The organism is Acidobacteriota bacterium (genome assembly GCA_040754075.1).
Classification (GTDB): Bacteria; Acidobacteriota; Blastocatellia; order UBA7656; family UBA7656; genus JBFMDH01.
The window spans coordinates 1-57,671 of record JBFMDH010000033.1 but is presented as its reverse complement, the minus strand read 5'-3'; the positions used below and the strand labels follow the sequence as shown (position 1 = coordinate 57,671).

Genomic DNA, 57,671 nt, shown 5'->3' with positions numbered 1-57,671 from the left:
GTGCGATAGGCTTCGTTGAGCATCGAAGAACGGTCGAGGCTCGCCTGTTGTTCACCGCTGGTGGCGTTCATAAAATAGTCGGGATGAAATTCGCGTGAGAGTTGGTAAAACAATTTTTCAAGCGCCGCTTCATCGAGTTTTAATTTTTTCGGCAAACCAAGAAAGGCGAAATAATCTGTGCCCGACTCCACCGGTTGAATGCGTTTACAGGACGGGCAGAAGTGCGCCCCGTGAGTTTGCGTGCCGCAATACACGCAAGAAATTTGATTTTCCGCAACGGCGCTCATTTGAGTTTTGTCAGCATCCTTTCAAACTAAATTTCATTCACTAGGCAAAAAAATGATGGTTGAGCTTTTAGCCACCCAACCATCAAAACGAATTTCCCAAGTTGTCAAAAGAAAAAAGCGGCTTTTCAGTTTGGCAGCGCTACACAGCAAAAGACTCTCCACAACCACAGGAGCCGGTGGCATTGGGATTGACGAACATAAACCCGCGTTGCATCAGTCCTTCCATTTTGTAATCGAGAATCGATCCGTTCAAATAAATAAAGCTCTTAATGTCAACGAAGACTTTGGCTCCGTCCTTTTCAAAAATCTTATCGGTCGGTTGCGGTTCGGTGTCGAGTGCCAGAGTGTACCCCAGTCCCGAACAGCCGCCGCCTTTGATACCGACGCGCAAGCCGCCTTCCGTTAGATTATTGTCATGCATAATCTCAATAATTTTAGCGGCTGCTTGATGAGTAATTTCGATTGCCATTTTCCTTCACTCCAAAACGATTTGATAAACCCGCGCGGTCAAAGACCGCTTGTTCAACGGGCAGGTTGATTGTCAGCGAGGTAATCCTTAGGCGCTGACGGTGGCTTCTTCAGCTTTTACTTCGGTCACTGCCTGTTTGGTTTGATAATCTTTCACTGCCGCTTTGATGGCGTCTTCTGCCAATACGGAGCAGTGAATTTTCACCGGCGGCAGATTCAATTCTTTAACGATTTCGGTGTTTTTAATCGCCATCGCTTCATCCACCGAACGACCCTTCAACCATTCGGTCGCGAGACTCGAACTGGCGATAGCTGAACCGCAACCGAAGGTTTTGAATTTCGCCTCTTCGATGATGTTGGTTTCCGGGTCAATTTTAATCTGCAATTTCATGACATCGCCGCATTCCGGCGCGCCAACCAACCCGGTTCCGACATTAGGGTCTTTTTTATCAAGGCTGCCGACGTTGCGCGGGTTGTTGTAATGATCGATGACCTTATCCGAATATGACATTTTTATCTCCTCATCCTATGATATTTCACGTTTATAAAAATTCGCCGAATCTCAATGACCTGTCCAGGCGACTTTGCTGAGGTCAACGCCTTCCTGCACCATCTCCCAGAGCGGCGACAGTTCGCGCAGTTTATTGACCGCTTCGTTCACTTTGCCGATGGTGTAATCGACCTCTTCTTCGGTATTGAAGCGTCCGAGTCCGAAACGAATCGAACTGTGCGCCAACTCTTCGCCAACCCCCAGAGCCTTCAACACGTAACTTGGTTCCAGGCTCGCCGAGGTGCAAGCCGAACCTGACGATACGGCAATGTCATTGATGCCCATCAACAATGATTCGCCTTCAACATAAGCGAACGAAATATTCAAATTGCCGGGCAAGCGGTGCTCGAGATGACCGTTGATATAAACTTCGGGAATCTCGTTCATAATCCCTGTGCGCAGCTTTTCACGCAGCGCGAAAACTCTCTGGTTTTCTTCGTGCATTTCCTGCCGGGCAATTTCGCAAGCCTTACCAAGTCCGACAATGCCTGTGACATTCAAAGTGCCGCTACGCATACCACGCTCGTGTCCGCCGCCATCCATCATCGGCACCAGCATCACGCGCGGGTTTTTGCGGCGCACATAGAGACCGCCGACGCCTTTCGGACCATAAATTTTATGCGCCGACATTGAAACCAAATCCACATTAAGCGCGTTCACATCGAACGGAATTTTACCGACCGATTGCGTGGCATCCGTGTGAAACAGCACGCCGCGCTCTTTGCAAACTTTGCCGATTTCGGCAATCGGTTGTAACACACCGATTTCATTGTTGGCGTGCATGATTGACACCAGAATGGTTTTATCGGTGATGGCATTTTTGACATCATCGGGCGTAACCAGTCCGTCGCTGCCTACCGGCAAATAGGTCACTTTGAAGCCGCGTTTTTCAAGTTTTTTGCAGGTGTCGAGCACCGCTTTATGTTCGGTGACGGCAGTGATGATGTGGTCGCCTTTTTCGTAATACATCTCGGCGACACCTTTGATTGCGAGGTTGTCGCTTTCGGTCGCGCCGCTCGTAAAGATAATTTCTTTAGGTGAAGCGCCGATTAGTTCGGCAATCTGTTTGCGCGAATTTTCGACCGCTTCTTCGGCTTGCCAACCGAACTTGTGGTTGCGACTCGCGGCATTACCGAACATTTCGGTAAAGTACGGACGCATCGCCTCGAAGACACGCGGGTCGCAGGGCGTGGTTGCGTGATAGTCCATGTAAATTGGAAGTTTGAGCGCCATTTTTTCTCCTAAAATTGCAAAACTAAAATTCGTGTTAGCAAAATTTCTTCAAGCTACCTCAGCGGCTTTCGTCTGTTTTTTCTTATCCGAAAGCAATTTGTCCGATTTCATTCTGAGGTGATAAACCACTTCGGCTTTCGGTTGATTGACCAAATCCGCAAGCGTGATGGAATCCATAAAACTGTTGATATGTTCATTCAACTGTCGCCAGATTGCGCCGCTCACGCACGATTCGGCAATCCGGCAATCGTGCGACGATTCATCCTTATCAAAACAGGAATTTGAATAAAGCGGCGGTTCAACCAGACGAACGATTTCACCGACCGAAATTTCCGACGGGTCGCGCGATAAAACGTACCCGCCAAACGGTCCACGGATGCTGTTGACAATGTCACCTTTGCGCAGTTGTTGAAAAATTTGTTCAAGGAACAACAACGAAATGCCTTCACGTTCGGAAATAGCTTTCAAAGTTACGGGAGCGCCCTTGGAATTTTGCGCAATGTCCAGAACGGCTCTCACCGAATATTTGCCTTTGGTTGAAATCTGCATATTCCCTCACAACGGCGATGCGCTTTTGCGTTCATTTACATTCGCCACCTGCAATTGTAGATACCCGACTAAAAAAGTCAAGTTTATCCTGACTGTTTTGGTCAAGTTTGAGGATAAATGTAACAAATTGTCTTGGGAAGTTACGGATTTGCATAAAGCGAATTGAGAAGTTAGATTGGATTTTCGCGCAATTTACCGAAACCCCTGCGCGACAGAACCATAATTTATTTTAAGAGGAGAACAAATGAAGAAGCTTTTTTCGCTTATTACCTTGATGACGATAGTTTCAGTAACCGTTTTTGCCCAGATGACCGGTGATAGAGGCGTTGCGGAGCTTGCGCTTTCCGGCGGTAAAGTTTCCGTTGAATACGGACGCCCATCACTCAAAGGTCGCGATATTGAAAAGATGCTCAATGAACAATTGCCGGTCGGCACTGCCTGGCGTATGGGTTCAAATGCGGCGACCACCTTGACGGCGGATGCGGATTTGAAATTCGGCAAAACTGTGGTCGCCAAAGGCAAATATGTGTTGCAAGCCAAACGCGCCGAAGACCAGAAATGGATTCTGGTTTTAACCGCTGAAAATCAAACGCCCGTTGAAGTTCCGCTGACCTTCAAAAAATCCGACCAGTCAGCCGAAATGCTGACGATTGCACTGACTGCCAAAGGCAAAGACGGCAAGTTCCTGCTGCATTGGGGAACCTTTACACTTTCCACCGAATTCAAAAAAGCTTAACTGCAAAACCATATAACCTCTGCAATCACTTTCTTGAATGTTTCGAGGTTGGAATGTGAACCCGAAATCAGGAAATGATTGCAGAGGTCGCAAAGCGTGTTTAGCTCCTCATTTGAATAATCCCTGCTACCTGCTACCCTGCGTTTTTCGCAAAGGCTTTCAATTTCTGCAACCGCGCTTCGGCTGCCGCCAGGGTTTCGTCTTTTTTGCAAAAGGTAAAGCGCACCTGATGCGCGCCAAGTTGCGGGTCGTGATAGAAACTGCTGCCGGGGACGACCGCCACACCGATTTCTTTCACCATGAATTTCGCGAACTCCACATCGTTGTCGTAACCGAAGGCGCTGATGTCAGTCATGATGTAATAAGCGCCGTCCGGGTCGTAACATTTGAAACCGACATCTTTTAAGACTTGCAAAACCTGCTCACGTTTTTCGGTGTACACAGCTTGCAATTTTTCATAATAAGAATTGGGAAGTCTGAGGGCTACTGCGCCCGCTTCCTGAAGCGGTGCCGCCGCGCCAACGGTTAAAAAGTCATGCACTTTGCGAATCGCCTGCGTAATATCGGGGCGCGCAATCGCGTAACCAACGCGCCAGCCGGTGACGCTATAGGTTTTCGATAAACCGTTGATGGTTATCGTGCGGTCTTGCATCCCATCAATCTTTGCCATAGCGATGTGCTGTTTGCCGTTGAATAAAATGTGCTCGTAGATTTCATCAGTGATAGCGATGACATTCCATTTTTGGCAGAGGCTGGCGATGAATTCCATCTCTTCGCGACTGAAAATTTTTCCGGTCGGATTATTCGGCGTGTTGATGATGATGGCTTTTGTATGGTTGTTAAATGCCGCTTCGAGTTCCGCTTTATCGAAAGACCAGTCGGGCGCATACATCGTCACATAACGCGGCGTGGCGCTCGATAAAATCGCATCCGGTCCATAATTTTCATAGAATGGTTCAAAGACAATCACTTCATCGCCGGGATTGGTGATAGCCATCATTGCTGCCATCATCGCTTCGGTTGAACCGCAGGTCACGGTGATTTCGCGTTCCGGGTCTACGTCGAGACCTAAATACCATTTGGATTTTTCGACAATCGCGTCGCGGAAATTTTTTGCCCCCCAGGTAATCGCATATTGATTGATGTCCGCATTGATAGCATCACAGGCTGCCTGTTTGATTTCCGCCGGAGCCGCGAAATCCGGGAAGCCCTGCGACAAATTAATAGCGCCGTAAAGGTTTGCCTGCCGGGTCATCTCGCGGATGACCGATTCGGTAAACAAATCGGCTTTGTTGGAAATAATTTTTTTCATTGTGGCGGTGAGATGGTTCGATAGTTCCGGGTTTGTAGAAGTCATTGGTTATTTGTCCTTAGTCATGAGTTATCGGTTTTTATTTTACAGGCAAAGCGTAGCGAAAAAAATATGGAATGCCAATAACAACTAACATCGCACCCATGTCGGGTGACAATTAAGCTTCGTGAAGCGTGAAGCGATAACCAACCCACGGTTCGGTGATGATATAGCGCGGATGTTGGGTGTCGGGTTCGATTTTACGGCGCAATTGATTGATGAAGACGCGCAGGTATTCCGTCTGTTCCGATGATTCCGAACCCCAGACGGCTTGCAGCAAGGCTCTGTGGGTGACGACTTTGCCCGCATTGGTCAACAGGTACTTGAGCACATCGAATTCTTTGGGGGTCAGTTTGATTTCCTGCCCGGCAACCGTAACCCGACGTTCGTCAATGTCAATCGACACATCACCGACCGTGATAACCGAAGTCTGCGCTTCGGCGATATGTTGCCGCCGCAAAATGGCGCGCACACGCGCCAATAGTTCTTCCATGCCAAATGGTTTCGTCACATAATCATCGGCGCCCGCATCGAGCGCCGCGACTTTGTTGCGTTCTTCGCCTTTTGCAGAGAGCACGATGATGGGCACTTCGGAAAATTCGCGCACCCGGCGACAGACCTCAAGTCCGTTCATGTCCGGCATCATCAAATCAAGGATAAGCAAATCGGGCATCTGTTTGTGCATTTCATCGAGCGCTTCTTTGCCGCCCTGTGCAGTGCGAATTTCATAACCTCGCGCCGGCAGACTGGCGCGCATCACGCGCAGGATTTGCAATTCATCATCAACCACCAGAATGACCGGCTTTTTGGATTTCGACTGTTCATTCATAAACTGCCTCGTTGTTCTCCTGTTCGATTCGCATTGCCGCAACCGATTTGGTTGCCGTGGGAATTTCAAAGGTGAAGGTTGAGCCGCGCCCCAATTCGCTTTCAACGGAAATTCTGCCGCCGTGCGCCTCTATGATACCGCGAGCGATACTGAGTCCCATTCCCGTCCCACTTCTTTGCTGGACGCTTTTTGAGGCGCTGCGATAAAACCTGTCAAAAATATGGGCAATCTCTTCAGCACTGATTCCTTCGCCCTTATCTTCGACGCTGAGGCTAAGTCGGTCTTTGCCTACACGCGCGCGAATGGTGATGACACGGTCGGTTGGCGAATACTTGGCGGCGTTTTCAACCACATAACTCAAAGCCTGTGTGAGTAACAGCGAGTCAACTTTGACAAACGGTAAAAATTCATCGGCATCGACAACGATTTTGTGATTGCGGGTCGCATCGGCGCATCGCTCAACCGTATTGCTGATAATTTCTGCAACCGCTGCCCACTCTTTTGCAAGATGTAACTCGCCCGCTTCGATGCGCGCCATCTCCAGTAAATTCTGCACCAACCGCGTGAGCCTTTGCACATCTTCACTGATAATCAAATGAAATTCGCTGAGCGCCTCTTTATCCCACTCAACATCTTTTTGCAAAAGGTTATCGATTGCCGCGCGCATCGAGGTGAGCGGCGTGCGTAAATCATGTGAAACGGAAGCCAGCAACGCCGATTTTAATTCATCGCTTTGTTTGAGGGCTTCCGTATAACTCAACTCCTTGAGCATCGCCGTGCGTTCCATCGCCAGCGCCACGAGTCCGGCGATGGCTTCGATGGTTCCGCGCTCCAGCGTTGATACCGTAACCACCATCACGCCGATGGATTTGACGCCGATTTTTAAAGGCGCATAGTAAATATGTTGTGACTGCAAATCCTGCCGACGTTTTTCCGGTAAATCCGCTTCGATGATTTCACCGCTTGCAAAACTTTCATCCAGGATTGAAGCATTCGGTTCAATGAATCGCCCATACTCACTTCTGGTGGCGACATTCAACTGATGCCAGTCGCCGTCTTCCGATTTAATAAACAAGGTGCAAAACGAAACATCGAATTCGGTAACGATTTGTCGAACCAGCGAAGGCATAACCGCTTTCGAGTCAGGCGTGATGATGATGGATTGACTGAGTTGATACAACTTGAACAGTTCTTCGCGACGGCGCTCGGCTTCACGCGCCCGCTGGCGGGCAATCGCTGACAGTTGACTGGCAATGATGGCGGTTATCAGAAACGCAAAGAGCGCCACCCAGTTTTGCGGGTCTTCAATGGTCAGCGTCCCAAAAGGCGGCAGAAAGAAAAAGTTGAAACAGAAGATTGCCGTAATCGCGGTAAAAATTGCCGATTTGAGTTTATGAAAAGAGGCGACCAACAAAACCACCAGCAGGAAACTGAGCGCCACCGTCGTGTGATTGACATCGACAATCACCAGCCGGTAAAAAGCCGTCACCGCTGCCACACTCAGTACCGCCGAGGTGTATCCCAAAAAATTTTGCACTGCCGCTTTGTTCATAAACGCATTGCTTGAAAGATACAGACCAAAGCAAAGGATTGCCAATGCTGGCTCAGGGCGTTGAGCAAAATCGAACGCCGGTTGATGATTGCATCCTCGCGCTTGCTCAACCCCTCGGCGTATGACAATCACAAATAATGCTAATCGGCGGGAATGATTTGCACAGCCGCATCTTTGACCTCGGCAAGAAACCGATTCAGTACCGAACCGTGCAGCAGAATTTCCCAACGCGACCGCGCCGATTGCCCGAAAATCACATGGGTGATGCCTTCGCGTTTGGCGAATTCGATGAGACCATCGGCGACGCGCCGCGCTTTTAATTTCACTACGGTTGCGCCCAGGCTTTCGGCAAAAGCCAGATTTTCGGCAATCTGTTGCGCCAGTTCGGGAGAGTTAGCAGAAGGATTTTCTTTTGGGGTTTCCACATAGACCGCGTACCAGACCGCGCCTATACGCCCGGCGATGCGCGCTCCGGCTCTGAGTAATTTTTTTGCGGTTGCGCCGGATGACATACAGACCATCACCTTTTCGGGAATCGGCGCAGGCTCCAAGCCTTCCCGTTCGCGATACTGCGCGGATTTTGACGCCACATCTTCGGCGACGGTTCTCAAAGCAAGTTCGCGCAAGGTCGACAGATTGCCTTTGCGAAAAAAATTGGTGAGTGATTGTTCAATCTTTTCCGGTTTATAGACCTTGCCCTGTTTAATACGGGTTCGCAGTTCGTCAATCGTGACATCGACATTCACCACTTCATCAGCGCGTTTGAGAAAACTATCGGGCACGGTTTCGCGCACCCGCACGCCCGATGACCGCGCCACCGCATCATTCAAGGTTTCCAGATGCTGAACATTCACGGCGGTCATCACATGAATGCCTGCATCAAGTAAATCCAATACATCTTCATAACGTTTATAATTTTTCGAGCCGGGGGCATTGGTGTGCGCCAGTTCATCCACCAGACAGATTTCCGGTTTGCGTTCGAGGATGGCTTCAAGATTCATCTCTTCGATGATGACGCCGCGATATTCAATGCGTTTTCGCGGAATGCTTTCAAGGTCAGCGATTTTCGCTTCGGTATCGCGGCGACCATAGGTTTCAACCAATCCGATGACCACATCAAATCCCTGACGCTTGAGCAGGTGGGCGTCTTCAAGCATTTGATAAGTTTTGCCGACACCCGGCGCTGCGCCGATGTATACACGCAAGCGCGCGTGTTGCGATTGGTTTAATTTCGCAAGCAAGGCTTCGGCAGTAGGTCGATTGTTGGATTGATCAGGCATTAATTTCGGGCGCTCGAATAACCGCCGATGGGCAACGTAAAGGTAAAGGTTGTGCCTTCGCCCACACGACTGCTGACGGCAATCTGTCCGCTTTGCGCTTCCACTAATTGTTTGGTCAGCGCGAGTCCGAGTCCCGTGCCGCCGCTGGTGGTTTTTTTAACCTGCGCAAAACGATTGAACAATGTTGGTAACTCATCTTCCGGGATGCCTTCGCCGGTGTCGCTTATGGCAAACATCACGCGGTCTACACGCTCTTTGGCTTCGATTTTAATTTCGCCGCCCATCGGCGTATGGCGAATGGCATTCGATAAGAGATTATCAAAAATCCGGCGCAATGCTTCACCATCAGCGACTACCCAGGCTAAATCGGGGGCAACATCCGCGATTAATTTTATCCGTTTGGCATCCGCGGCGCTTTGAAAATGTTCAATGACCGGGCGGGTGATGTCTATCGGTCGCAATCGTTCCATTGACAGTTTGCGGGTTCCCGATTCGATTTTTGAAAGTTCCAGTAAGTCATCAATGATTTCTCTCAGGCGTTCGGATTGGTCGCGGGCGTCTGTGAGCATAGCGGCTTGTTGAGCGTTCAATTCGCCGGTGTAACCTTGAATCACTGCATGCAGCGCCAGTTGCAAAGCCCTGAGCGGGTCGCGCAGTTTGTTTGAAGCGATAGCGATAAAATCGGTTTTCAGGCGATCAACTTCGCGCATTTCCGTGATGTCTTCAAGCAGGGTTACCGCGCCAATCAACCGCCCATCGCCGTCGCGCACAGGCGTGGTGCGCAGTCGATAGCTGCGTTCGTGAGCGCCGATTTTTACCGGCACAATCGCGGCGTCGCCTTCCTGGGCAACCGGTTTTTGCAAAGACATGGCATCACGCACGGCTTTGAGAATCAATTCACCGGCGCTAAATCGCGACAATGAGTAATCAATATCACCGGCTTCGTTATCCTGGGCGCGTAAGAAAAAATCCCTTGCCGATTTGTTGATTTGCGTGACATGCCCTTGCGCGTCGGTGACAATCACCGGTTCATAAATGGAATCCAGAACTGCATCGGATTTTTTCTTTTCGAGCAATAACTGCCATTGTTCGGACTGTCTGAGGTCGCGCAAGCGCACCGCCATGCGGTTAAACTCGGTGGCAAGTTCGCCGATTTCATCTTTTGAGGTGATGCTGATGTGTTGCTCGAAATCGCCTTCACCGATGAGCTTGGCTTTGGCGGTCAACACGTTGATCGGTTCAACCACATAATTGGTGAATCGCCAGGCAAACGCTAAAGCGGCAATTAAAGCAACCAGGGCGAGCATTGCCATCGAAACTTCGGCTTCCCATGACCGCGAAATCGCCCGCTCGTTTGCCGCCAGCATGGCTTGTTGATTGAGCTTTAACAAATCATCGAGGCGGTTTCTGAGCGCCACGAAATCCGGCTCCAGTTGCGCGAAATATTTTCCCGATTTTGTCGATGAGGTTTGGTCATTTTTCGCCTCCGCCACCTCGCTGCCGATGAATGTTTCAATCGTCTGACGATAGCTCGAAAATTGCCTTTCGATATCGGCAATGATTTTATCTTCATCCTTTTCGGTGATATTGCTTGCAGCAACCCGCAATTCATCAGCAAATTTACTGACATTTTCAGCAAATTGATTTTGTGCTTTAGCGGTCTGCCCGGAAATGGCGAAAAGCGCCGACGAATCCAGACGTTCGAGGGCATCTTTCATACGTTCAGCCGCGATAATGCTTTTATAATTATTTACCAGGATGACATCGATTGCCCGCCCCAGACTGACCAGATGATAAATTCCCCACACGCTTACCGCTAAAATCAGCGCAATCAGCAGTCCGTAGCTGGAAATCAGTTTTTGTTTGAGCCGCTTCATCGTTTGCTTAAATCATCGAGCGCGAGATTCAGTAGCAGTACATTGACGCGGGGTTCGCCTAACAGTCCGAAGGTGCGATGTTCAGTATAGGATAGAACCAGTTTGCGAATTTCGCTTTCGCTTATGCCGCGTTCGCGAGCAACTCGCGGCACTTGAAATTCTGCCGCTGCGGGTGTGATATGCGGGTCGAGTCCCGAAGCCGATGACGTAACCAGATCAACCGGAATCGCTTTGCCGTGATTTTGTTCACTTAATCTTTGCGCCAGGGGCTTGATTTTTTCATCCAGCAATTTCGCGCTTGTTGACGAAAGATTGGTGCCGCCCGATGCGCCCGCATCATATCCATTGCCCGCAGCCGATGGACGCGAATGAAAATATCCCGCACCGGAAAACGGTTGCCCGATCAGTCGCGAACCAATGACTTTGCCGTTTTTTACAATCAGGCTGCCCTGGGCTTTCTCCCTAAAAAAAAGTTGCGCGACGCCTGTAACCGCCAACGGATAGATGACGCCGACAATCACGGTTAAAACCACTGTCAACATCATTGCCGGAAAAATTTGTTTCGTGATTTCCATAACTACCTCAAAAGATTTGACGATTCGCCTGCCAGTCAAACTCACTCAATGAAATGAACCAGGAAGTATCTGGGTGTGTTTTGGTTCATCGTTCATCGTTCATACTTCATCGTTTCTTTTTAAGCCAAGCCAATCGCCGTGATAATCAAATCAATCAATTTAATGCCGATAAACGGAATGACGATGCCGCCCGCGCCATAAATTAACAGATTGCGTCTTAAAACTGCCGCTGCGCCGAGCGGACGATACTTGATGCCTTTGAGCGCCAGCGGCACCAGGGCAATGATAATCAGCGCGTTGAAAATCACCGCCGATAAAATTGCCGATTCCGGGGTTGCCAATTTCATGATATTGAGCGCCGCCAGCGGTCCCGCTTTTGCGCCCGTCAACGCATAAAGCGTCGAAAACATCGCCGGGATAATCGCAAAATATTTCGCTACATCATTGGCAATCGAAAAGGTCGTGAGCGCGCCGCGCGTCATCAATAACTGTTTGCCAATCTCAACGATTTCAATCAACTTCGTCGGGTTGGAATCGAGGTCAACCATGTTGCCCGCTTCTTTTGCTGCCATCGTCCCTGAATTCATCGCCACGCCAACATCCGATTGCGCCAGCGCGGGCGCGTCATTGGTGCCATCGCCGGTCATTGCGACGAGTTTGCCTGCCGCCTGTTCGCGTTTGATTAAATCCATTTTGTCTTGCGGTTTGGCTTCGGCAAGAAAATCATCAACCCCGGCTTCGCGGGCAATGGCTGCGGCAGTGAGCGGATTATCGCCGGTAATCATAATGGTTTTAATGCCCATTTTTCTGAGTTGTTCAAAACGTTCGCGCATACCGCCTTTGACAATGTCTTTCAGATAAATGACGCCGAGGGCGCGATGATTATCGGCAACCACGAGCGGCGTACCTCCGGCGCTGGCGATGCGTTCAATGACTTGCTGAAGTTCCGCAGGGATGTTGCCGCCTTTTTCTTTAACAAAGGCGCTCACGGTATCTGCCGCGCCTTTGCGAATCGAACGACCATCGAAATCGACGCCCGACATGCGCGTCTGCGCGGTGAAGGGAATAAACTCGGCTTCGTGCGCGGCAAGCTCGCGACCTCGCAAACCATATTTGGTTTTTGCCAGCACCACGATTGACCGACCTTCGGGGGTCTCATCCGAAAGGCTCGAAAGTTGCGCGGCGTCTGCCAGTTGTTGTTCATTAACGCCCGGCACCGGGATGAATTCCGTAGCCTGACGATTGCCGAGCGTAATGGTTCCGGTTTTATCGAGCAATAAGGTATTCACATCGCCCGCAGCTTCGACGGCACGCCCGGACATTGCCAGCACATTGTGTTGAATGACTCTGTCCATTCCCGCGATACCGATTGCTGAAAGCAAGCCGCCGATAGTCGTCGGTATCAGGCAAACTAACAAGGCAACCAACACGGTGATGGTTGGCGGCTCGGCGGGTTTAAAAATTCCTGCGGCGTTCGATTGATCGACACTATAAATCGCATAAGGCAAAAGGGTGACGACCGCTAAGATAAAAATAATCGTCAATCCCGCGAGCAGAATGTTTAAGGCAATTTCATTCGGGGTTTTTTGTCGCTCTGCGCCTTCGACAAGCGCAATCATGCGGTCGAGAAAAGTTTCGCCGGGATTTGAAGTGATGCGGATTTTTATCCAGTCCGACAGCACACGAGTGCCACCGGTGACCGATGAACGGTCGCCGCCCGATTCGCGAATGACCGGCGCGCTTTCCCCTGTGATTGCCGATTCATCGACGGAGGCGACGCCTTCAACGACTTCGCCATCGCCGGGAATAAACTCACCGGCGCGAACCAAAACCAGATCACCTTTTTTCAACTTAGGCGCGGGCACGGCTTCGGTTTGAATATCATTGATGCCGCCATCACTTACATCTTTGACAATGCGGTGAGCGATAGTTTCGGTCTTGGCTTTGCGCAAGGTATCCGCCTGTGCTTTGCCGCGCCCTTCTGCCATCGCTTCGGCGAAATTGGCAAACAGCACGGTGAACCACAACCACAAGGCGACTTGAATGGTAAACAAAAGATTGGCGGTATTGCCGACAGCAATGTCGCGAATAATCAAAACGGTCGTCAGAATGCTGCCGATTTCAACAACGAACATCACAGGATTTTTGGCTACTAACTTGGGATTCAATTTGATGAATGAATCCTTGATTGCCCGTTTAACAATCGCCGGGTCGAATAAAGGTCTTTTTTGTGCTTTGTCTGACATAACTCCTCCAATTGCGGATTGCGGATTGAAAGCCGCAGCAGGCTTGAGCCTCTCCCGCAATCCGCAATCAAAATGTGGTTCCTCCATGCATCAGGAAGTGTTCGACGATGGGACCAAGCGATAGCATCGGGAAAAAGGTCAATGCGCCGACGATGATAATCACACCAATCAGCAGAGAAACGAACAGCGGTGTATGAACCGGAAAACTCCCCGCCGATGAAGGCGTGATTTTTTTGGCTGCCAGATTTCCGGCAATTGCCATCATCGGAATAATCATCAAAAATCGCCCAATCAACATTGCCAGTCCCAATGTCGTGTTGTACCAGAACGTGTTGACCGTGATGCCTGCAAATGCCGAACCGTTATTACCGGTCGCTGACGAATAGGCGTAAACGATTTCCGAAAGTCCGTGCGGGCCCGCATTGTTGATTGTCGATGCCCCATAAGACGCAACACTTGCCCACGCCGAAAACGCCAGGATGGATAGCGCAAAGACCAACGTATAGAGCATCGCCATCTTCACATCTTTGGCTTCGATTTTTTTACCGAGATATTCCGGCGTGCGCCCGACCATCAGTCCCGCGATAAACACCGTAAGCACGACCATCACCAGAATGCCGTAGAGTCCCGCGCCGACGCCGCCAAAAATCACTTCACCGAGCATAATATTGACCAGCGGCATCATGCCGCCAAGCGGGGTGTAGGAATCGTGCATGGAATTGACCGCGCCGCATGACGCATCAGTAGTTGCCGTAGCATAGAGCGCCGAATTCATAATCCCGAACCGCACCTCTTTGCCTTCCATATTGCCGCCCGCTTGTTCGACGCCGCTTTGTTCAACCGTCGCTTGTGTGATGTTGTGTTGACTGAAAATCGGATTGCCTTGCGCCTCGAAGTGATAAGTGACAAAGAACCCCACAACAAATAAAATCGCCATCGCCGCAAACACCGCCCAACCATGTTTTTGATTGCCGGTCAGGCGTCCAAGCGTGTAAGTGAGTCCCGCAGGAATCGCGAATATCGCAAACATCGAAAAGAAGTTCGATAGCGGTGTTGGGTTTTCAAAAGGATGCGCGGCATTGGCATTAAAAAATCCGCCGCCGTTGGTGCCAATTTGTTTGATGGCTTCCTGCGAAGCCACCGGTCCCTGCGCGATGGTTTGTTCGGTGATGGTTGCGTTTGAAGTGGTGCCGTCTTCGTTTGGGTTTTCGATTGGTTGTGGTTCGACAAGCGCGGCTTTAGTGTAAGGGCTGAAATTTTGCACTACACCTTGCGAAACAAAAACCAGCGCGCCGATGAACGACAGCGGCAACAGCAGGTAAAGCGTGGCGCGCGTCACATCTACCCAGAAATTACCGAGCGTCCGGGCTTCACGTCTGGCGATGCCGCGAACAAAGGCGATGGCGAGGACAATGCCTGTCGCTGCCGAAACAAAATTATGAAAAGCAAGCCCCGCCATCTGTGTGAAGTAGCTCATGGTCGATTCGCCGCCATAAGCTTGCCAGTTGGTGTTGGTCGTAAAACTCACAGCCGTGTTGAAGGCGAGGTCTGCCGGAACCCCTGAGAGTCCTTGCGGATTCAACGGCAGATAATATTGCAGGCGTTGAATCAGGTAGGTGAGCAACAAGCCTGCAAGGTTAAAGAGCAGCATGGCGACGGTGTAGGTCACCCAGCTTTGTTCACGCTTTTCGTCAATCCGACAGAGCCGATAAATCAACCGTTCGAGAGGAAAAAAAACTTTACCTGGAAAAGTGGATTCGCCGGAAAAGACTCTCGCCATATAAACGCCCAACGGTTTGGTCACCGCCAGCAGCGCCAGGAAAAAAATTAGAAATTGTAATAGCCCATTGATGGTCATCATTCACCTTCGTTAGAACTTTTCAGGTTTGAGTAAGGCGTAGAGCAGATAAATCAACAACCCTACCGCGATTACTGCACTGATGGCGTATTCGATATTCATAGCCTTACCCTCATTATGCGCGTTCGCAAAAACGCGCGTACCAGATTGACACTGCGAAAAAAAGCAAAATTAAAGCGATGAAAATAATGTCCAGCATGAAAGCACTCCTTAATTTTTGCGCCGCATGGCGCGCCACATAATGAAGCGGGCAATACAGAAATCGATAAAATAATCGAGGTCTCTGAGAAAAATCAGCCACCGACGTTTTAGCATGTGTTTGGCGCTGATTTTTCGCGCTCGCCGGATTTCGCCAAACGTCGCTGCAAAATTTTTTGCGTGAATCATCTTGTCGTACTCCCTCACAGCCGCCCGTTTTTGCGCCTCTTTCAGACGACGTAACCATTCATTGACGCTTAGGTAATCGGGCTTTTCTTTCATCAGCATTCACATCCTTTCCATCACCCATCCTCAAAAAACTTGCCGAGGCTTCCGCTAATTGAAATTGATGCCAATCGCCATATAGAAAAAATGATTGCCCCGACGGACATTCTCATTGCCCAGTGAATAAGCAGCGTAACCGGTTATTTTGGGATGGGGTTTGAAATTGACGCCTGCCGTTATATAGCCGGTCGCGCTTTTGTGAGTGAACCAGTCGGCAGCCAATCCGAATTTCGAGGTTATCGGCTGCTCTATCGCGAATTGTCCGCCGGCGCGGCTTTTCGGATGCACAACATCAGGACTGAAATGATGAACGCCTGCGCTCAATCGAGTCTGAGTTTTCAACGTTTTGCTGAGCTGTCCATAGACATAGTTGCCCAGGTCATAAGTTTTATTGCGAACCGGAATGAATAAATTATCGCCAACGATGAATGCCCAACCGTTCGCGCCGCCATCGTAGAGTTTGTACTTGATTGCCGGAACCAGTGTGGTGGCGTCATCGCCGGGTTGAATATTGCCCGTAATGTTTAACCCGACTTCAACGCGCCCCCCGACGCCAATGACTACACGCGGCACGAATGACGAAAAGCGTTGAACCACATTATTCGGGTCTTTGTTGGGTTTGAAGGTGACATCGAGTTCACTGTAAACCTTGCCTTTGTCGAGCACATCGCCCGAAGGCACATTGAAAATGGTTTGCTGCGCCTGAGCGTGATGCGCCATCAGGTAAATTAAAAACATCCCTGCGGCTACGAACTTGATTTGGCGATTGACGGATTTTTTTACCAGTCTGAGATGGCGCTTGACCTTTTTATCCTGCAAAACCACCAATCGAGCATTTGTTTTCGGTTTGGCAGATTTAAAAATCAAACTCCTGATCCACAGCAATAAAAATGTCAGGAAGAGATAAAAGCCGAAGATAACGATTTTATGAAACATGGAAGTCCTCTTTGCCTTCGGTTGAGTTGCTGTTTCGGCATAGAGGACTATATTCGGAAAGGCATAAAAAAGGCATAAAGAGAAGCTAAAAAGGTTATAAAGGAAGTATAAAAAATGGATAAGAAAGAGCCGCCTTTGAGCGGCAGGGCAAACGCCAGGAAAGATTTGAACCGCTATTGCAGTTTGCAAGACGGTTTACTTTGCAAACCGATTTACGGGAGTTGACCAGGCGGTCTTTGACCGCGTCGTTGGTTGAAGCGCGGTCTTTAGACTCTGATTCAACCGCTTCAAAGTAAACTCAATCGCAAACTGCTCTAATGATTCAACGCCACAAACCGGATTTACTGCTTGGCTTCTTTTAATTGTTTGATGACCGATTCGGCGGCAGAAGCGAATTCGCCTTCGGGGTCGAGTTGAATATATTTTTGATAAGCTTCGATGGCTTCTTTGGTGCGCTCGGCTTTTTCACAAATCTCTGCGAGTTGATAATAGAGAATCGGCTCGGTTTCCATGTCCTGCATAATGCCTGTGCGGTAAGCTTTGATTGCGCCATCGAAATCTTCCTGTTCATCAAGCGCAATGCCTAAACCGATATGGGCTTCAAAAGACTTGCCAAACGCCAGGGTGATCGCTCGTTTGTAAGCCGCGATGGCTTCATCAACCAGCCCTTGATTGCGGCGCAGGTTGCCAAGCACCACGTAAGCTTCCGGGTGTGGGCGACCATAATTTTTCTTCGCCAGTTCAATCTGCTTTTCGGCTTCCTGATAATCCTGCAAAGCCATCGCTGAGCGCACCATCGCAATGCGCGCTTCGGGAAACACCGGACGCAAGGCGACAGCCTGTTGAAATTCTTTCATGGCATCGGCGTTTTTACCGCTATCGCGCAAATCTTCGCCTTTTTGATAATGAGTCAATGCCTCATCGGTCGTCGGTTTCTGCGTGACTTTCAACGTATTCGCTTTGTTGGCGACAATCACGACTCTGCCCGTCCAATCGGTAAAGCCGATGCTTCGCACACGCGCAGTAAACGCGCCTGCCCACACCCGCTTGATTTCGGCAACCCCTTGTTCATTGGTGACGCCGTGGCGCACACCGTTGATGAAGATGACCGATTTCGGTTGACCTGTAGTTACGGTAAGCGACCCTGCGGCGCGCGCCGCGCTTGTCGATTTGCGTTGCGCGAATGTTGAAGAAACAAATAGAGCGAGTAAACAATAAACCAATATGCTTTTGAAGAAGAATTTTTTCACCACAGAGACATCAACAAGAAGGGGAGAAAGGGAGAAAGGGAGAAGGGAAGCAATCAAAACTTCCCTTTCTCCCTCTCTCCCTTTCTCCCTTTCTTGTTCCCGGTGTCTCGGTGTCTCTGTGGTTATTTGAAAAGCCTTTAACATATGACAACTCCGATAGCGACTTGATTACTGTTTATAAAACCGGCGATAGTTGGCAGCATATCGCAAAATGCTTTTGACATAACCGCGTGTTTCAGAGAAGGGAATCGATTCAATCCAGTCTTCCATGTCTAATGACCCGCGTTCGGCTACCCAACGTTTGGCGCGACCGGGGCCGGCGTTGTATCCGGCAGCCGCATATTCAAAACGTCCGAGTTGGCCAATCATCTGCGCCAGATAATTCATTCCCAGTTTAATATTGAGATCGGGATTGAGCAGGTCGTTTGCGGTTATCGAACCATTGCCTTGCTGTTTGGAAACCAATTGCCCGGTTGCCGGCATCAACTGCATCAAGCCGCGCGCGCCGACCCGCGAAATTGCATTGGGATTGAAAACGCTCTCTTGTCGAATTAAAGCGGCGGCAAGGTACGGGTCAATACCATAACGTCGCGCTTCCTGTTTGATGGTTTCCCAGTGGAACAGTGGGAACATGATTTCCCAGGCGGCTTGGGGAATATCGCCATCTTTGTATGAATAAATATCCGGGTAGCCGCGCCGCAAAATAATCGTCGCCTGAAAATTATCGCCGCGCTTTGCGTAATGTTCGGCAAGTCGCAAATTGAGTCGCGGCGAAGTCGGGGCGTTTTCCAGCGCCTTGTTCAACTCTTTCAAGCCCAACTCATCAATCCAGATGGCGGTTAAATCATCAAATCGCGCAATGCGAATGGCATCTGCATCTTCAGAGGTTTCTTTAAGCGTTTCAACATAAGTGGCATTGCGGCGTATGCGGTCAATGTCCGCCGATTGCTCGGCTTTGCCAACGCCCGCCGCGCGAATAGCCGCCGCCCGACGGTTCGAGATAATGCCGTCATAACCATACTGATAACGTTGGGCGGCGATTTCATAAAACGCCAGGGCGCGCGCGCGATTGCCGAGTTTTTCCTGAGATTTGGCGACAAGAAAACAGGCTTCACCGATGAACTTGGTTTCCGGGTAGCGATAATTCATCAAGTGTTGTTCGAGCAGGCGCGCCGCTTCGGCATAGTTTTTCAGTTGATAGGCATATGCGCCGAGTTCATAAGAGGCTTCGGCGGCAAATTCACTCTTAGAAAATAAACCGACGAGTTTGCGTTTTGCCGCTGCCGCTTCTGCCGCGCGTGAGGCTTTATCCAGATAATTCGCCATTTCATTCAAGGCTTCAGGGTTGCGACGATATTTCGGGAATTGCGTAATCAGGCGGTCAACCGTGACTGCCGATTCGCCCGCGCGATTTGATGAGCGCAAAGCCCGCGCCAGATAAAACCAGGCGTCGGCTTGCTGGTCGGCGTTGCGATTGGTGACTTTAGTTAAAGGCAAAACGGCTTGCGCGGGTTGTTTGCTTTCTACGAGACTGATGCCGCGACGGAGTTGCACTTCATCAAGGCGTTCGCCGTCCGGGTAAGTCTTAACCAGATTTTCATAAGCTTGAGCGGCATCCCAATACTGCCGGGCTTCAAAAAATTTATCGGCGCGTTTTTTCTCGCTATCAAATCCCGCAGGGTTGGTTTTCGGCGCGAGTCCCAGCGCATTCAAGCGGTCTTCGGCTTTGCTGGCTACAGGGGTTGCGGCAATATCGTAATAGATGACGCGATAGAGGTCAGCAGCTTTGTTGGTTTGATTGAGCGTTTCATAGGCTTGCCCGGTAATGAATATCGCTTCGGCGTCATTAGCTTCGACCATTTCTGTGAGTTCTTTGATTGCGCCTTTCGCGTCGTTCAGTCCAATCATCATTTCGGCTGCGCGAAGTCTGGCTTCGCGGGCTTTCAATGAATCGGCAATTTTCGTAAAGAGTTGCGTGTAATCGCGCAGCGCTTCTTTGCGCGCGCCACTCGCGGCTTCGCTTTCGGCGCGGAAGAAATAGGTGTAATCACCAAGCGCAGTGTTTGCGCCGATGACTCGCGCATCGAAAGCGTCAACCGCCGCCGAATAGTTTTGCGAGGTGTAAGCGAGATAGCCGCGCAGGAAACGCGCCAGCGAGGCGGCGCGGGTTTGCGGATAGCGCGATTCGATTTGCGCTAAATCGGTCGAACTCGGTTTACCGGCTTTGCTTTCAAGCAACTCGCCCAGCGCCTGCATCGCCTGTTCGGGATTGCCGGCGCGCTGACAAGAAGCGGTCATCGGCGTGACCGCGCAAACAAAAGCCAGCAGGCTTTGCAAAGTAAAAGAAATCAGGCGACGGTTGATGAGATTTTTAATTTTGAACTGCGACATAAATTTGGGCTAACTCCATTCAAATTGCTGCGGATGCTTGTAAAGGGCTGATGCGAATTATCCGCGAATTGGTTTACCGGAAACAAGAACTTTCTACGCGGTGCAGAAAAATTTTAACCGGAAAGTGAAAATAGCCCGTAAATTCGGGCTATTTTCCAATGTTAAACGGTGAGGATGAGAAATCGCATTACATGGCAACCGAAGGTCGCGGGTAATCCGAACCGAGTTTATTGGGGTCGCCTTCGGCAAGCGTGTTGACCAGTTCATCATAGAAATAATCGAATTTTGACGACACCGTCGGCGCGACACGTTTTTCGTACATCTGACGGCTGCGGTCAATATCGTCTTTCAAGCGGTCATAAAGGTCTTTGTTGACTCTGCCTTCGGTAACTTTGTGCTCGTTATAAAGTTTGATTTCGCTCACCAACAAACGCGCAAAGCGGCGCGCGTCATTATGCTGCTTTTCTTCTTCTTCACTGGCTGCCACCGGCGGCGCGGCAACGACCGGCGCAGGCGGCGGCGGTTCCGGCGCAACCGGCGCAGAAGTAAATTCAAAACCTTGGGTTTCGGCAGGCGCGGTTTCAGCATACGCCGGTTCTGTAAAACTCGCGGGCGGCGCAAAAGTTTGCGGCTCCGATGGGGTGTAGAACGATTCACTTGCCGGTTGGGTGTAGGTTTCCGGCTGTCCTGTAGAAAATTCAAAAGCGGTTGGCTGCGGTTCCGGGGTCGTCCATGACGGTTCCGGTTGCGGCGGCGCATTTGCCCAGGATGGTTCCGGTGCAGGTTCGCTCGCCCACGCGGGCGGTTGCGGTTCCGGTTCGCTTGCCCAGGAAGGTTGTTGCGGTTCCGGTGCGCTTGGCGCTGACCAACTGCTTGCCGGTTGTGGCGCTTCTTCGACTTTTACTTCGGCGGCTGGCGGCGCGACCGGTTCCGGCGCTGAAGGAGTGACGGCTTCGGGTTGCGGTTCCGGCGCTGAGACGGCGCTTGGTGGTGGCGCAGGGGTTGCGACCGGTGCGGGTTCCTGCTTGATTTCCGCTGTCGGGGTTCTGACCACCGGCGCAGCGGTTGGCTGCTGCGCAGCGGGTTGCGCGACTTCACCGAGTCTTGATCTCAGTGACACGAGTTCAACAACTAACCCTGCGGTGCTGACCAGCAATTCGATGGCTTCGACATTAACCGCCGATTCGCCGCGATCTGCGGAGTCTGCATAGAAGACGGCGGCGGATTTCCCGCGCACTTTCAAAGGAACAACGAGAACCCGCTGCGGCTGAACATTGCCGAGCCTGCCGAAAATCAAGTGGTTTTCAGCTTGCTGATCGGGCGCGCCATAACAGGTTTGCGAAGCGGTTACGGCAGCCCGCAAAGCGGTATCGGATTGCAGGGCAACCGATAGTCCACGAATCGAACTGTTGCCCACCGAATCATCGAAGCCTCTGGCAGCCCATGCCAGCGCATTGGTGCCTTTGACGACAAACAACACCACACGCGGCGCAAAATTGGCAGCCCGCGCTACCAGGGTGTTTAGGACTTCGGCTTGATTGCGCTGCTGGTCGAGTTCGACAACCGAATCGCGCAGGAGCGCAAGGTCAGCGCCGAGTTTGACGCTTGAGGTGCTCGCCTGATCGATTTGCGCAGTAATTTCGGCGGTGATTTGTCCGATGAGTGGGTCGTTATCCGATAGATTGGCAGCCGCGTCCGTGCGTTCCAAAAGTCTGGTGAACGCATCATTGAATTCCCTTTGCAAACTGCTGACATCTTGCTCTAAGACGCCCACGCGAGAGCGCACAAGCTCTTCAATTTGCTGGCGGAGTCTGTTCTCACGCTCGTTTTCCACTTTGATTGCCTCCTAAAAATTACTCTCAAGGGTTTGCGGGAAATAAAGAGGGCCAGATTCCTTCTCGCTCGCCCGATTATCCCGCAGCACTTTTTGCTTGTCAATAATTCATAACTCACAAATTCAGGGAATGAAAAGTCGTTTGCGACGATAAATGATGATCGCGCCTTCAATCCGGGCGGTCAAATCCGTCGGCAAAAGGGTAATGGCGATTAAAAAAACAGTTAAACCTTGATTATTTAGCGCAAAAAAGGAACCAGAAATTTGACCAGCGCGATAATCACGACGGTTCCCACAACATCAAGCAAGATGCCGTAGCGCACCATTTTGCCGAGCGGTATATAGCCCGAACCGTAAACAATCGCATTGCAGGGCGTCGAAACCGGCAGCATAAATCCGAGGCTTGCCCCGAAAGTGGCTCCCAGAGCCGGTTCCAGCGGGTCGCTGCCTGCGGCTTTGGCAATGGCAATCACCACCGGCACCACCATGTTCGCCGACGCCGTGTTCGAGGTGGTTTCCGAAACGATAACCGCGATGACCGTTGAAGCCACGAGCAAGCCGAAATTTCCGCTAATCGGCAGCATTCCCGTCAACCCTTTGCCGACCGCTTCGGCAAGCCCGGTCTGAAACGACAGCACGCCAAGCGCAAACCCGCCGCCGTAAAGCAAGACCACGCCCCAGTCAATTTCCACTGCCTGATGCCAGTTGATGGCTCTTTCGCCAGCGTTTCCCGGTAAGAAAAAGAGCAGGACTGCGCCGGTGAGCGCCGCAACCGCTTCGGGCACACTGCCGTTGATGAATTTATAAGTATTGCTCGAATCGCCGGCAAACAGCGCAATCAACCCCGGCACTACCCACAACACCACGGTGACACAAAAAGCCGTCAGCGTGGATTTTTGCCCGGTCGTCCACGCGCCGAGTTTCTCTTTTTCGCGGGTAATCAACTCGACACTGCCGTCAATCTCTTTGACTCCGGCTTTGCACAATTTATTCAAGTAAAAAAAGAGAAACAGAAAAAGCACAGTAACGACAGGCGCACCAATGGTCATCCATTTGAAAAACGGGAATTCGATGCCGAGCAGTTGTTTGATAAACCCAAGACCGATGACATTGGGCGGCGTGCCGATGGGAGTCGCAAGTCCGCCGATTGATGCGGAAAACGAAGTCATCAGCATCAAGCCTGTGGCATAGCGGTAACTTAACTCCTTGCCGGTCTCTTTGCCTTTTTCAAACAGGAAAGCGAGGATGGACATGCCAATCGCAAACATCATCGCAGTGGTTGCGGTATTGGAAATCCACGCGGAAATAAACGCCGTGACTGCGCCGAAGGCAAAGAGAATGCGCGCCGGACGCGCGCCAACCGCTTTGATGGAGAGCACCCCGAAAGCCAACCTGCGGTCGAGATGATGCAGAAAAATCGCCCGGGCAATGATGAATGAACCGATGAAGAGAAACATCAACGGGTCGGCAAACGGCGCAAAGACCTCTTTGGCGGGAGCCACACGCAGCACCACACAGGCGGTTGCGCCAAGCAGCGCCGTCACCGGCATCGGCAAAGCTTCGGTAATCCACAGCGTGATGATTGCCGCCATAATCGCTGCCAGACGATGGGCTTCGGGTTTGAGTCCGGGCATCGGAATCAGCAGCAACGTGATAAATAACAAAGGCGCGATGATGTAGCCGAGTTTTTGCCGAATCGCTTCAAAGCGTTCCTCGGCGGGCGTGAGTTGGGGAAGCGGAACTCCCGTTGCAATGTTATTGTCGAGCAAGATGGTTTTCTCCGCGAAAAAATCAGGTGTAAGTCAATCAGGGAAACGCCAACTTGGCAAATCAAAAAAATCGATTTGCCTGACTTTTTGCAGAATAATGAATGATGATTAAAACCGCACCACGAAGCCTGCGGAAATCAGCGCATTGTGTTGACGCGAACGCAAGGCATTGATGTTGAGCGGCGGCACCTCGGCGTAAAAATCGCGCACTTCGCCGCGAATGCTCAATTTGGAAATCACCTTGATATCGACGCCCCCGGCAATCGTGAGTCCGGCGCTGGTTTCCGAAGACTCATTGGGATTCGGTTGATTGTTGAGAAGCCGCGAGCCTTGATTAAACCGCGACACATTAAACCCCAGCGCGGCGTAGGGCGAAAATTTGCCGACTGGAAAAAGTTTGAGTTTGAGTCCCGGCGAAATAAAGAGCGATGAATAGCTGCTCGGCGACAGCGCGTTGGTTCCGCTGACTTTGGTTTTCGGGGTTACGGCAACCGGAATTTCCCAGTACAGCGAAGCGATTTTGGCATCGACCAGGCGCTGGGCGTAATTGAATTGATAGGTAAAGCCGGTTTTGAATTTTAAAATGCCGGGTTGCGGCAGATTGAATCCGCGTTCGCCGACTTTTAACCCGCCGGAAGTGAACGCAATTTCATGCTTTTGCGCGTTTACTACGGTCGCCGTAAAAATGATGATTGCCACACTCAACAAAAATTTTAACTTCATGATTTTCTCCATCTGATTTTTAGAAAAGCTGCTTTCGCTAGATATTAAAATTGAAAGTTATCGTGCCAATGACCTTTACAGGATTTCCGCTCAGTAAGGTCGGCGCAAAGCGCCATTTGCGAGCCGCTTCTTCAGCAGCCCAGGCAAATATATCATGCCCACAGAGAACACGGGATTGAATCACTTTTCCGTCTTCGTTGATGGTTACTTCAATAATGACCGAACCGGAAAGGCGTGCCTGTTTAGCCGCAGCCGGATATATTGGTTCTTCCCGATAGGTTGCTTTCCCGGCGATGAGATTACCTAAATTACTGCCTATCTTCGCTCCTTCAGCGGTTGCTGACCCGCTGGCGTTGCCTTTCCCGCGTATCATTCTGGCGCGCGCATAAAACGCGATTGCTTCCGCTCCTTTTTTACTGATATTCAACACACAACCGCATTTTTCTGCGACATCGGCAATCTCTTTATTTTCAGGCCCGGCGATTTTCTCCAATACCTCTATGGCGCGTTTGTAATAAGAGACAGCGGATTCATACCGTCCGGTTCGTTGATGAAACTCTGCCAAATTATAAAGCGATTGAATGACGGCACTCTCTTTCCCTATAGCTTTTTCGCTGATGGTCAACGAACGCTTAAAAAGCCCTTCAGCCCCAATGCTGTCTCCATTGGCATAAACCATCCAGGCAAGATGGTTAATCGTAAACAGGAGTTGCGGGCTATCTTTGCCCAAGGTCGCTTCGTAAATCTCCAACGCTTTTTTGAACGCTGTTTCCGCATCGCGGTAAGCATTCTTGCCTTTGTAAATTGCGCCGAGATTGTTATAAGCATCAGCGACCAGTTTATCCTTATCTCCTAATGCCTGTTTTCTCAACTCAAGCGCGCGTTTTGCTAAAGGGACAGCGTCATCAAATTTGCCTGCGTTATAAAATTTGATTGCCTGTGCGCTCAGTTTGTGCGCTTCCTGCAATGCGGGTGAGTCTTGTGCGGTTTTCCCCGGTTCATTTTGTGAAGCCGCTGTTTGAGGATTGCCTGAGATGAAAAACGCAAAGGCAAAAAGGAGAATGATTGCGATTTTATTCATAGCTTTCTCCCGGTCTGTGAATGTATCAATACTCAAGCTTTCCGCCGAACATCATCTCTTTCACTTTGAAGCGCATATTCAATTCAACGAGTTTGGGAAGTTCCGAATGGAATAACAACTCGCCGCTATTTGCGGTGACATAGGCTTCACCATTAACCAGTCGCGGGAAGATAAACCGCGCGCCAAACCCGTCGTTTCGCGGCGCTTGATATTCCTGCAAGAAAACCCGATTGCCGCCTTTGGTTAAGAGGTAAGTATTATTCTTCAAATCGGCGGTTGCAAATTTGTACAAAGCGGCGGTCGCTTCCTGGATTTTGCTGTTGGCTGTGGGCGATTCACAAACCACTGTGACTACCACGTAATCGGGAAAATCTGCGCTGGCGAGTGCTTTCAATCGCCCTTTCATATCATCGGTGAGTTTATCTTTTAACTGTAATTCAATGGTTCGGCTGATTGCCTGACGAATCGGTTTGGATGAAAAAAGACGAATGCGATATTGAACCTGCGTGACATCCGAAATGCGACTTTGCGATGAATCGGCGCGGGCAACCCCGGTCATACCCGATGTATCGGTTGCGGTTTGCGTCTGTCCCCAGGGCGAATCATTTAATAGTTTGGTGGCGTCTTTCTCAGACCATTCGGTGTAAGGTTTTTTGTCCCATTGCGCCGGGACGCTCAAAATAAACAGACCAAGTAAAGCGATGACGCCAAAAATTTTCACCTTATGCGCAGCGTTCATAATTTATCCTCCCTGAATTTTTAAAAATATTGTCAGTTGCAGGGTTGGCGAGTATCGGAAAGATTTACCAACCGCTTCTTATATCAAAGTTTTCGTTTCAAGTGCTTGAACGCGCTCGGACGTTGCGAATCCTTGATTTTCTTTTTGCGAGGTTCAAGATTATTATCTCTCAGCTTGAATGAAAAGCTGTCAACGAAGAAATTTTAAGTCATGACGGACGAACTTCTCATTTATAACGCCGGACAATTGGTCACCCTTGCAGGGGTCGCGCGCCCGCGCCGCAAAGATGAAATGGGCGACCTCGCGATTATTGAAAACGGCGCGATGCTGGCGCGTGACGGCATCATCGTGGCAATCGGCAAAAGCGAAGATTTATTCAATCAAGTAAACAGCGACGCGATGCGCATAGACGCAAAGGGCGCAGCCGTCTTGCCGGGTTTTGTCGATGCCCATACTCACACGGTTTTTGCCGGCACCCGCGAAGATGAATATGAAATGCGCGCCGCCGGGTTCACCTATCAGGAGATTGCCGCGCGTGGCGGCGGCATTCGTTCAACGGTTAGAAAAACCCGACTCGCCAGCGAAAATGAACTGTTCGAGTTGGCTTTGCCGCGCGTGCGCCGGTTGCTCGAACACGGCACCACCACGATTGAAACCAAGAGCGGTTACGGACTCACGCTTGAAGATGAATTGAAAATTTTGCGCGTCATTCGCCGGATAAATCAGGAGACGCCGCTTGAATGTGTGCCGACGTTTTTGGGGGCGCACGAAATCCCCGATGAGTATCGTAGCGCCGATGACCCCGCGAAATCCCGCGAAACCTATATTCGTTTAGTGATTGATGAGATGTTGCCGCGCGTCGTCGAAGAAAAACTCGCTGAGTATTGCGATGTGTTTTGTGAATCACACGTTTTTAATATTGAAGAGACGCGGCGCATACTGTTGCGGGCGAAAGCGATTGGACTGGGCATACGTTTTCATGCAGATCAGTTGACCTTGAGCGGCGGCGGCTTGCTTGCCGCCGAACTCGAAGCCGCCTCCGCTGATCATCTCGAATGGATAGATGATGCGGGGATTGCCGCATTGCTGCGGGCGAAAGTTGCGGCAGTCTTGCTTCCCGGCGCGGTCTTCAATCTGGGACTGACGCATTACCCGCCGGCGCGTAAATTGATTGAATCGGGTGTCGCGGTCGTTATTGCAACCGATTTCAACCCCGGCAGTTCGCCTACACCGTCGATGCAGATGATGCTGTCGATTGCCTGCACGCAAATGAAGATGACGCCTGCCGAAGCGATTACCGCGGCGACCATCAACGCCGCTTATAGTTTAAATCGCGGCGCGCGCCTCGGTTCACTCGAAATTGGCAAACAGGCTGACGCAGTGATTTTCGATTGCCCGAACTTCCGGCAGATACCTTATCTGTTTGGCATCAATCACGCGCAGGTGGTGGTGAAAAAAGGGCGCGTCGTGATTGACCGGCGCGAAATGGCGAAATGCTGAGTTGCAAAATTGCAGGAAGCGCCTGTCGGTGCTATACTCCGCCGCGTTTTAATTGCTTTTACGAACAAGCGTTTTTTATCTTCCGGCATTTATCAGTAAAAATTTCATCAATTGATTAAGGAGGAATGATTATGTCTTACGGCGGCGGCGGTTATCAGGGCGGCGGTTATCCACCACAGCAGGGCGGAGGCTATCCGCAAGGCGGCGGCTATCCACCACCACAGGGCGGTTATCCACCACAAGGCGGCGGCTTTCCCCCACCGCAACAATATGGCTACGGTGGCGGCGGCGGTTACGGTATGCAAAATGCGGACATTGGTAAACGCATCTTTGCGGTCATTATTGACGGGTTTCTCGGCGGGTTGATGATGCTTCCCGGATATATCCTTTTTTTCATCGCCATAGCCGCCGGAGCAAACGGCGGACGCGATATGGAAGGCGTGGCGGTCATTTTCATGTTGCTGGGTTATGCGTTGATCTTTGTCGGGGCAATCGGTTGGGCGCTGTATCAGATTTATCGACTGGGACGCGACGGCGCAACCTTGGGTAAAAAATGGATGAAGATTAAAGTTTTAGACCAGAACGGTCAACCGCTCGGTTTCGGCAAAGCGTTTTTACGCGAACTGGTGAAAGGTTTTCTCGGCGGCATCTGTATCATTCTTTTATTGTGGCCGATGTGGGACCCGAACAAACAAGGGTTATGGGATAAGGTCTCAAACTCGAACGTCTATAACGCTTAAGTTGTCAGGCGAAGAGATGAACGCGGCATATCGTTGTGTTTATCTCTTCGCTTTTTCGGCTAGCCTGATATTCCATGCCCGATGCCTCTCAGCCAATCGCAACTGACGCGCTCAAAAAACGCAGTCGGGTTATTTTAATCATTACAACCATAATTTTCGGGCTGTTAATCATTCCCGGCATCGGCGCAATTATCGCTTCGCCGCTGGTTTTTACTCCTGAAACTTCAAAAACCAATCCGCGCCTCATCGCTTTTATGATTGCGCTCATCAGCTTTCCCGTCATCGCGACGATTTCCATCCTCGCTTCGTGGGCGCTCTATTTCAAAAAACGCTACCGCGCGGCGATGTGGGCAAGTTTGCTACCGGGGTTATCGATTCTTTCAAGCCTCGTAACTTATGCGGTCGTTGAATGGCTTCCCTGAGTGCCCGGCGCGGTCAAAGACAATGAGTCCAATGCACACCGCTTTGTTGTTAATCAGTTGATTGTTTACCAGTTGACAAAATAAAAAATAAGGATTATAGTGAAGCCGTGAAAAAGCAAATTGTTAAAATTCCCGCATCGGAAGCGGAACGGGCGCTCATCCGGGTGATGCGCGTCGGCGACAGGCTGTGGCGCAATTCCGACGAGCGGTTTTCGCGCTGGCAGATGACCGATAACCATTACAACGTCCTGAGAATCTTAAACGGCGCAGGCGAACCCATTCCGCAGGTGGAAATCGGGCGGCGCATGTTATCGACGCGGGCGATTGTCACCAAACTGGTTGACGCCCTCGAAGCCCGCAAACTGGTCAAGCGGCTTGCCTGTGGCGACCGCCGCGTCAATCTGGTGGAACTCACGCCGGAGGGCGCAAAATTTTTGCAGGACACGGCTGACGAAGTGATCGGCTTTGCCGAGGAGTCCCTCAGACCGCTTACCCGTAAAGAGCAAAAGACGCTTTACGAACTGCTTGGCAAACTCTTACAGGAATAACCGGCGCGGTTTTCCGCTAAGCGTAAAATTTTTTATTTAAATTGTTAATTGATTAACAGTTAATAGGTGAACGAATGAAAGCATTGAGGAGATTAAGACAATGATACAAACCATAAGAGCAAACGAACGATTTAATGCGACCAATGACTGGCTGTCGGCGTACTGGCTGTTCAGTTTCGATTTCTATTATGACCCCGAAAATACGGCTTTTGGCCCGTTGCGGGTATTCAATCACGACACCATTCAACCCGATTCCGGTTTCGGCATGCACCCGCACAAAAACATGGAAATCGTCACCTATGTTTTGGAAGGCACGCTTGACCACAAAGACAGCACCGGCGGCATCGGGCACATCAGCGCCGGCGAAGTGCAGCGCATGACGGCAGGACGCGGCATTTATCACTCGGAATTCAACTCATCGAAAGCGCAGGCGGTGAAACTCTTGCAGATGTGGGTGCTGCCCAGTCAAACCGGACTTGAACCGGGCTACGAGCAGAAAAAGTTTTCCATCGAGGAGCGTACCGGGCGTTTGCTGCCGATTGCTTCGGGCAGAAGCGCAAACGGCGCGCTCAGCATCAATCAGGATGTAACCTTTTATGTGTCGCGCCTCAATCAAGGCGATGCGGTCGCGCACGCGCTGGGCGACAATCGCAAAGCCTTTTTGTATGTCATTGAAGGTGAAGTTTCCGTCAATGGCGAAGCTCTGCATAGCGGCGACCAGGCGCGCATTACCGAAACCGCGAACCTCGATTTGCAGGCATCGGGTGACAGCGAAATCATCTTGATTGATTTGCCCTGAGCCTTTCGCAGAGAATCGCTGCCCAAACCATCAGCTAAAGCTTGCAGGCAGCATTCGCTGAGGTTGAAAGAGAGTACGGAACAAACAGAAATAGCGGAACAGACGGAAAAACGCTGATACAAAAAAATTCCGTTTATTCCGTTTATTCCGTTTGTTCTGAATTCTCTTTTTAATGGGTCTGAAGGTATTGCCTGAAAAACGTTTCGTCCGTTTGTCTTGCGTGTCCTGGTTCAAAAACTGACGCCGATAGTTATAATGATGCTCGCCGACAAATAAATAAAAAATTGGAGAATCTATGCAATACCGAAAATTTGGTCGAACCGGTTGGCAGGTCAGCGAAATCGGTTACGGCATGTGGGGAATGGGCGGCTGGACTCAGTCGAACGATGAAGAATCGCTTGCCGCATTGCAACGCGCGGTCGATTTGGGCTGCAATTTTTTCGATGCCGCGTGGGCTTACGGTGAAGGCAAAAGCGAAGGGTTTCTTGGCGAAATCGCGCGCGCCAATGAGGATAAAAAGCTTTACACAGCAACCAAAATTCCGCCGAAAAATCGCCGCTGGCCCAGTCGCCGCGAATTCACTCTGGATGATTGTTTCCCGCCCGATTACATCGAAAAATATGTTCATAGCAGTTTAGAGAATGCCAAACTGCCAAGCTTTGACCTCATGCAATTTCACGTCTGGGAAGATGGTTGGGTAGCCGATGACCGCTGGTTTAAAACGCTTGATGCAATCAAACGGCAGGGACTCATCAATGCCATCGGCATCAGCATCAATCGCTGGGAGCCGGAAAACGGCATCGCGGCAGTGCGCAGCCGGATGATTGACGCGGTGCAGGTCATCTACAACATCTTTGACCAGAACCCCGAAGATGAACTGTTTCCGGCTTGCGACGAAATGGATGTCGCGGTGATTGCGCGTGTGCCGTTTGATGAAGGGACGCTCACGGGGACGCTGACGAAAGAGAGCACTTGGCCCGAAGGCGATTGGCGCAATCTCTATTTCGTGCCGGAAAATTTGACGGCGAGCGTCGAACGCGCCGACGCTCTGCGTCCGCTTATCCCTGAAGGCATGACCATGCCTGAGATGGCTTTGCGATTCATCCTCCACAATAAAACCGTGAGCACGATTATTCCCGGCATGCGCAAAATCAAAAATGTCGAAGCCAACATTGCCACAAGTGATGGCGTAGAGCTTGCGCCGGACTTGCTTGCAGAACTTCGCAAACATCGCTGGGTGCGCCGCCCGACAAGCTGGTCTGCGTGATTTGACGACATCTATTCTTTGAGTGAAGCGGTTTGCTCAACGAATTCAAAGTAACCCCATTCGTAAACCGCTCTGGTGTCGCAACTCAGGTGTTTTCGATAACTGAAGCGGGCTTTGATTGATGCCTGCAATCAAAGCCCGCTACCTTACCCGATACATTTTCGGCGCTATAAAAACCGATTGGCTGGTTGAGTCAAGTCGGGGTTTATCGATTGAATTTCTTGCCGGCGCGCGAGGCAATACGCGGTTCGCGCGCTTCCTCGTTCGCTTCTTCCTCATCGTCATCTTCGAGCAAACCTTCGCGCATGGCGTCAAATGCCGGAAGCCTTGAAATTTGTGGCATAGGCGAATTCGCGCCGCGCACCGAATACCAGATGATTTCATTCAACACCCGGGGATTCGCCATATCTGCGTGTTCGAGGTCTTGTTCGCCGGTGCGCTTCACCCACTCCAGCATCGCTGTACTTACAGGCGGCGGCACCACCAGATTGTTGAGCGATACCTCCGGCAGCAAAGCTCTGTAAGGGCGCATATCGGCAGTGTCGCGGAAAATATCAATCGGTGTCGCCGTGGCATCGAGTAAATTCATCGGCTCCAGCCCAAGCAGCATTTCCATCGTGCGAATCAAACTCACGGTATTATGAAAATCGTGAACGAGCACGCCGGGTTTGTTATAGGCGCTGATGACGAGTGCCGGTGAACGATGCGCGTCAACATGGTCTGGGCCATCCTGGGCGTCGTCTTCAACCACGAAAATCGCGGTGTCTTTCCAGTAAGGACTTTGCGATACGGCTTCAACCAGTCGCCCGATGGCATAATCATTGTCGGCTACGTAAAACTGCGGCGTCGGTTTGCCCACTGTAAGCCCTGAGGTGTGGTCGTTGGAAAATCTGAGCATGGAAAAATTCGGCAAATGGTCGCCTTTGCCTTCCTGCAAATCTTTGACATATTGCTCAAACTCTTCGAGCCAATCACCCAACCGTGATGAACCGCGAAACGGTTCGTAAGGATTACTGCGGCTAATCACCGGGTCGATGCGCCCGTTTGAAGTGATTGACGAGGTATAGGAATCAATGGTCATGGCGTCGGGCGTTTCCATATCGAAATTGCGAAAGGTCTTGCTGTGATTGCCTTCGAGGGATTGTTTCGTCGGAAATGTCGAAATCGTCGGCGTCGTGTCCGGGTAAGCTTTGGCGCGATTTTGATTGACTTCATCAACATCGGCTTTCGACAGGGTGACGATAAATTCGCCGTAGTTGCGATAGGTGAGTCCGGCTTTTTTCACGGCGTCCCAGAGATAAAGCGTTTCCGGTTCGCCGACATCGCGCGCCCCTTGCAGATAAGGAATGTAGCGCCGAATATAATTCGCCAGGTCATCTGCGGCTATCGGTTTATCAAAGACCGGCGGCGTGCCTCTGCGCGGTCCATAATTCGGCAGCCGATTGAAACCTTCATAATCATAGGTGCGCCCGCGTCCCGAATAATCCCAGCGATAGGCTTTATCAACATAATCATTCGAGAAGGCTGCGGTTGACCAGTTGTGACCGTCGGGACTCGCTTCGGCATTGACGAAGAAACGGTCGAGGAGTCCAAAGCGCATGGCGAGGGCGTGATGATTGGGGGTGATATTTTGTTTCGGCGAACCTTGAACGGTGTTCGAGGAATTCGGATAAGGGCTTTGATGAATCTGCGCCGCGTCGCCCGAACCGAAAATGGCGAGCGCCGCTTCACCATCAGCGGCTTGTCCGTTGCCTGCGGCTTCGATGTCGCCAAATACCTGGTCGTAGGTGCGATTTTCTTTGATGATGTAGATGACGTGTTTAATCGGCGACGCGCCCGCGAAGAGTTTGGTTTTACGTTGTCCGAGCAGGTTGTTATTGCGCATCACCTGTTGTGTGTAGCTGACGAGTTTGCGTTCATCGGGTTCGCTAATCAAGCTGATGTTTCCGGCAACCAGTGAAACACTGTACTGACCGCCGCGTCCTCTGCGGTCTGTGCTGGTCGGATAACGGTCGTTCGCCATATTGGGAACGCGACCGGAATTGTCTACCTCAAGCGAAGAATTTTTAAACCCTGTGCCTTTGCCATTGCCGACAAATAGCATTCCACTGACAACCCCAACTGCCGAAGGGTATTGCCCTGTGGGAATGAAGCCGCGAACTTTGCTGCGTTCATCTTTCTCTTTTTCCCGCTGGTTTTCGCCTTTGCCCTGAGAGGCGTTTGCAAGCGCCACGACGGCTACGGAATTGCTATGGGCATTGGCGACATAGAGGGTTTCGCCGTCGGCGCTGAGGGCTAAACTTTCGGGGCTTGCGCCGATAGGCTCACCTTCCGAAAGTTTGACATTGATGCGTTCGATTTCTTTATCGCTTGCAGTGTTGATAACCGACACGGTGTCAGCATTGGAATTGACAACATAAAGCCGCGTCTTCGTCGCATTGAAAATCATCGCCGTCGGGTGGCGATCAACGGTAATGTGGGCGACGCTTTTTTGCGGGTTGTTCGGGTCAACCACGGCGACGGTTCCGGTCGCCCAGCACGATACATAAACTTTCTCGGCGGTCGCGGCGTTGCGCGCAGGCAAAGCGAGAACGTCATAAGGGTAAATATTTTCGCTTTGATTTTCGCGGTGTAAATCGATGCGCGAGAGTTTGCGTTCGGCGCGCGCGTTGGTGACGATGCCGAGCGAATCGTCGAGGTTGTTGGCGACAAACAAGGTGTTGTTATCGGAGCTGAGGGCAATGCCAGTCGGATAAACCGGCGCATGCTCATCGTTATAACGCGGCGTCGGTTTTTCGGGGGTAAAGCCGCTCACGTCAATCGCCTGTGCGGTGATCGAGGTATTCGGCCCGTGTGAAGTTGGCGTGATGGGATTGGCGGTGTTCGGTTTGAATTTAAATATCCAGATTTTGTTTTCAAAGCCGCCTGATGCGTAGAGCGTGTACGCGCCGTCAATTTCCGGTAGCGATGAAAAAGCGATGCCCACATTGACGCTTTGCGGCACCGGGAAATAGACATTTTGAATGACTGCCGGTACGGGTTTGGCAAGCAAATCAATGACCGCCAGCGATTGTTGAGCGCGATTGGTTGCCGAGTTGAATTGAATGCCGAAACCGCTGTTGACGGCAATCAAATAGCGACCTTTTTTATCCGTGCCATATTCATCGGGACTGCGAACGAAATCAACCGTGAGCGAACCGACGGCAGGCAGGCGCGTGGTCATATCCAAAATCAAAGCGCCTGCCGGGGTAATGATTCTGCCTTGCGAAGCCGGTTCATTGGTTTGAATATTGGCGGTCGATTTGAACGAACCGCTTGAGATTAAGATAGCGATAACCATTGCAGAGAGCAGCGCAAGGAAAAGAAATTTCGAGCCAAAACGCGAAAAATACATGAATAAAAACCTCCTGACAGAACCGCAGAATTTGCCTTACAGAGAAACTTTTTCAGGGCAAGCTCCGGCTGCCAACTTTGGGTGGATAACCCTATTGAGAAAGAAGTTCAGATCCTGAAATGAACTTCCGTTTCCGGTCTATTGTTTTTCACCTCTGCTCATAGATTCCATAAAGAAGTAAAAATGATAGAGTTGATTGGTAAAGCGATAGCTGCCTTGCTTGGCATCATTGTCCGTCTTTATTACACCAAGTTTTTTCATTCGATTGAGAAAATTGCCAAACACTTTGTTCTCTTCGGGAGATAACATTTTGCGAATATCACTGCGTTGAAATGAAGAAAATAATGGGTCATCCATCAGTTTGCGAAGTATGGAACGATAGCGTTCACTGCGTAAGGCTTGCAGAACCTGTGGCTCAAGAAATTTTCTGCCGATTATTTCAGCCGCATAAGCGATACCTTCGGAAGCGTTATCCTCAGTTATCTCCTTGCCTTCGGCCACGCGCCAAACTGCATCGCCTATCTCATGGGCAATTACCGGAAAGCCGCCGGTATAACCAACCATCATTTTCAAGGCGTTGTCCTGCAATTTTACAACCGCAGTTTTTTGAAAAGAATCCTGATAGAACTTTTCGGTTTCGCTATCACTCCAAGGCTTGATTTCGACGACATCAAAGATCCTGGCAAGCGAGGGTTGCAATTTGATCAGGCTTTGCCATCTTTCTTCAAGCCCGACAACGAACAATGCAACCGGGAAAGGCTGATTTTCGGTGGCAATCTGATCAACCGTACTTTTTAACCAGTTGGCGAACTCTAACGAATCTGCCAAGCCGTTGATGTCATCGAAAATCAACAGCAAGGCTTTTCGCTCTCCTTTCAGTTGTTGCAGCAAACGACGCAACGACGGAACAAAATCACGCACCAGCGCATCCAGGTCGTCCGCGCTTACGTTGAGTTCGATTGATGCGCCAAATAGACCAACTTTGCGTACATGGTCGCCAAACAGAGTTTTGATTTTTTCATACCATGCCTTATCAATGCTTTCCTTCAATATCCTATCGAAAGTACGTCGCGCCAGATCTTTCAAATCGGTTGCCCCGCCTAAAAAGACGTGCGTCCCAACGATTGCATCCTCCAACTCGCCCAGACGACGAACAAAAGCGACCAGCGAACTTTTCCCAATACCACGTTCGCCGGTTACGAATCCGACCTTAAACCGCCCACGAATGGAAGCGCGAACCATATTTCGTAACCGCTCTATTTCTGTAACCCGCCCGACAAAAAATTCCGGAGGAACAGGTTGACCGGGAGTAAATGGACTTGCTTCAGGCTGCATTGCAAATCTCCAATCGGATATAAAATTACCAAACTTGCAAAACTAAAGGTTATGCCCAGGGTTTATCGGGCAAGGGCGCAACCGCCAGGAAATCATGCACAAAACGTTCGGCATAACGGTTGAGCAAATCTTCGACGCGCTGATCATCGGGCGAGGTGACAATCAACCCGGCGTGATGTTTTTTGTTCATGCGCCAGACGATTTCCGGGTCATCATAAGCCGAGGTGTCGGGATGTTCCTGTTTGGCGAGCGAAATCACAATCCCCGCGTAATCGTCGCGATGCGGCGGCAAACGGTAAGGCTTTTCATCCAGCCCGATTTCAACCCTTGCCCATTCCGCCCACAGGTTGATATCGGTTGCGGCTTCGACCATTTCAGCAATGTTTGCGCCGCCGACCCGCGCTGCGATTTCGAGAAAATAAAACTGCCGGTCATCGCGCCCCTTGATGAACTCGGCGTGGGTGACGCCGCGCACCAGTCCAAGCGCCTGAATCAATGTCTTGTTGTGTTCATCCAAGGCTTTTGAATCGTCGGATTCATGCGGCACGACGCGGGTAATAAAGACGCCGCCATCGTGCGCCACATCCATCGGCGGCGCGCCATATTTGCTCTTTACTGAAAACACCACCTGGCGTTCGGAAACAATGGAATCGACATGGAAAACTTCGCCCGGCACATATTTTTCCAACACATAGTAAGATTGCTTATCACCGAGCGAATCGAGTATCGGCCACAGTTCATCCGGGTGATTGACTTTTCTGATACCGATTGCCGAGGCTTCCGAACGTGGCTTTAACACATAAGGCGGCGGCACACGCTCCATATACTCCTGTAGGGATTCGTAATTCAGCGCGTGAACGAATTCGGGAACCCGTATGCCTTCATTTTTAGCTTTGACGCGCATGGCGAGTTTATCGCGGAAATAACGCGCCGTGGTGTCGCCCATTCCGGGCACGCGCAAATGTTCGCGAAGCGCGGCAGCGGTTTCAATTTCAAAATCATCGAGCGCCACAATGCGGTCGATTTTTAACGTGCGCGCCAGGTAGCTGATGCCTTTGATGATGTCGTCGCGCTGATATTGATCGGGCATATAAAAGATGTCGGCTAAGGCTTCGCGAGGCCAGTTGGCATGTTCAAGCGATTGCACAGTGATTAAAAACACGCGGCATCCCTGACGTTTGGCTTCGCGCATGAACTCCTGCCCTTTTTCATAACTGGTAACACAAACAATATTCAGCGGACGTTCCTGTGACACGATGAAAACTCCTTAGGTTTTTTGATTGATAATGAAATAGAACCGCGAACTTAAATTTAGACCTGCTGATTATACAGATGCGCCTGATTTTGCGCGATAGCTCTTTTTAAAGTGATGAGTGATGAGTAAAACGATGAAGGATGAACGATGAACGATGAACGATGAACCCTGGAATTATTAAGAATTCACGCTTCATTATTCTGCCCTCAGAACTCTAGCCTTTCCAACACTCATCACTCATCACTCATCACTCATCACTATCTATGCGCTCACTGGCGGGCGTCGGTTTGCCCAAGGTCTGGCGGTTTCCAGTTGTGCCGCCAGTCTGAAAAGGGTTGCTTCGTCGCCGAAGCGACCAACGAAATGAGTGCCGACCGGTAAACCTTCGGCGTTCCAGTAAAGCGGCACAGACATCGCCGGTTGTCCCGTCGCATTGCAAATCGGCGTAAACGGTACAAAGGCTGTCGCAACCCGCATACCTGCCATCGCGTCTTCTTCGGTTGCCGCAAACGAGCCGAGCGCGAGCGGCGGCGACCCCAGCGTCGGCGTCAGCAACACATCATAATCTTGCATAAACGCGGCAATCTGGCGTCCGAGTATTTGAATATATTGCACAGAGAGCAAATAATCCGACGCCGTGACTTTTTTGCCCATCTCATTAAGCGCCATCGTACCCGGTTCGAGTTCGCCTTCAACAGGCATACGCCCGACTGCGTAACTCAGACTTTGAATCGTCCAGGTCAGTCCTGCTGCCCAGATTGCCATAAAACTTTTCACCAGCATTTCGCCGTTAATCGCCGGCGCGGCTTCGACGACGTAGTGTCCCAGATCGGTGAGCAATTTCGCGGCGTCTTCGACAGCGGCAACTGAGTCCGGGTGAACGGGCGTGCCCAGCGGCGCTGTGGTCGTAAATGCGATTCTTAGTTTCCCGGTGTCCGCGCCGACTTCCTCAACAAACGGACGCGCAGGCGTGGGCGCGCAGTACGGGTCGCCAAGCGCCGCGCCGGATGTCGCATCAAGCAAGGCGGCGCTATCGCGAACCGTGCGCGACACGGCGTGTTCGGCGATCAAGCCGCTGAACATATCGCCGAAATTTGGTCCCAGAGGATTACGGGCGCGCGTCGGTTTTAAGCCAAACACGCCGCAGCATGAAGCCGGAATGCGAATCGAACCGCCGCCATCATTGGCGTGGGCGATGGGCACAATGCCTGCGGCAACCGCCGCTGCCGAACCGCCCGACGAACCCCCTGTGATGTGATTGGTATTCCAGGGATTGCGCGCCGCGCCAAATAAATCGGGTTCGGTGGTTGGCAAGATACCGAATTCCGGGGTGTTGGTTTTGGCGACGACAATCAAGCCTGCGCGTTTGTAACGGGCTACGAGTTCGCTGTCTTCATTGGGTTTGAAATCTTTAAGATATTTTGACCCCGATGACATGGGCACGCCCTGGTAGGCGGCAAGCAAATCTTTCAGTAAAAACGGCACACCCGCGAAAGGCGCATCCGTGATTGGGGCGTTCGCCGCGGCGCGCGCTTCCGTATACATTTTGGTGACGATGGCATTGATTTGCGGGTTCACTTTTTCAATGCGTTCAATGGTCGCTTCGACCAGTTCAAGCGGTTTGACCTCTTTTTTGCGCACCAGTTCTGCCTGAGCCGTGGCGTCTAAATTGGTGAATTGATCTCCGAGAGCCATGTTCAAAACTCCTTATGTAATGATTTTATAAATACGGGGATTGCTTTTACGGCGTGGGAAACTTTGATTGATTGGTGAAGCATTTGTCAATCACGCGAAGGATGGGTTGATAAAAACCGGTCAGCTTGAAGATAAAAATATTTAAGTGCCCGGACGAAGTTAAAAAAGCGCTTTTACCTGTTCGTCTGGCGCTTTGCGACCGCTTCAGTTTTCGCTAAGATGAGCCTCATGTCCGAGCAGAGTTTTTCCAGTATCAAAGAACTTCTTGAAAGCCGCGTCGCCCGGTTTCCCGAAAAAGATTTTCTCTTTTCAGAATGCGACGAACGGGTTTTTACTTATCGCGCCTTTGATGACGCAGTCAATCGCGCCGCCGCAAGGCTCGCTGCGCTTGGCATCGAACACGGCTCGCGGGTGAGTCTGTACCTGACGAACTCCGCCGAATATCTGATTGCCTATTTCGCCTGTTTCAAACTCGGCGCGTGGGCAGGTCCGGTCAATTCACACCTGAAAGCCCACGAAATCGAATTCATCATCGCAAATTCCGAAGCCACCGTCGTCATTACTCAAACGGATTTACTGCCGCGCATCGAAGAAGCCCGCGCCGCCATTCCGAGTTTGCAACACATTGTTGTTGTCGAGGATTCAGGATTCGGGATTCAGGATTCAGCAGAAAATAGAAAGAAGAAACCCTCAGCAGAAAACAATCCGCAATCCGCAATCCGCAATCCGCAATTGGAAGATGTGGCGATGATTATTTACACCTCGGGGACTACTGGAAAACCGAAAGGCGTGTTGCTGACGCACGGAAATTTATTGGTGAACGCCAGAGAGATTGCCGATTGGTTGCGCCTCACGGAAGCGGACAGGTCGCTGATGATTATGCCGCTTTTTCATGTGAATGCCTTGATGACCACAGGGCTTGCGGCGCTTATGGCTGGCGGGAGCATCGTGCTTGCGGAAAAATTCAGCGCCTCGCGTCATTGGGAAATTGTGAGTAAATATGGCGTGACTTATTTCGGTTCGGTTGCGACCATGCTTTCGCTACTCAATCAAACTTATCCGCAAGGGGTGTCCGCCAAGTGCGATATTTCATCGTTGCGGTTTGCGCTCTGTGGTTCCGCGCCGGTTCCGATTGAAGTGATGAAAACCTATGAAGCGTTGTTCGGTTGCACGGTCATCGAAGGGTACGGGCTTTCGGAAACCAGTTGCCGTTCGACATTCAACCCGGTTGATGAAGGGCGCAAAGTCGGTTCCGTAGGACTTCCCATCGGCAACCAGATGAACGTGTTTGATGAGAAAGATAGAGAATTGCCTGCCGGTCAAGTCGGTGAAATCGTCATACGCGGCGCGAATGTCACCGGAGGGTATTACAAAAATGATGCGGCAAATGCCGAAGCTTTTCGTTCGGGATGGTTTCATTCGGGCGATTTGGGATACCGCGATGAAGAGGGTTTCTATTACATCGTTGACCGCAAAAGCGACATGATTATTCGCGGCGGCGAAAATATTTATCCGCGTGAAATCGATGAAGTGCTCTACCAGCATCCGAAAGTCAAAGACGCGGCGACGATTGGTGTGCCGCACGCGCTTTACGGCGAAGAAGTAAAATCGTTTATTGTTTTGCGGGAAGGCGAACAGGCAACCGAAGATGAAATCATGGCGTTTTGCCGCGAACAACTTGCCGATTTCAAATGCCCGAAAAGCGTGGCGTTTCTCGAAGACATTCCCAAAGGGCCAACCGGGAAGTTGTTGAAAAAAGAGTTGCGCGAGATGTTGAAATGAGACAAACCGAAACAGCAGGGCAAACCATTGACTGCGGTTGAGCAAGCGGTCTTTGACCGCGTCGTTTAGCTGGCAATTTATAAATTAATCCTGCGGCCACATCGCGCGCGTGACGATGTAGAGCACGCCGACGCTTACGACAAACCACACGCCGCATAAAATAATTTCATAAGCTTTCAAGGCATTTTCGCTTACGGGCGGCTGGCGATTTGCGCCCCAATTGATAAACAAAGCGATGAAATACGAGCCGATGAACCAGGTTATAAATCCTGCGGCAAAACCGACGAGCGAGGCAATCACAATCAATCAGTATCCTCCAGTGAGTTTTTCAAAATGTTTAACGAAATAAATCATCGACCGGCATTTGCCAGCCGGGTACAGCGGGTTCGGCATTTGCCGTTTCGCCGCGTTTGAAAATGACGGGGCGCTCAGGGGTGTCGGCTTTATAAGCCTTGATAATCTCTTCGCCGAGCAAATCGACATCCCAGACCACCAGGGTTCCGGCGGCAAAATAATCGCGGCGTTTTTCCGCCATTTCGCGTTCAGCTTTCGCGCCATAATCATGTTCGCTACGCACCTCAACCGCAAAAGCGGGCGCGCCGTCGAGAAATTTCATACCCGAAGGTTCGCCGACAAACCAGGCGGCATCGGGGCTGAACGATTCGCGGTTCGGTAAATCGACAATGAAGCCCGTATTGTCCGGGTAAGCGCGTCCCAATCCGGTTTGGCGTTCATATAAATATAAACTTACATAAATTGCTCCACTGGCTCGTGCGGGTCTATCTCCTGTCGGCATAAATTTCTGAATCTCCCCATCAATGAGTTCGGCTTTGCCGGGTTCCTCATACAGGTCTTCGATGGTTGCTTTAACTTTGGTACTCATAATCACCTTCGCTTTTCGAGTGTTCTTGAATTTGCAAAAAATCTCCGTTGCGAAATCTTCATTCACGCGATTGAGCCTATGCGCCGCACTTAACGAAATAAATCATCGACCGGCATTTGCCAGCCGGGTACAGCGGGTTCGGCATTTGCCGTTTCGCCGCGTTTGAAAATGACGGGGCGCTCAGGGGTGTCGGCTTTATAAGCCTTGATAATCTCTTCGCCGAGCAAATCGACATCCCAGACCACCAGGGTTCCGGCGGCAAAATAATCGCGGCGTTTTTCCGCCATTTCGCGTTCAGCTTTCGCGCCATAATCGTTTTTACTTCTCACTTCAACTGCGAAGACCGGAGCGCCATCAAAAAAATCCATATCGTCATTTGTGTCCATTGCACCAGCAAACCATGCGGCATCGGGGCTGAAGGATTCACGCTTGGGTAAATCAACAATGAAGCCTGCATTATCAGCTACAGCGACGCCTCCGCCATGTGTTCTTTCGTGTTCCATCAGGCTAAGGGCTATATTAAAACTCGCTCTGCTGGGTCTTCTTCCTGTCGGCATAAATTTCTGAATCTCCCCATCAATGAGTTCGGCTTTACCTTTTTCCTCGTAAAGGTCTTCGATGGTTGCTTTGACTTTGGTACTCATAATCACCTTCGCTTTCCGCGTCCTGCGATTCATTATCTATGGTGAAATCATTTAACGCCGCGCTTCATAAGCCTGTTTGGGCGTGAAATCATCGGTCGCCACATAATAGATAATTTCATCATCAAGCCGCCAGACTAAAAAGATGAGGTCAAGTTCGGGGTCGTAATCACGAACGACGGCGGCAATTTCCGGGCTTGGCCAGCCGCCGAGTTTCGCAAGTTTGTCGCTGGCGTCGGCAACATAATGCGATGGCAGTTGCAATTGTTTGCCTTTAAAGCTTGCGCGTTTCAAGTCAATCAAAATTGCGCCGCGCCCTTCTTGCAAGTAATGCTCATAGGCAAACCGCGCATAATTTTTCCACTGCCCGCGCAGCAAGGTTTCGTGCATATCGGGCGTATCCATTTGCTCTAATTTTTTCTGAATCTTAGCGTCATTCATAATTGACAATCCGTTTGTATAAATGAGTTCTACTCTAAAAATTATTGGGAGAAGATATCCAAGTTTTTGAATTTTTCTGCCGCTGGTAAAATTTCATCTTCTATTGTCTTTTTCAAAGACTCAACCTCAAAAATTATGGCTCTCATTTTCTGATGAAGCTCCGGGTTTTCTTGCCAGAAGAAAGAATTAATGCGCAAAACATTTTTCAATAAATCGCCAGGATAATAATCGCCGCCAGTCATAGGGTTTTCAGCCAGTATTTCGAGCGCGAGCGGGATTAAGAATCCCAACCCGATACTTTGCCCAATCAAGATTCGCAAATCTTCAACTGAAAATTGATTGAGCGGTTTTCTTCGCAAGGCGTGACAGGTCGTGACCAGATAAGAACTGTAGGTCGGCTCACTCCAATCCTTGCCTTCTAATTCCTGCAAACTTTTACTGCGGTCAAATTGGTAATTCATTACTGAGGTTCGCTTTCAACATTCTCTCTATCGCCGTGGCTTTTCGGACAAGAGATGACCAGAAAATTGACTTCTGCACTGGAATCGTTTCTGAATTGATGCCGCGTGCCGGGCGGGATTTCGATACCTTCACCGGCTTGCAACGTGATGCGTTCGTCGTCCGCAATCATCGTCGCTTCGCCGCTTAAAATATAAAAAAATTGCCGCGCCTGGTGATGCAAATGCCTGACTTCAAATTTGCCGGGCGGTACGCGCTCCTGAATGATGCTCAGATCGTCGCGTTTGAGCAGATGCCAGCCGTCGCAACCTTCGCCCCAGGTATAATGCTCTGCGTTGTTAATGCTAATGCATATCAACATTTTGAGACTCATTTCTGGTTGGGTGTTTTCTCATCCTCATACGATAAAAATAAATGATGCACAATCCTGATATGCTAAAGACAAAAAAATAAATAACAACCCACTGTTTTTTTGAGATAGGAGGCCATTCATCTGCGCCAACCGTTTCTGTTGGATGAAAAATTGCCCAAACGTCAACAAGCGCAGCCGCTTCCATTCTGCATACAACATTATTTTTTGACACCAATAAAGAATTTTTCTCATTCAAACAATACAAAGGCAGAATCCCCAACACGGGCAATATTACGACCAACCACAAGATACAAAATAAATTTATTACCCAAAGGGACAATCTCGTAAAATTCATAATTCTGATATAGCTTTTTCCTGTGTTGGCATATCTCTGAATTGAATGTCGTGCAGTTGTTTGTACAAGCCGCCGCTGGCGAGCAGTGCTTCGTGTGTACCTTCTTCGACGATGCGACCTTCGTTCAACACAATAATTCTATCGGCGCGGCGCACCGTCGAAAGCCTGTGGGCAATCACAAAAGTCGTGCGCCCCTGCATTAAATGTTCAAGCGCATCTTGAACCAAACGTTCGGATTCGGAATCGAGCGAACTGGTCGCTTCATCCAAAATTAAAATCGCGGGGTTTTTCAAGAGCGCCCGCGCAATCGCGATGCGTTGACGTTGCCCGCCCGAAAGTTTCACGCCGCGTTCGCCGACAATGGTGTTGTAACCTTCGGGAAATTCGGAAACGAATTCGTGGGCGTGCGCGGCGCGAGCGGCATTTTCTATCGCTTCGTCTGTGGCATCGAGTCGCCCGTAAGCGATGTTCTCTTTAACCGTGCCGCTAAATAAAATCGTCTCTTGCGGCACCATGCCAATTGCCTCGCGCAAATCGCTCACTTTTATATCGCGCACATCTATGCCATCAACCAAGAGTGCCCCTGCTGTGACTTCGTAAAAACGCGGAACCAGTGATACCAGAGTTGATTTGCCCGCGCCCGATGGGCCAACCAAAGCGATGATTTCACCGGCGCGCGCTTCGATGCTTACGCCTTTTAACACTTCTTGATTGCGCTCGTCCGCATAAGTGAAGCGCACATCGCGCAGTTCAACGCGACCTTCGGGCAGAGCAAGCGATTTGGCATCCGCTGTGTCCTGAATCGCTGGTCTGGTATCCAAAATTTCAAACACCCGCCGGGTTGCGCCAATCGCCTGTTGAAACTGTGTATAAAGCTCAGCCATGCCGCCAATGGTAAACGCCACGACGAATGTATAAAGCACGAAGGCGGTCAATTCGCCTGCGGTAATCTCTCCGGCAATCACCATGCGGCTGCCGAACCAGAGAATCGTCGCAATCGCGCTGTACACCACAAAAATAATGAACGCGATGAAACCGCCGGTTGCCGTCGCCCGTCGCATGGCGGTCTGCAAGGCTTCCATGATTTTCAAACGATAACGCCCCTGTTCATAAGCTTCCCTGGCAAACGATTGCACGATGCGGATTGCCGCGAGCGTCTCTTCGAGAACGGAATTGGCATCGGCGAGTTTGTCTTGCACTTTGGTGCTCATGCGGCGAACGTAACGACCATAAAAGACCGTGAGCAAAACCACAACGGGAATGATGGCGAGCATCACGGCTGTGAGTTTCGGATTGGTGATGGCGATGATGGCGATGCCGCCGACTAAAATCAAGGTTTGTCTGAGCAGTTCCGAAAGGCTCGTGGTTGTCGCGGTTTGAATGACTGTGACATCGGAACTCACACGCGATACCAGTTCGCCCGTGCGGCGGTTGTCGAAAAAGGTGAGCGGCAAATGAATCAGGTGATTGTAAATTTGTGTGCGAATGTCTGCGAGGATGCGTTCGCTGACGAAAGCGAACAGGTAAGCCCGCGCAAATCCGAAAATCGCCTGCACCGCAAACGATGCCATAATCACCAACCCGATGCGATTGAGTTTGGCGTAATCGCGGTCAATGAATGCCGCGTCAATCAGGTATTGCACGAGTTTGGGAAATGCCAGTCCGATTAAATTGCCGATAAACAGACTCGCCAAAGCGATAGTTAGCCGCAGACGATAAGGTTTGGCGTAAACCATCAGCCGCAGCAAATCGCGCGGCGAGCCGCGTTGCTTCTTTTTCTCTTGCGGGTCTTTATTATCTTGTTTAGGCATTGCGGCTATTTCTTTTCGCTCCCTCAAATTCACCTGCTTTCTTGGCAAAGTTGATTTTGTCGGTGACTGACCTGAATTTAACGATTTGCTATTCAACTGTATAGAGACTTGCGCGGTTGGAAAAGGTTAGAGCCTGAAAAAAATATTTTTGTTATATTCCGATTGACTCTCCGGTTAGGGGAGGGCTTAGACTTCTCATCAATCGGAGGAGACCAGATGTTTAAAATCGGAGATTTTTCGAGAGTCAGCCGCGTGTCCATCAAAACCCTGCGGTTTTACGATGAAATCGGCCTGCTCAAACCCACTTATGTCGACCGCTTCACCGGCTATCGTTACTATGCGCCGCATCTGCTCACACGCATCAATCGCATCCTGTTGTTTAAAGAGTTAGGCTTTTCGCTTGATGAAATTGCCGTTCTCTTAAAAGAAGATTTATTGGTCGGTGAGGTGCGCGACGCTTTGCAAAACAAGCGCGAAGAACTTGCTCGACGGATTGCCGAAGAACAGGAACGCCTCGTGCAGGTTGACAGTTGGCTTACGCAAATCGAAAAAGCAGAAGCCGCGCTCAATTATGAAATCCGCTTGAAACAGATCAAGCCGCAATGGGTCGCCTCAATGCGCGGGCTTTTAAATTCCTATGACGATGCCACCGAATTATTTGCCGAACTCAATCACTATTTGAAGAAACGCCAGGTCACGGGGCAGCAGGCGGCAATCTGGCATGTGTGTCAGGGACAGGCGCAACCGATTGATTGCGAAGCGTTGATTTTGTTGAACGACTACGTACCCGCAAGCAACCGCATCAAGGTTTATCAATTACCTGCAACTGTCAATGCCAGCCTGATTCATCACGGCAGCGATGAGACGATTCCCGAAGCTTATGGCGCGGTGAGAAAATGGATAACACATCAAGGCTACAGGATTGACGGCGCGAATCGCGAAATCTACTGGCACGGCAATGTCACGCAAAATGCAAATTTTGGCATCACGGAAATTCAATATCCGATTCTCAAATCACCGCCCGGTACTTCTGCGCATTATTGACCGTTTGCTCGCTTTGCATATTTTCAAAATACTTGAACAGCTTTGCTAACAAAGGAGGTTTGCAATGGTAAAGACGATTGTCTGCGCGAAACGAAAACCCGGTATGAGCCGGGAAGCCTTTCTCGACTACTGGCAACATCAACATGGCGCATTGGTCAAACAATATAAAGACGCCTTGCGCATCGTCAGATATGTGCAATCGCATTCGCTGGATAATGAGGTGAGCGAAAATTTCCGACGCGCGCGTGGCGGTCTGGAAATGTACGATGGCATCGGCGAAGCCTGGTTCAATTCTCTGGATGATTTGCGCGCACTGGGTCAGGATGAAGGGTCGCGAAACGCATTGCTTGCTCTGGTGAAAGATGAAGCGCAATTTGTTGACCAGGAAAACTCAAGGTTTTGGGTTTCTGAAGAAGTGGAAATTATTTAACGATTAATCCAACCGGTTAAACCCCAGGCAAAATTCTGCGAAAGAAAATTAGAAGGAGAAACATCAATGACCCAATCAACTGCCAACGTTCGTTTTATCAATCGCGCGCCGCTCGGCTATTCGCATATTGTCGAAGTGCGCGGCGGGCGCACGCTTTACATCGCCGGGCAACTGGCGCTCGATAAACAAGGCAACCTCGTCGGTGAAGGCGATTTTCGCGCCCAGGTTGAACAGGTTTTCGCAAACCTCAAATTACGACTCGAAGAAGTCGGTGCAACTTTTCAAGAGGTAATCAAACTCAATTATTATTTGACGGACGCTTCGGATTTGCTCGCGGTTCGCGAGATTCGCAATCGCTATATCAATACCGACAACCCGCCGGCGAGCACTCTGGTTGTTGTCAAACAACTGGTGCGCGAAGCCTATTTGATTGAGGTCGAAGCCATCGCCGTGGTCAACGATTAACCTGAGCCGTCTGCGACTGTTTTTGCTCAAATAAAAATGTTGAGAGAGCGGTCTTTGACCGCGAGGCGCTTTAGTAAATGGCTTTGCGCCATCCACCCTGAAGCGAAAGAGAGAGGCATCATGAATGTCGGATTTATCGGTCTTGGAAAAATGGGAAGCGCGATGGCGCGCAATCTCATCAGAGCCGGTCACGAAGTTACAGTGTTCAATCGCACACCGGAACGCGCCAAAGAATTGCAAAGCGCAGGCGCGCGGGTTGCGCAAACGCCTGCTGAAGTTTGCAAAGGTGAAGCGGTCATCACCTGTCTTGCAGATGATGAAGCCGTGACCCAGGTGGTTTCGGGTGAAACGGGAATTGCCGAGGGACTCACTGATGGCGCGATTCACCTTTCGATGAGCACGCTGAGCGTTCATCAGGTTGAACAACTCAAAGCCATTCATCGCAAACGCCGTCAGCGATTCATTGCGGCTCCGGTATTCGGGCGTCCCGATGCGGCGGCGGCGGCGAAATTACTGATTGTTGCAGGCGGCGAGGCAAATGCCATCAATGAGTGTCAACCGCTTTTTGAAGCGATGGGACAACGCATCATCAAGGTTGGTGAAGATCCAACCGCTGCCGCGATGGTAAAACTCACCGGCAATTTTTTATTGGCTTCAGCGGTTGAAAGTTTAAGTGAAGCGATAGCCTTGCTCAAAAAATCCGGCACCGACCCGAAGGTTTGCCTTGAGGCGCTGACGACGACCTTATTTGCGTCGCCGGTTTATCAAAATTATTCGGCGATGATGTTGCAGGAAAAATACGAGCCGGGGTTTCGTCTGGCGCTTGGCTTGAAAGATGTGCGGTTGGCGCTCGCCGCCGCCGAATCATTCGGCGCACAGATGCCGACCGCTGAACTTTTAGCGCAACGTCTACAGCATGCCGTCGCGCTTGGCTTCGCGGACAAAGACCTGGCGGCGCTGGCTTTGGTTAGCGAAGAAACTGCGAAATCGGAGGCGGCGATTTAATCGCGCGGCTCACGCGCAAAGGGTCAGCCCAACTTCCTTTAAAACGATACAGGCAAACCCGGAAGATTTTTCAAGAATGAAAGAGCCGGGATATAGGATTGCGGGCGAGCGGTTTATTCGGCTTTTTTCAATGAGACTTTGCGATAAACGATGTTTTCAGGTGTCGTCAATGTGCCTTCCAGGGTGTTGCCTTTGACCGTGAATTTCCAGACCCCATGTTGATAGGTGGAAATCAAGGTCTGGCTTTTGGCGTCATAATCGAAATCCAAAACCACCATGCTTTCAACTTTGCCGTTGACGATTTTGCCTAAATCAACGGTGACTTTTCCGGCGCTTTTGCCTTTCGAGATGCGGTAGCTTGCGTGTTCATCTTTACACGGCGAATTTTTCACCTGACAAATCGATTCGCCCGTCCACACCCCGATGATCTGCGCCTCACCCTGTACAGGATTTTTGCGACCGGAAACAATGGTTTCCGATAAAAGCATAGACATCACCAATATGACGACAATGAATAAGGATTTGCAGGTTGCTGAATGGTTCATCAGAGACTCATTTCGTAAGGAGCCTACCACAGGAGATTATCAAGCGAGTTACTTGATTAAGTAATCGCTTAAATTTTTGAGTAAGCGTTTATGTCGGTCAGTTGCGATTGAACCGATGCTTCCAATAATTTTTGGACGTGGTATGACTGCCAGAAAACCAAGGCGAATCAGCGAGTTTGCCATCAATCCGCTTGATGAAAAATCGCCGTCCGATTGTTCGATGATTTCATCAAAGCCGATAACTTGCTGTTGTACTTGTGTGCTGATGCCGCAAACCAGCGCGTCATTAAAAGGCGGCAATTCCCGTAAAAACAAAGCGGGTCGATTTTTAATTTGCCCGTCGGACTGCGGCACAGGCGTAAGAATAATGTCACCTTCTTTCATAGTCAGGATTCTGCTCTTTAATAAGGCTTATCGAATATTCCGGTTCATCATCGCTATATGCCGAATTCAATCCTTGAGCCGAAAAATTGTGCCAAACTTCATCGTCGCTATCGGATGATGAAAGTATCGTCACCAATAACCTGGTATTCGGTTCAAGTTCAAACGGCTCATCAAGTTTTATCTGTGTCCCATCATAATGAGCGCGTAACGTGATGTTTTCCATGAAATTTACCTCGACTCGAATGTTACCTTCTTCCGTCTATCCCGGCAAAATTTTATCAGTGCTGTTGCTAACGAACGACGAAATCAGATCGCAAGAGATTGGTACACTGTTCACATGATGTTACCTATCAATCTAACGCAAATTTTTTGGCGGTTTTGCAGAGTTCACAATTGACCTTTATCCCAATCTCATAAGCTTCGATTTAGTACAATAAACTGTGTCTGTTACATTGCTGAACTTTGCTTTGCGGTTTCGTCGAGCAAATCATAAACGCGCATTAAATCGTCCATCGAAATGAATTTGATTTCAATCGCCCCGCCTTTTTCGGAAAATTTTATCTTCACGGGAGCGGCGAGTTTTTTACTTAACTTCATTTCAGCGGCTTTGATATTCGCCTGTTCGCGTTCGATAGCCGGGTCTGGCGCGGGTTTGACTTTGGCGGGTTTACCTTCAAGGTGGTGTTTGACTAAACGTTCGGTTTCGCGCACCGACAAATCCTGTTCGATGATTTGCTGGGCGAGTTTAATCTGTTTGTCAGCGTGTTCAATCGGCAGCAAAGCGCGCGCATGTCCCATCGACAGTTTTTCATCCTCGACCAGGCGTTGAATTTCGGCGGGCAATTTCAACAGCCGCATGAAATTGGCAATCGAAGCGCGGTCTTTGCCGACCTGCCGGGCAATCTCTTCCTGGGTGACGCCCAGTTGTTCGACCAGGCTTTTATAAGCGTTGGCTTCTTCGATGGGATTGAGTTCTTCGCGTTGAATGTTTTCAATCAAAGAGAGGGTGAGCACTTCATCTTCGCGAACCTCTTTAATGACGCAGGGGACTTTCATCAGTCCGGCGCGTTGCGCCGCGCGCCAGCGCCGTTCGCCGGCGATGATTTGAAAACTCTCGCCGGCGCGCCGCACCACCAAGGGCTGAATCAAGCCGTTGGCGCGAATCGATTGCGCCAACTCTTCGAGTTTGTCTTCGGCGAAAAATTTGCGGGGTTGCGAAGGGTTCGGTTCGATCTGGTCAATGCCGAGTTCAAGCAGGTCGCTCTCAATCGCGGTTGTGGGGCTAAAGAGCGCACTAAGCCCCCTGCCCAGTGCTTTCTTTGACATTATTGTTCATCACCTCTTTGTTAATGACTTCTTTGGCAAGCTTGAGATAACTTTCCGCGCCTTTCGAGCGAATGTCGTAAAGAATGACCGGCTTGCCGTGACTTGGCGCTTCCGCGAGTCGCACATTGCGCGGAATAACCGTTGCAAAAACCTGCGAACCTAAAAAATCCCTTAAATCCGATACCACCTGATTCGAGAGATTGGTGCGCTCATCAAACATGGTGAGCAAAAAGCCTTCAATCGTCAGTCCGGGATTTAACGAACGGCGAATTTTAACCAGCGTGTCCCAGAGTTCCGATACCCCTTCGAGCGCGAAATATTCACATTGAATGGGAATCAACACCGATTGCGCCGCCGCCAGCGCATTCAAGGTCAACATTCCCAAACTTGGCGGGCAATCAATCAAAATGTAATCAAAGTGCTGTTCAACAGCGGCAAGCAATTTTCTCAGGCGGAACTCGCGTTCTTCGACATCAACGAGTTCGACTTCGGCGGCAGCCAGAATTTTTTCCGCAGGCACCACTCTGAGGTTGGGAAGCTCGGTATTTAAGAATAAATTTTGCAACGGTTCATCAAGCAGCAGCGAGTGGTAGAGGCTTTTGCGAAAGGTGCCGCGCAGTCCAAGTCCGCTTGAACTGTTGCCTTGCGGGTCGGAATCAATAATCAGTACCCGCATATCGGCAACTGCAAGGCTGGCGCCCAGATTAATCGTCGTGGTGGTTTTTCCTACCCCGCCTTTTTGGTTCGTGATCGCAATAATCTTCGCCATAGATTTAGATTTCCTGCTTTCTGCCTGGCGAAACCATTAGCCTGGTGCAGACAAGTTGAGACTGTTGTTTTGCCTGTTGTGCCCCAACTGTGACCCGCATTGTAAACCATAAATCAAAAAAACAACAAAGCCTTTTCGTCAACCGCTCCAAGCGAGGCGAACGGCTTGAGAAAATGCAAATAAAATTTGCCCGCATCACCTGAACCTAAGCCGAATATTTAACCGTTAAGCTTTTTTCAGAAGGGCAAGGTTGCTCTTGCACATAGAAAAATCGCCTTGGGAGCGGATGGATTGAACGAATGAGGCAGATAGGGTTTATGAAATTCATTCGCTCAATCCCAAGATAAAACTGGCGCTTGCATCAATCGGCAATTCACTTTTGCGAAGCGCCATCAAAGTCATAAAAATTTAATGGCTTAAACAATCTTTATCATCGAATCAATGTTGAGCAATCGAAGCGCGATGGTGTAAAGTCATCCGGCGTTTAAACCTCTGGCATAGGGATTGCCACCTCACCAACTTGAAAGTCAATGCGAGTTGTGGTTTTCAAAATCAATTTGCAGGACGCATCACCAAGATGAGTAATACGAAACCGTTGATTAATGAAACGGCTGAGAAAAAATAAATAATCGCTAATCGAATATCTGGCGAACCCGGTTAGCTTTTGTAAAAAAAAGTAACTCACTGGCAATGTCTTTATTGCAAACCGCGATGCGCGTTCTTGCCCCCAGCAAGATGAAAATACACACATCGTCACTCTAATTTTGCCGATACCCTTAGACTGACGCCTCACTTTTATTAACCTGAAATTATTTCTGAGGAGAATCCAAGTGCTTCAAAAAGTATTTTTGCGCTTAGGTGTGCTGTTCATTATTTTCGCTATCAGTTCAGCAACCGCTCCGGCATTTGCAGTCACCGTAACTGTCAGCCCGACCAGCGCCAGCGTTCCCGTAGGCGGAACCCGCCAGTTGAGCGCGACTGTAAGCGGCACCTCCAACAAAGCGGTTAAATGGAGTGTCAACGGCATTCAAGGCGGCAATGCAACTGTCGGTTTTGTGAATTCAAGGGGACTCTACACCGCGCCTGCGACGCCGCCAAGCGGTTGGACGGTTACGGTGCGCGCCACCAGTGTTGTCGCTTTGACAGCCTTTGCGACCTGCACCATCACGGTGCGCAATCAAATTCCCCGAATCACTTCGGTCAGCCCCACCACCCTGTCGCCGGGGGCGTTTACCTTAACCGTTAATGGCAGCCGTTTCGTGAGCGGCGCACAGGTGTTGTGGAATACCCAGGCGCTTACGACAACCTTTATCTCATCGACGCAACTGCGCGCCACAGGCAACGCCACACAACTCGGCGGCGCATTTATTAGCGTTGCCAACCCCGGACCCGAAGCCGTTTCAACCACACTCACAGTCAATGTGGTATCGAGCCTCGCTGTCAGTATTTCGCCTTCATCGGCAAATCTCACACTCGGCGCAACCCAACAGTTTCAAGCGACCGTCACCGGCAGCGCGAGTCAAACCGTCACCTGGAAAGTGAATGGCGTAACCGGCGGCAACGCAACGGTCGGCACAATCACCCAAAGTGGATTGTACACCGCGCCCACGGCTGTACCGTCAGTCAGTGTTGCTGTGAGCGCCGTCAGCGCGGTTGACTCACTCACGCAAGGCTTTGCCAACATCACCTTTCAAAATCCGACTTCGATTACTTACGGCAGGTTTCTCGAACAGGCGACCTTTGGGCCAACCGCGCAATCGATGACTCACGCGCAGCAAATCGGGATGCAAGCGTTTCTCGATGAACAATTCAATATGCCGGAATCCGCCTGGCCGCCGCTTGCCACCGCAACCCGCTCGGACGCCGTAGTGAGCTTTTTCCTCAATGCCGCAAACGGGCAAGACCAGTTGCGCCAGCGCGTCATTCACGCGCTCAGCGAAGTCATCGTCATTTCCATGAACAAAAATACCAACGGCAATGAAATCGTGCCCTGGTTACAAATTCTCAGCCGCAACGCATTTGGCAACTATCGAACCTTGCTTAGAGAAATCACCGTTGATGCATCAATGGGCAAATTCCTCGATATGGTCAACAGCGCCAAACCGACTGCGCGAAGCGGCGCCAATGAAAATTATGCGCGGGAAATTCTGCAACTGTTTTCGATAGGGCTTTATCAGTTAAATCAAAACGGCTCGCCACAACTCGATGCGCAAGGGCAACCGATTCCCACTTACACGCAAAATGATGTTCGCCAACTGGCGCTCGCGTTTACCGGATGGACGTATGGCGATGCGACGGGCACGCTGCCCACTTCGCTTAGAGGCAATTATTATCCGGGAGCGATGCAACCCGTGCAGTCGTATCACGACCTCACACAAAAAGTCATTCTTGGTCAGACGCTTCCCGCCAATCAAACCGCCGCGCAAGACCTCGATGGCGCAATCGATATTATTTTCAATCATCCGAATCTTGCGCCATTCATCTGCACGCGACTGATTCGCGCACTGGTGACGAGCAATCCCACGCCCGCTTACATTTCGCGTGTCGCAGCGGTGTTCAATAACAATGGCGCAGGCGTTCGCGGCGATATGAAAGCGGTCATCCGCGCTATTTTGCTTGACGCGGAAGCGCGCAACGATTCGCCGCCGAATACTTTCGGCAGACTGCGCACTCCCGTACAACACACCATTGCATTGATGCGCGCACTTGGACTTTCACCCGGCGACCCGTCGCAATATGCCTATTTATTTGGCACGATGGGCGAAAGCCTGCTCGATGCGCCGTCGGTTTTCGGGCATTACTCGCCGATGTTTCGCATTCCGAAAACCACGATGTTCGGTCCCGAATTTCAAATCTATTCGGCGACCGATGCGGTCAATCGCGCCAACTGGTTTTATTCATTGTTCTATAACCCCTGGCCCATCAATCCTGCATTGCAACCGTTTGTGAGCGTCGCGGGCAATTCGACTGCGCTGATTAATGCCGTAGATAACGCTTTGCTTTACGGCAGAATGACGCCGCAAACCCGCACCGCGCTGATGAATGCCATGCCGGCTATGTATGACAACAATCAAAAGGTGTTGACCGCGATTTATCTTACGGCAACATCCGGCGAATACCTGGTGCAACGATAAAGGAAGGAGGATTGATATGAATAAACAACACACGATTTCCCGTCGCAATTTTCTGCAACTCGGCGCGAGCTTCGGCATGGTGGCGGCGCTCGGACGTTTTAATTTTGTTGAAGCTGCGCAAGCCCCCGATTACAAAGCCTTGGTCTGCGTGTTTATGTTTGGCGGCAATGATGGGCATAACTTGATTGTGCCACTGGCTTCGCCGCAATACAGCGCCTATACCACGGCGCGCGGGTCACTGGCTTTACCAATCAATCAATTGCTGAGCGTGAATGATTCGACGCTCGGCGCATTCGGCTTTCATTATGGAATGCCCGAAATACAAAGCCTGTTTCAACAAAGCCGTTGCGCGGTGGTCGCCAATGTCGGCAATCTCGTCAGACCCACTTCCTATGCCGATTATCAAGCGGCTACTCAATTGCCTGTGCAATTGCGTTCGCATTCAGACCAGGTCGCGCAAATGCAAACCGCTGTGCCCAGTTCATCCGGCAGCACCGGTTGGGGCGGGCGCACCGTCGATGCGATGCAGGCAAGAAATGCCGGGACGAGTTTTCCGGTGTCGATTTCAATGAATAGTCCCGCGCTGTTTTGCGTTGGCAATGTCAATCAGGCGGCGGCTCTGCAACCGGGCAATTACCTCGACCAGAATGCCATGTCGTTGTGGCCCGCGACGGCAGCGCAAGCGCGCGCGGCGGCACAACAACAGATCGTTTCGCAATCGAGCGGCAATCTGATAATCGATGCAGCGAATAAATCGATGGTCGATGCCTTGGCGCTTAATCCTTTGTTGAAAGCTGCGGCGGGCAATCCGCCATTCACGACAGTATTTCCTTCGACTTCGCTTGGCAATCAACTCAAAGAAGTGGCGCGGGTCATTGGCTTGCGCGCGCAACTCGGCGTCGGTCGCCAGGTGTTTTTCTGTTCGCTTGGTGGATTTGATACGCACAGCGGGCAAGGCTATCAACAATGGGATTTATTGAGACAGGTGAGCCAGGCGATGGCGGCATTTTACGATGCGACGGCGCAGATGGGTGTGGCAAATCAAGTGACGACTTTCACGATGTCGGATTTCGGTCGCACCTTGCAACCGAGCGGTTCCGGTTCAGACCACGGTTGGGGTAATCATCATCTGATTGTCGGTGGCGCGGTCAATGGCGGAAGAATTTATGGCACATTTCCGTTGATGACCAACTTCGCGAATTTCAATTCGACGAATGATGATTATGCCGATAATCGCGGCGTGATGTTGCCAGGATTGTCGCTTGCGCAATATGGCGCGACGCTGGCGAAATGGTTTGGCGCAACCGACGCGCAACTCGATTCGCTCTTCCCGACGCTACCGGCTTTTGCTGTGCGTGATTTGGGCTTTGTTGTTTAATGATTTGTCTGTTCCTAAAAAAAATCAGCCCGACTTTAATTTCCAAAGTTGGGCTGATTTTTTTTGCTTGAACTGATTTTTAATCAGCGATGCCAACCGATTAAGTTTCGACGTTCAGCCGCTTGATGTGCCATCAGCCTGCGCCATTCTTCGCGTTGATGACGCATCAACCAACCCCTATTGGTGCGTGTGTAACGCGCTCGCTGACGTTCGAGTAGCTGGTGTCTTTGCAACGCCCGTCGTTCGGCAAGTTGATGCCGCGCCAGCGCGCTGCGACTTCTTCCCTGATAATGGCTTTGCCCTGCGCGATAATCGTGTGCTTGAGTTATCGTCGCCAGAGAAAACACCATCACCAAAATTGCTAACAAACTGTATATTTTTTTCATAATTCCTCCTTCTGATAATTCTTTGATTGTGCAAAATCGATGCCACGCATCTGAAAAAATGATGCCTGAAAAATTGCTTGAAGTTGCCCCTTGAAAACCTGTACGCGAACAAGGCAAAAGGCTGTACAGGAGCCATTCAGTTGTCGCACATAAAATTAAATGCCCACTCGTGAAAGCTAAACTTTGCTCCCGGATTGGGCGAATAGATGCGGATTAGGCGGAGTCGTTGGTTTATGGCGAAACGCATTGAGCGACGCATTTGGAAATAATTTATTCCTTTTCGTATGGTTGCCCGTTCTTATGCCAAGACCGCATCGTTTGATTGCGTACTTTCGGCTAATTGGGTACAAGCAGGAAAATTGACGCTCAAAAAGTCAGGGTGCTAGACTGACGGCTTATTAGTTAACCTGAGTATTGAGTTGAATCAGGCAGCAAGGATGCCGCTGTGACGCAACTGATAGCTGATGAGCTTGAGTTGGATGGTATTCCACAACCCAAGCCAACTTCGTGAATAGACGCGATCAATAAA

At 50.4% G+C, this 57,671-nt stretch carries 55 protein-coding genes (1 of these 55 running past the window's edge); 14 read left to right on the top strand and 41 right to left on the bottom strand.

What is annotated here, in order from left to right; translation table 11 throughout:
- From hscB to AB1757_25895, 5 genes are all read right to left on the bottom strand, one after another.
- Positions 1 to 287, bottom strand: the start of a protein-coding gene (gene hscB, locus AB1757_25915) for a Fe-S protein assembly co-chaperone HscB (protein MEW6130498.1). It extends 388 nt beyond the left edge of the window; only the first 287 of its 675 coding nucleotides appear in the window; the start codon lies at positions 285 to 287; its stop codon lies beyond the left edge, outside the window.
- A 139-nt stretch (positions 288 to 426) separates the two neighbouring features.
- On the bottom strand, positions 427 to 756 hold the full coding sequence (locus tag AB1757_25910) for an iron-sulfur cluster assembly accessory protein (protein MEW6130497.1): 330 nt from the start codon (positions 754 to 756) through the stop codon (positions 427 to 429).
- Positions 757 to 843: 87 nt separating this feature from the next.
- Positions 844 to 1,266, bottom strand: coding sequence for a Fe-S cluster assembly scaffold IscU (gene iscU / locus AB1757_25905; GenBank protein MEW6130496.1), 423 nt, complete (start codon positions 1,264 to 1,266; stop codon positions 844 to 846).
- Positions 1,267 to 1,317: 51 nt separating this feature from the next.
- The gene (locus AB1757_25900; GenBank protein ID MEW6130495.1) at positions 1,318 to 2,538 is read right to left on the bottom strand and encodes an IscS subfamily cysteine desulfurase; all 1,221 of its coding nucleotides are present in this window, start codon (positions 2,536 to 2,538) and stop codon (positions 1,318 to 1,320) included.
- A 48-nt stretch (positions 2,539 to 2,586) separates the two neighbouring features.
- Positions 2,587 to 3,087 carry an Rrf2 family transcriptional regulator gene (locus AB1757_25895; GenBank protein MEW6130494.1) on the bottom strand — a complete coding sequence of 167 codons (501 nt, stop codon included), beginning with the start codon at positions 3,085 to 3,087 and terminating at the stop codon, positions 2,587 to 2,589.
- Positions 3,088 to 3,331: 244 nt separating this feature from the next.
- Between AB1757_25895 and AB1757_25890 the strand changes: the two genes are divergently transcribed.
- The gene (locus AB1757_25890) at positions 3,332 to 3,823 is read left to right on the top strand and encodes a DUF2911 domain-containing protein (protein ID MEW6130493.1); all 492 of its coding nucleotides are present in this window, start codon (positions 3,332 to 3,334) and stop codon (positions 3,821 to 3,823) included.
- A 133-nt stretch (positions 3,824 to 3,956) separates the two neighbouring features.
- Here AB1757_25890 and AB1757_25885 read toward each other — a convergent pair whose 3' ends face one another.
- From AB1757_25885 to AB1757_25800, 18 genes are all read right to left on the bottom strand, one after another.
- Entirely contained in the window at positions 3,957 to 5,180 is a 1,224-nt protein-coding gene (locus AB1757_25885) for an aminotransferase class I/II-fold pyridoxal phosphate-dependent enzyme (GenBank protein MEW6130492.1), read from the bottom strand.
- Between the two features lie 112 nt (positions 5,181 to 5,292).
- Positions 5,293 to 6,003, bottom strand: coding sequence for a response regulator transcription factor (locus AB1757_25880; GenBank protein ID MEW6130491.1), 711 nt, complete (start codon positions 6,001 to 6,003; stop codon positions 5,293 to 5,295).
- Positions 5,996 to 7,555, bottom strand: a complete 1,560-nt coding sequence (locus AB1757_25875) for an ATP-binding protein (protein ID MEW6130490.1) — start codon at positions 7,553 to 7,555, stop codon at positions 5,996 to 5,998. The genes AB1757_25880 and AB1757_25875 overlap by 8 nt, the downstream gene beginning before the upstream one ends.
- A 140-nt stretch (positions 7,556 to 7,695) precedes the next feature.
- Positions 7,696 to 8,835, bottom strand: a complete 1,140-nt coding sequence (locus tag AB1757_25870) for a universal stress protein (GenBank protein ID MEW6130489.1) — start codon at positions 8,833 to 8,835, stop codon at positions 7,696 to 7,698.
- Positions 8,835 to 10,712: an ATP-binding protein gene (locus AB1757_25865; GenBank protein ID MEW6130488.1), complete on the bottom strand. Its 1,878-nt coding sequence runs from the start codon at positions 10,710 to 10,712 to the stop codon at positions 8,835 to 8,837. The genes AB1757_25870 and AB1757_25865 overlap by 1 nt, the downstream gene beginning before the upstream one ends.
- Positions 10,709 to 11,281: a potassium-transporting ATPase subunit KdpC gene (gene kdpC, locus AB1757_25860; protein MEW6130487.1), complete on the bottom strand. Its 573-nt coding sequence runs from the start codon at positions 11,279 to 11,281 to the stop codon at positions 10,709 to 10,711. The genes AB1757_25865 and kdpC overlap by 4 nt, the downstream gene beginning before the upstream one ends.
- A gap of 125 nt (positions 11,282 to 11,406) precedes the next feature.
- Complete coding sequence (gene kdpB / locus AB1757_25855) at positions 11,407 to 13,533, bottom strand: potassium-transporting ATPase subunit KdpB (protein ID MEW6130486.1); 2,127 nt, start codon at positions 13,531 to 13,533, stop codon at positions 11,407 to 11,409.
- A gap of 67 nt (positions 13,534 to 13,600) precedes the next feature.
- Complete coding sequence (kdpA, locus tag AB1757_25850) at positions 13,601 to 15,391, bottom strand: potassium-transporting ATPase subunit KdpA (protein MEW6130485.1); 1,791 nt, start codon at positions 15,389 to 15,391, stop codon at positions 13,601 to 13,603.
- Between the two features lie 12 nt (positions 15,392 to 15,403).
- On the bottom strand, positions 15,404 to 15,493 hold the full coding sequence (kdpF, locus tag AB1757_25845; GenBank protein MEW6130484.1) for a K(+)-transporting ATPase subunit F: 90 nt from the start codon (positions 15,491 to 15,493) through the stop codon (positions 15,404 to 15,406).
- Positions 15,494 to 15,601: 108 nt separating this feature from the next.
- Positions 15,602 to 15,877 carry a hypothetical protein gene (locus tag AB1757_25840; GenBank protein ID MEW6130483.1) on the bottom strand — a complete coding sequence of 92 codons (276 nt, stop codon included), beginning with the start codon at positions 15,875 to 15,877 and terminating at the stop codon, positions 15,602 to 15,604.
- Between the two features lie 48 nt (positions 15,878 to 15,925).
- Positions 15,926 to 16,810 carry a hypothetical protein gene (locus tag AB1757_25835; GenBank protein ID MEW6130482.1) on the bottom strand — a complete coding sequence of 295 codons (885 nt, stop codon included), beginning with the start codon at positions 16,808 to 16,810 and terminating at the stop codon, positions 15,926 to 15,928.
- 341 nt (positions 16,811 to 17,151) lie between these two features.
- Positions 17,152 to 18,060 carry a tetratricopeptide repeat protein gene (locus tag AB1757_25830; GenBank protein MEW6130481.1) on the bottom strand — a complete coding sequence of 303 codons (909 nt, stop codon included), beginning with the start codon at positions 18,058 to 18,060 and terminating at the stop codon, positions 17,152 to 17,154.
- A 168-nt stretch (positions 18,061 to 18,228) separates the two neighbouring features.
- The gene (locus AB1757_25825) at positions 18,229 to 20,451 is read right to left on the bottom strand and encodes a transglycosylase SLT domain-containing protein (protein MEW6130480.1); all 2,223 of its coding nucleotides are present in this window, start codon (positions 20,449 to 20,451) and stop codon (positions 18,229 to 18,231) included.
- A 187-nt stretch (positions 20,452 to 20,638) separates the two neighbouring features.
- Positions 20,639 to 22,285 (bottom strand): hypothetical protein, encoded by a 1,647-nt coding sequence (locus AB1757_25820; GenBank protein MEW6130479.1) that lies wholly within the window; start codon positions 22,283 to 22,285, stop codon positions 20,639 to 20,641.
- A gap of 239 nt (positions 22,286 to 22,524) precedes the next feature.
- Positions 22,525 to 24,054 (bottom strand): DASS family sodium-coupled anion symporter, encoded by a 1,530-nt coding sequence (locus tag AB1757_25815; GenBank protein ID MEW6130478.1) that lies wholly within the window; start codon positions 24,052 to 24,054, stop codon positions 22,525 to 22,527.
- A 108-nt stretch (positions 24,055 to 24,162) separates the two neighbouring features.
- Positions 24,163 to 24,777: a hypothetical protein gene (locus AB1757_25810; GenBank protein MEW6130477.1), complete on the bottom strand. Its 615-nt coding sequence runs from the start codon at positions 24,775 to 24,777 to the stop codon at positions 24,163 to 24,165.
- A gap of 37 nt (positions 24,778 to 24,814) precedes the next feature.
- Complete coding sequence (locus AB1757_25805; protein ID MEW6130476.1) at positions 24,815 to 25,858, bottom strand: TonB family protein; 1,044 nt, start codon at positions 25,856 to 25,858, stop codon at positions 24,815 to 24,817.
- 25 nt (positions 25,859 to 25,883) lie between these two features.
- On the bottom strand, positions 25,884 to 26,597 hold the full coding sequence (locus AB1757_25800; GenBank protein MEW6130475.1) for a hypothetical protein: 714 nt from the start codon (positions 26,595 to 26,597) through the stop codon (positions 25,884 to 25,886).
- Between the two features lie 210 nt (positions 26,598 to 26,807).
- Here AB1757_25800 and hutI point away from each other — a divergent pair, with 210 nt between their 5' ends.
- From hutI to AB1757_25770, 6 genes are all read left to right on the top strand, one after another.
- Positions 26,808 to 28,097, top strand: coding sequence for an imidazolonepropionase (gene hutI, locus AB1757_25795; protein MEW6130474.1), 1,290 nt, complete (start codon positions 26,808 to 26,810; stop codon positions 28,095 to 28,097).
- Positions 28,098 to 28,228: 131 nt separating this feature from the next.
- The gene (locus tag AB1757_25790) at positions 28,229 to 28,837 is read left to right on the top strand and encodes an RDD family protein (protein MEW6130473.1); all 609 of its coding nucleotides are present in this window, start codon (positions 28,229 to 28,231) and stop codon (positions 28,835 to 28,837) included.
- 74 nt (positions 28,838 to 28,911) lie between these two features.
- Positions 28,912 to 29,259, top strand: a complete 348-nt coding sequence (locus AB1757_25785) for a hypothetical protein (protein ID MEW6130472.1) — start codon at positions 28,912 to 28,914, stop codon at positions 29,257 to 29,259.
- 107 nt (positions 29,260 to 29,366) lie between these two features.
- Positions 29,367 to 29,807, top strand: coding sequence for a MarR family transcriptional regulator (locus AB1757_25780; GenBank protein ID MEW6130471.1), 441 nt, complete (start codon positions 29,367 to 29,369; stop codon positions 29,805 to 29,807).
- Between the two features lie 100 nt (positions 29,808 to 29,907).
- Positions 29,908 to 30,606, top strand: a complete 699-nt coding sequence (locus AB1757_25775; GenBank protein ID MEW6130470.1) for a pirin family protein — start codon at positions 29,908 to 29,910, stop codon at positions 30,604 to 30,606.
- Between the two features lie 295 nt (positions 30,607 to 30,901).
- Positions 30,902 to 31,873, top strand: a complete 972-nt coding sequence (locus AB1757_25770; GenBank protein ID MEW6130469.1) for an aldo/keto reductase — start codon at positions 30,902 to 30,904, stop codon at positions 31,871 to 31,873.
- A gap of 205 nt (positions 31,874 to 32,078) precedes the next feature.
- Here AB1757_25770 and AB1757_25765 read toward each other — a convergent pair whose 3' ends face one another.
- From AB1757_25765 to AB1757_25750, 4 genes are all read right to left on the bottom strand, one after another.
- The gene (locus tag AB1757_25765; protein ID MEW6130468.1) at positions 32,079 to 35,267 is read right to left on the bottom strand and encodes an alkaline phosphatase family protein; all 3,189 of its coding nucleotides are present in this window, start codon (positions 35,265 to 35,267) and stop codon (positions 32,079 to 32,081) included.
- 138 nt (positions 35,268 to 35,405) lie between these two features.
- Positions 35,406 to 36,602 carry an AAA family ATPase gene (locus AB1757_25760; protein ID MEW6130467.1) on the bottom strand — a complete coding sequence of 399 codons (1,197 nt, stop codon included), beginning with the start codon at positions 36,600 to 36,602 and terminating at the stop codon, positions 35,406 to 35,408.
- Between the two features lie 49 nt (positions 36,603 to 36,651).
- Complete coding sequence (locus AB1757_25755) at positions 36,652 to 37,857, bottom strand: ATP-grasp domain-containing protein (protein MEW6130466.1); 1,206 nt, start codon at positions 37,855 to 37,857, stop codon at positions 36,652 to 36,654.
- A gap of 261 nt (positions 37,858 to 38,118) precedes the next feature.
- Positions 38,119 to 39,552 (bottom strand): amidase, encoded by a 1,434-nt coding sequence (locus AB1757_25750; GenBank protein MEW6130465.1) that lies wholly within the window; start codon positions 39,550 to 39,552, stop codon positions 38,119 to 38,121.
- Between the two features lie 228 nt (positions 39,553 to 39,780).
- Between AB1757_25750 and AB1757_25745 the strand changes: the two genes are divergently transcribed.
- Complete coding sequence (locus AB1757_25745) at positions 39,781 to 41,334, top strand: long-chain-fatty-acid--CoA ligase (protein MEW6130464.1); 1,554 nt, start codon at positions 39,781 to 39,783, stop codon at positions 41,332 to 41,334.
- Between the two features lie 84 nt (positions 41,335 to 41,418).
- Here AB1757_25745 and AB1757_25740 read toward each other — a convergent pair whose 3' ends face one another.
- From AB1757_25740 to AB1757_25705, 8 genes are all read right to left on the bottom strand, one after another.
- Positions 41,419 to 41,640, bottom strand: coding sequence for a hypothetical protein (locus AB1757_25740; GenBank protein MEW6130463.1), 222 nt, complete (start codon positions 41,638 to 41,640; stop codon positions 41,419 to 41,421).
- 31 nt (positions 41,641 to 41,671) lie between these two features.
- Entirely contained in the window at positions 41,672 to 42,217 is a 546-nt protein-coding gene (locus AB1757_25735) for a Uma2 family endonuclease (protein MEW6130462.1), read from the bottom strand.
- Positions 42,218 to 42,306: 89 nt separating this feature from the next.
- Positions 42,307 to 42,861, bottom strand: a complete 555-nt coding sequence (locus AB1757_25730; GenBank protein ID MEW6130461.1) for a Uma2 family endonuclease — start codon at positions 42,859 to 42,861, stop codon at positions 42,307 to 42,309.
- A gap of 51 nt (positions 42,862 to 42,912) precedes the next feature.
- A complete protein-coding gene (locus AB1757_25725; GenBank protein ID MEW6130460.1) occupies positions 42,913 to 43,299 on the bottom strand; it encodes a hypothetical protein in 387 nt (128 codons plus the stop codon).
- A 41-nt stretch (positions 43,300 to 43,340) separates the two neighbouring features.
- A complete protein-coding gene (locus tag AB1757_25720; GenBank protein MEW6130459.1) occupies positions 43,341 to 43,760 on the bottom strand; it encodes a contact-dependent growth inhibition system immunity protein in 420 nt (139 codons plus the stop codon).
- Entirely contained in the window at positions 43,760 to 44,113 is a 354-nt protein-coding gene (locus tag AB1757_25715) for a cupin domain-containing protein (protein ID MEW6130458.1), read from the bottom strand. Before AB1757_25715 ends, AB1757_25720 begins: the two co-directional genes overlap by 1 nt.
- On the bottom strand, positions 44,103 to 44,366 hold the full coding sequence (locus AB1757_25710; GenBank protein ID MEW6130457.1) for a hypothetical protein: 264 nt from the start codon (positions 44,364 to 44,366) through the stop codon (positions 44,103 to 44,105). The genes AB1757_25715 and AB1757_25710 overlap by 11 nt, the downstream gene beginning before the upstream one ends.
- Positions 44,367 to 44,461: 95 nt before the next feature.
- Positions 44,462 to 46,276 carry an ABC transporter transmembrane domain-containing protein gene (locus AB1757_25705; GenBank protein MEW6130456.1) on the bottom strand — a complete coding sequence of 605 codons (1,815 nt, stop codon included), beginning with the start codon at positions 46,274 to 46,276 and terminating at the stop codon, positions 44,462 to 44,464.
- A 216-nt stretch (positions 46,277 to 46,492) separates the two neighbouring features.
- Between AB1757_25705 and AB1757_25700 the strand changes: the two genes are divergently transcribed.
- The 4 genes from AB1757_25700 to AB1757_25685 all read left to right on the top strand — a co-directional run bounded on the left by AB1757_25700 (position 46,493) and on the right by AB1757_25685 (position 49,220).
- Entirely contained in the window at positions 46,493 to 47,320 is an 828-nt protein-coding gene (locus AB1757_25700; protein MEW6130455.1) for a MerR family transcriptional regulator, read from the top strand.
- A gap of 64 nt (positions 47,321 to 47,384) precedes the next feature.
- A complete protein-coding gene (locus AB1757_25695; protein MEW6130454.1) occupies positions 47,385 to 47,750 on the top strand; it encodes an EthD domain-containing protein in 366 nt (121 codons plus the stop codon).
- Positions 47,751 to 47,816: 66 nt separating this feature from the next.
- On the top strand, positions 47,817 to 48,215 hold the full coding sequence (locus AB1757_25690) for a RidA family protein (protein ID MEW6130453.1): 399 nt from the start codon (positions 47,817 to 47,819) through the stop codon (positions 48,213 to 48,215).
- A gap of 36 nt (positions 48,216 to 48,251) precedes the next feature.
- Complete coding sequence (locus tag AB1757_25685) at positions 48,252 to 49,220, top strand: NAD(P)-dependent oxidoreductase (GenBank protein MEW6130452.1); 969 nt, start codon at positions 48,252 to 48,254, stop codon at positions 49,218 to 49,220.
- Between the two features lie 113 nt (positions 49,221 to 49,333).
- Here AB1757_25685 and AB1757_25680 read toward each other — a convergent pair whose 3' ends face one another.
- The 5 genes from AB1757_25680 to AB1757_25660 all read right to left on the bottom strand — a co-directional run bounded on the left by AB1757_25680 (position 49,334) and on the right by AB1757_25660 (position 52,244).
- The gene (locus AB1757_25680) at positions 49,334 to 49,765 is read right to left on the bottom strand and encodes a hypothetical protein (protein ID MEW6130451.1); all 432 of its coding nucleotides are present in this window, start codon (positions 49,763 to 49,765) and stop codon (positions 49,334 to 49,336) included.
- A gap of 48 nt (positions 49,766 to 49,813) precedes the next feature.
- Positions 49,814 to 50,149, bottom strand: coding sequence for a transcriptional regulator (locus AB1757_25675; protein MEW6130450.1), 336 nt, complete (start codon positions 50,147 to 50,149; stop codon positions 49,814 to 49,816).
- On the bottom strand, positions 50,136 to 50,372 hold the full coding sequence (locus AB1757_25670) for a hypothetical protein (protein MEW6130449.1): 237 nt from the start codon (positions 50,370 to 50,372) through the stop codon (positions 50,136 to 50,138). The genes AB1757_25675 and AB1757_25670 overlap by 14 nt, the downstream gene beginning before the upstream one ends.
- A 224-nt stretch (positions 50,373 to 50,596) precedes the next feature.
- A complete protein-coding gene (locus AB1757_25665) occupies positions 50,597 to 51,475 on the bottom strand; it encodes a ParB/RepB/Spo0J family partition protein (GenBank protein MEW6130448.1) in 879 nt (292 codons plus the stop codon).
- Positions 51,444 to 52,244: a ParA family protein gene (locus AB1757_25660; protein MEW6130447.1), complete on the bottom strand. Its 801-nt coding sequence runs from the start codon at positions 52,242 to 52,244 to the stop codon at positions 51,444 to 51,446. The genes AB1757_25665 and AB1757_25660 overlap by 32 nt, the downstream gene beginning before the upstream one ends.
- An 830-nt stretch (positions 52,245 to 53,074) precedes the next feature.
- On the opposite strand from AB1757_25660, the gene AB1757_25655 reads away from it, so the two are divergent.
- The gene (locus AB1757_25655; protein MEW6130446.1) at positions 53,075 to 55,378 is read left to right on the top strand and encodes a DUF1800 family protein; all 2,304 of its coding nucleotides are present in this window, start codon (positions 53,075 to 53,077) and stop codon (positions 55,376 to 55,378) included.
- Between the two features lie 16 nt (positions 55,379 to 55,394).
- Positions 55,395 to 56,756 (top strand): DUF1501 domain-containing protein, encoded by a 1,362-nt coding sequence (locus AB1757_25650; GenBank protein MEW6130445.1) that lies wholly within the window; start codon positions 55,395 to 55,397, stop codon positions 56,754 to 56,756.
- A gap of 83 nt (positions 56,757 to 56,839) precedes the next feature.
- Here the strand turns inward: AB1757_25650 and AB1757_25645 are convergent, their stop codons facing one another.
- Positions 56,840 to 57,142 carry a hypothetical protein gene (locus AB1757_25645; protein MEW6130444.1) on the bottom strand — a complete coding sequence of 101 codons (303 nt, stop codon included), beginning with the start codon at positions 57,140 to 57,142 and terminating at the stop codon, positions 56,840 to 56,842.
- Between the last annotated feature and the right edge of the window lie 529 nt (positions 57,143 to 57,671).

What these genes read in the sequence shown, in the direction of transcription:
- AB1757_25870 (MEW6130489.1), bottom strand. Translation starts at nt 8,835, where the DNA reads ATGCCTGATCAATCCAACAATCGACCTACTGCCGAAGCCTTGCTTGCG.
- AB1757_25880 (MEW6130491.1), bottom strand. Translation starts at nt 6,003, where the DNA reads ATGAATGAACAGTCGAAATCCAAAAAGCCGGTCATTCTGGTGGTTGAT.
- AB1757_25750 (MEW6130465.1), bottom strand. Translation starts at nt 39,552, where the DNA reads ATGGCTCTCGGAGATCAATTCACCAATTTAGACGCCACGGCTCAGGCA.
- AB1757_25680 (MEW6130451.1), bottom strand. Translation starts at nt 49,765, where the DNA reads ATGAACCATTCAGCAACCTGCAAATCCTTATTCATTGTCGTCATATTG.
- AB1757_25890 (MEW6130493.1), top strand. Translation starts at nt 3,332, where the DNA reads ATGAAGAAGCTTTTTTCGCTTATTACCTTGATGACGATAGTTTCAGTA.
- AB1757_25900 (MEW6130495.1), bottom strand. Translation starts at nt 2,538, where the DNA reads ATGGCGCTCAAACTTCCAATTTACATGGACTATCACGCAACCACGCCC.
- kdpB (MEW6130486.1), bottom strand. Translation starts at nt 13,533, where the DNA reads ATGTCAGACAAAGCACAAAAAAGACCTTTATTCGACCCGGCGATTGTT.
- AB1757_25765 (MEW6130468.1), bottom strand. Translation starts at nt 35,267, where the DNA reads ATGTATTTTTCGCGTTTTGGCTCGAAATTTCTTTTCCTTGCGCTGCTC.
- AB1757_25840 (MEW6130483.1), bottom strand. Translation starts at nt 15,877, where the DNA reads ATGCTGATGAAAGAAAAGCCCGATTACCTAAGCGTCAATGAATGGTTA.
- AB1757_25835 (MEW6130482.1), bottom strand. Translation starts at nt 16,810, where the DNA reads ATGTTTCATAAAATCGTTATCTTCGGCTTTTATCTCTTCCTGACATTT.
- AB1757_25705 (MEW6130456.1), bottom strand. Translation starts at nt 46,276, where the DNA reads ATGCCTAAACAAGATAATAAAGACCCGCAAGAGAAAAAGAAGCAACGC.
- kdpA (MEW6130485.1), bottom strand. Translation starts at nt 15,391, where the DNA reads ATGACCATCAATGGGCTATTACAATTTCTAATTTTTTTCCTGGCGCTG.
- AB1757_25650 (MEW6130445.1), top strand. Translation starts at nt 55,395, where the DNA reads ATGAATAAACAACACACGATTTCCCGTCGCAATTTTCTGCAACTCGGC.
- AB1757_25685 (MEW6130452.1), top strand. Translation starts at nt 48,252, where the DNA reads ATGTTGAGAGAGCGGTCTTTGACCGCGAGGCGCTTTAGTAAATGGCTT.
- AB1757_25810 (MEW6130477.1), bottom strand. Translation starts at nt 24,777, where the DNA reads ATGAAGTTAAAATTTTTGTTGAGTGTGGCAATCATCATTTTTACGGCG.
- AB1757_25790 (MEW6130473.1), top strand. Translation starts at nt 28,229, where the DNA reads ATGTCTTACGGCGGCGGCGGTTATCAGGGCGGCGGTTATCCACCACAG.
- AB1757_25645 (MEW6130444.1), bottom strand. Translation starts at nt 57,142, where the DNA reads ATGAAAAAAATATACAGTTTGTTAGCAATTTTGGTGATGGTGTTTTCT.
- AB1757_25735 (MEW6130462.1), bottom strand. Translation starts at nt 42,217, where the DNA reads ATGAGTACCAAAGTTAAAGCAACCATCGAAGACCTGTATGAGGAACCC.
- kdpF (MEW6130484.1), bottom strand. Translation starts at nt 15,493, where the DNA reads ATGAATATCGAATACGCCATCAGTGCAGTAATCGCGGTAGGGTTGTTG.
- AB1757_25695 (MEW6130454.1), top strand. Translation starts at nt 47,385, where the DNA reads ATGGTAAAGACGATTGTCTGCGCGAAACGAAAACCCGGTATGAGCCGG.
- AB1757_25825 (MEW6130480.1), bottom strand. Translation starts at nt 20,451, where the DNA reads ATGTCGCAGTTCAAAATTAAAAATCTCATCAACCGTCGCCTGATTTCT.
- iscU (MEW6130496.1), bottom strand. Translation starts at nt 1,266, where the DNA reads ATGTCATATTCGGATAAGGTCATCGATCATTACAACAACCCGCGCAAC.
- AB1757_25665 (MEW6130448.1), bottom strand. Translation starts at nt 51,475, where the DNA reads ATGTCAAAGAAAGCACTGGGCAGGGGGCTTAGTGCGCTCTTTAGCCCC.
- AB1757_25730 (MEW6130461.1), bottom strand. Translation starts at nt 42,861, where the DNA reads ATGAGTACCAAAGTCAAAGCAACCATCGAAGACCTTTACGAGGAAAAA.
- AB1757_25760 (MEW6130467.1), bottom strand. Translation starts at nt 36,602, where the DNA reads ATGCAGCCTGAAGCAAGTCCATTTACTCCCGGTCAACCTGTTCCTCCG.
- AB1757_25885 (MEW6130492.1), bottom strand. Translation starts at nt 5,180, where the DNA reads ATGACTTCTACAAACCCGGAACTATCGAACCATCTCACCGCCACAATG.
- AB1757_25660 (MEW6130447.1), bottom strand. Translation starts at nt 52,244, where the DNA reads ATGGCGAAGATTATTGCGATCACGAACCAAAAAGGCGGGGTAGGAAAA.
- AB1757_25785 (MEW6130472.1), top strand. Translation starts at nt 28,912, where the DNA reads ATGCCCGATGCCTCTCAGCCAATCGCAACTGACGCGCTCAAAAAACGC.
- AB1757_25700 (MEW6130455.1), top strand. Translation starts at nt 46,493, where the DNA reads ATGTTTAAAATCGGAGATTTTTCGAGAGTCAGCCGCGTGTCCATCAAA.
- AB1757_25670 (MEW6130449.1), bottom strand. Translation starts at nt 50,372, where the DNA reads ATGGAAAACATCACGTTACGCGCTCATTATGATGGGACACAGATAAAA.
- AB1757_25895 (MEW6130494.1), bottom strand. Translation starts at nt 3,087, where the DNA reads ATGCAGATTTCAACCAAAGGCAAATATTCGGTGAGAGCCGTTCTGGAC.
- AB1757_25745 (MEW6130464.1), top strand. Translation starts at nt 39,781, where the DNA reads ATGTCCGAGCAGAGTTTTTCCAGTATCAAAGAACTTCTTGAAAGCCGC.
- AB1757_25690 (MEW6130453.1), top strand. Translation starts at nt 47,817, where the DNA reads ATGACCCAATCAACTGCCAACGTTCGTTTTATCAATCGCGCGCCGCTC.
- AB1757_25720 (MEW6130459.1), bottom strand. Translation starts at nt 43,760, where the DNA reads ATGAATTACCAATTTGACCGCAGTAAAAGTTTGCAGGAATTAGAAGGC.
- AB1757_25770 (MEW6130469.1), top strand. Translation starts at nt 30,902, where the DNA reads ATGCAATACCGAAAATTTGGTCGAACCGGTTGGCAGGTCAGCGAAATC.
- AB1757_25725 (MEW6130460.1), bottom strand. Translation starts at nt 43,299, where the DNA reads ATGAATGACGCTAAGATTCAGAAAAAATTAGAGCAAATGGATACGCCC.
- AB1757_25865 (MEW6130488.1), bottom strand. Translation starts at nt 10,712, where the DNA reads ATGAAGCGGCTCAAACAAAAACTGATTTCCAGCTACGGACTGCTGATT.
- AB1757_25910 (MEW6130497.1), bottom strand. Translation starts at nt 756, where the DNA reads ATGGCAATCGAAATTACTCATCAAGCAGCCGCTAAAATTATTGAGATT.
- AB1757_25675 (MEW6130450.1), bottom strand. Translation starts at nt 50,149, where the DNA reads ATGAAAGAAGGTGACATTATTCTTACGCCTGTGCCGCAGTCCGACGGG.
- hutI (MEW6130474.1), top strand. Translation starts at nt 26,808, where the DNA reads ATGACGGACGAACTTCTCATTTATAACGCCGGACAATTGGTCACCCTT.
- AB1757_25875 (MEW6130490.1), bottom strand. Translation starts at nt 7,555, where the DNA reads ATGAACAAAGCGGCAGTGCAAAATTTTTTGGGATACACCTCGGCGGTA.
- AB1757_25800 (MEW6130475.1), bottom strand. Translation starts at nt 26,597, where the DNA reads ATGAACGCTGCGCATAAGGTGAAAATTTTTGGCGTCATCGCTTTACTT.
- AB1757_25775 (MEW6130470.1), top strand. Translation starts at nt 29,908, where the DNA reads ATGATACAAACCATAAGAGCAAACGAACGATTTAATGCGACCAATGAC.
- AB1757_25805 (MEW6130476.1), bottom strand. Translation starts at nt 25,858, where the DNA reads ATGAATAAAATCGCAATCATTCTCCTTTTTGCCTTTGCGTTTTTCATC.